41 protein-coding genes, 1 tRNA gene and 1 pseudogene (1 of these 43 running past the window's edge) are annotated in these 43,775 nt (G+C 72.8%); 19 read left to right on the top strand and 24 right to left on the bottom strand.

The genetic code is table 11. The features are described 5' to 3' along the window. Window positions 1-78 precede the first annotated feature (78 nt). The 3 genes and pseudogenes from ACOTKD_RS29370 to galU form a co-directional block, all read right to left on the bottom strand. Window positions 79-278, bottom strand: a pseudogene (locus tag ACOTKD_RS29370) (cyclic pyranopterin monophosphate synthase MoaC); the annotation flags it as partial. Between the two features lie 31 nt (window positions 279-309). Then, window positions 310-1,587, bottom strand: a complete 1,278-nt coding sequence (gene glp / locus ACOTKD_RS29365) for a gephyrin-like molybdotransferase Glp (protein WP_424892156.1) — start codon at window positions 1,585-1,587, stop codon at window positions 310-312. 76 nt (window positions 1,588-1,663) lie between these two features. Then, complete coding sequence (galU, locus tag ACOTKD_RS29360) at window positions 1,664-2,566, bottom strand: UTP--glucose-1-phosphate uridylyltransferase GalU (RefSeq protein WP_424892009.1); 903 nt, start codon at window positions 2,564-2,566, stop codon at window positions 1,664-1,666. Window positions 2,567-2,647: 81 nt separating this feature from the next. Here galU and ACOTKD_RS29355 point away from each other — a divergent pair, with 81 nt between their 5' ends. After that, window positions 2,648-3,241 (top strand): 5-formyltetrahydrofolate cyclo-ligase, encoded by a 594-nt coding sequence (locus ACOTKD_RS29355; protein ID WP_424892008.1) that lies wholly within the window; start codon window positions 2,648-2,650, stop codon window positions 3,239-3,241. A gap of 142 nt (window positions 3,242-3,383) precedes the next feature. Here the strand turns inward: ACOTKD_RS29355 and ACOTKD_RS29350 are convergent, their stop codons facing one another. After that, entirely contained in the window at window positions 3,384-6,254 is a 2,871-nt protein-coding gene (locus tag ACOTKD_RS29350) for a penicillin acylase family protein (protein WP_424892007.1), read from the bottom strand. 248 nt (window positions 6,255-6,502) lie between these two features. Between ACOTKD_RS29350 and ACOTKD_RS29345 the strand changes: the two genes are divergently transcribed. The 5 genes from ACOTKD_RS29345 (at window position 6,503) to mscL (ending at window position 11,453) form a co-directional block, all read left to right on the top strand. Next, the gene (locus tag ACOTKD_RS29345) at window positions 6,503-8,071 is read left to right on the top strand and encodes a potassium/proton antiporter (RefSeq protein ID WP_424892155.1); all 1,569 of its coding nucleotides are present in this window, start codon (window positions 6,503-6,505) and stop codon (window positions 8,069-8,071) included. A gap of 216 nt (window positions 8,072-8,287) precedes the next feature. After that, on the top strand, window positions 8,288-9,559 hold the full coding sequence (locus tag ACOTKD_RS29340) for an MFS transporter (protein ID WP_424892006.1): 1,272 nt from the start codon (window positions 8,288-8,290) through the stop codon (window positions 9,557-9,559). Window positions 9,560-9,625: 66 nt separating this feature from the next. Then, window positions 9,626-9,940, top strand: coding sequence for an FmdB family zinc ribbon protein (locus tag ACOTKD_RS29335; protein ID WP_424892005.1), 315 nt, complete (start codon window positions 9,626-9,628; stop codon window positions 9,938-9,940). A 97-nt stretch (window positions 9,941-10,037) separates the two neighbouring features. Next, window positions 10,038-10,889, top strand: coding sequence for an S-methyl-5'-thioadenosine phosphorylase (locus ACOTKD_RS29330; protein WP_359096325.1), 852 nt, complete (start codon window positions 10,038-10,040; stop codon window positions 10,887-10,889). A gap of 90 nt (window positions 10,890-10,979) precedes the next feature. After that, the gene (gene mscL, locus ACOTKD_RS29325; protein ID WP_424892004.1) at window positions 10,980-11,453 is read left to right on the top strand and encodes a large conductance mechanosensitive channel protein MscL; all 474 of its coding nucleotides are present in this window, start codon (window positions 10,980-10,982) and stop codon (window positions 11,451-11,453) included. Between the two features lie 127 nt (window positions 11,454-11,580). On the opposite strand, the gene ACOTKD_RS29320 is transcribed toward mscL, so the two are convergent. Further along, complete coding sequence (locus tag ACOTKD_RS29320; RefSeq protein ID WP_424892003.1) at window positions 11,581-11,805, bottom strand: hypothetical protein; 225 nt, start codon at window positions 11,803-11,805, stop codon at window positions 11,581-11,583. Between the two features lie 201 nt (window positions 11,806-12,006). Here ACOTKD_RS29320 and ACOTKD_RS29315 point away from each other — a divergent pair, with 201 nt between their 5' ends. After that, on the top strand, window positions 12,007-13,224 hold the full coding sequence (locus ACOTKD_RS29315; RefSeq protein WP_424892002.1) for a low temperature requirement protein A: 1,218 nt from the start codon (window positions 12,007-12,009) through the stop codon (window positions 13,222-13,224). A 99-nt stretch (window positions 13,225-13,323) separates the two neighbouring features. Beyond that, on the top strand, window positions 13,324-14,418 hold the full coding sequence (locus ACOTKD_RS29310) for a P1 family peptidase (RefSeq protein ID WP_424892001.1): 1,095 nt from the start codon (window positions 13,324-13,326) through the stop codon (window positions 14,416-14,418). 177 nt (window positions 14,419-14,595) lie between these two features. Here ACOTKD_RS29310 and ACOTKD_RS29305 read toward each other — a convergent pair whose 3' ends face one another. From ACOTKD_RS29305 to ACOTKD_RS29270, 8 genes are all read right to left on the bottom strand, one after another. Beyond that, window positions 14,596-15,345, bottom strand: a complete 750-nt coding sequence (locus ACOTKD_RS29305) for a VIT1/CCC1 transporter family protein (protein ID WP_424892000.1) — start codon at window positions 15,343-15,345, stop codon at window positions 14,596-14,598. Between the two features lie 28 nt (window positions 15,346-15,373). Further along, window positions 15,374-16,159: a class I SAM-dependent DNA methyltransferase gene (locus ACOTKD_RS29300; RefSeq protein ID WP_424891999.1), complete on the bottom strand. Its 786-nt coding sequence runs from the start codon at window positions 16,157-16,159 to the stop codon at window positions 15,374-15,376. Between the two features lie 80 nt (window positions 16,160-16,239). Beyond that, complete coding sequence (locus ACOTKD_RS29295) at window positions 16,240-17,220, bottom strand: transporter (protein WP_424891998.1); 981 nt, start codon at window positions 17,218-17,220, stop codon at window positions 16,240-16,242. Continuing rightward, entirely contained in the window at window positions 17,217-18,113 is an 897-nt protein-coding gene (locus ACOTKD_RS29290; protein WP_424891997.1) for an ATP-binding cassette domain-containing protein, read from the bottom strand. Before ACOTKD_RS29290 ends, ACOTKD_RS29295 begins: the two co-directional genes overlap by 4 nt. After that, complete coding sequence (locus ACOTKD_RS29285) at window positions 18,110-18,568, bottom strand: GntR family transcriptional regulator (protein ID WP_424891996.1); 459 nt, start codon at window positions 18,566-18,568, stop codon at window positions 18,110-18,112. Before ACOTKD_RS29285 ends, ACOTKD_RS29290 begins: the two co-directional genes overlap by 4 nt. Window positions 18,569-18,847: 279 nt before the next feature. Further along, window positions 18,848-19,249: a DNA-binding protein gene (locus ACOTKD_RS29280; RefSeq protein ID WP_424891995.1), complete on the bottom strand. Its 402-nt coding sequence runs from the start codon at window positions 19,247-19,249 to the stop codon at window positions 18,848-18,850. Then, on the bottom strand, window positions 19,246-19,494 hold the full coding sequence (locus ACOTKD_RS29275) for a hypothetical protein (RefSeq protein WP_424891994.1): 249 nt from the start codon (window positions 19,492-19,494) through the stop codon (window positions 19,246-19,248). Before ACOTKD_RS29275 ends, ACOTKD_RS29280 begins: the two co-directional genes overlap by 4 nt. A 98-nt stretch (window positions 19,495-19,592) precedes the next feature. Then, on the bottom strand, window positions 19,593-21,092 hold the full coding sequence (locus tag ACOTKD_RS29270; protein ID WP_424891993.1) for an MFS transporter: 1,500 nt from the start codon (window positions 21,090-21,092) through the stop codon (window positions 19,593-19,595). A 110-nt stretch (window positions 21,093-21,202) separates the two neighbouring features. Between ACOTKD_RS29270 and ACOTKD_RS29265 the strand changes: the two genes are divergently transcribed. Next, on the top strand, window positions 21,203-22,162 hold the full coding sequence (locus ACOTKD_RS29265) for a helix-turn-helix transcriptional regulator (RefSeq protein WP_424891992.1): 960 nt from the start codon (window positions 21,203-21,205) through the stop codon (window positions 22,160-22,162). A 138-nt stretch (window positions 22,163-22,300) separates the two neighbouring features. Here ACOTKD_RS29265 and ACOTKD_RS29260 read toward each other — a convergent pair whose 3' ends face one another. Next, complete coding sequence (locus ACOTKD_RS29260; RefSeq protein ID WP_424891991.1) at window positions 22,301-23,302, bottom strand: sigma-70 family RNA polymerase sigma factor; 1,002 nt, start codon at window positions 23,300-23,302, stop codon at window positions 22,301-22,303. Window positions 23,303-23,772: 470 nt separating this feature from the next. Here ACOTKD_RS29260 and ACOTKD_RS29255 point away from each other — a divergent pair, with 470 nt between their 5' ends. Next, the gene (locus ACOTKD_RS29255; RefSeq protein WP_424891990.1) at window positions 23,773-24,213 is read left to right on the top strand and encodes a hypothetical protein; all 441 of its coding nucleotides are present in this window, start codon (window positions 23,773-23,775) and stop codon (window positions 24,211-24,213) included. 215 nt (window positions 24,214-24,428) lie between these two features. On the opposite strand, the gene ACOTKD_RS29250 is transcribed toward ACOTKD_RS29255, so the two are convergent. Then, a complete protein-coding gene (locus tag ACOTKD_RS29250) occupies window positions 24,429-25,241 on the bottom strand; it encodes a dioxygenase (protein WP_424891989.1) in 813 nt (270 codons plus the stop codon). A 119-nt stretch (window positions 25,242-25,360) separates the two neighbouring features. Here ACOTKD_RS29250 and ACOTKD_RS29245 point away from each other — a divergent pair, with 119 nt between their 5' ends. Next, window positions 25,361-25,903 (top strand): MarR family winged helix-turn-helix transcriptional regulator, encoded by a 543-nt coding sequence (locus ACOTKD_RS29245; RefSeq protein ID WP_424891988.1) that lies wholly within the window; start codon window positions 25,361-25,363, stop codon window positions 25,901-25,903. Window positions 25,904-26,015: 112 nt separating this feature from the next. On the opposite strand, the gene ACOTKD_RS29240 is transcribed toward ACOTKD_RS29245, so the two are convergent. The 3 genes from ACOTKD_RS29240 to ACOTKD_RS29230 form a co-directional block, all read right to left on the bottom strand. Next, window positions 26,016-27,521: an MFS transporter gene (locus ACOTKD_RS29240; RefSeq protein WP_424891987.1), complete on the bottom strand. Its 1,506-nt coding sequence runs from the start codon at window positions 27,519-27,521 to the stop codon at window positions 26,016-26,018. A gap of 8 nt (window positions 27,522-27,529) precedes the next feature. Then, window positions 27,530-27,655, bottom strand: coding sequence for a hypothetical protein (locus ACOTKD_RS29235; protein ID WP_424891986.1), 126 nt, complete (start codon window positions 27,653-27,655; stop codon window positions 27,530-27,532). Window positions 27,656-27,722: 67 nt separating this feature from the next. After that, on the bottom strand, window positions 27,723-28,388 hold the full coding sequence (locus ACOTKD_RS29230) for a TetR/AcrR family transcriptional regulator (RefSeq protein ID WP_424891985.1): 666 nt from the start codon (window positions 28,386-28,388) through the stop codon (window positions 27,723-27,725). 263 nt (window positions 28,389-28,651) lie between these two features. Here ACOTKD_RS29230 and ACOTKD_RS29225 point away from each other — a divergent pair, with 263 nt between their 5' ends. Then, window positions 28,652-29,971, top strand: coding sequence for a M6 family metalloprotease domain-containing protein (locus tag ACOTKD_RS29225; RefSeq protein ID WP_424891984.1), 1,320 nt, complete (start codon window positions 28,652-28,654; stop codon window positions 29,969-29,971). Here ACOTKD_RS29225 and ACOTKD_RS29220 read toward each other — a convergent pair. Further along, window positions 29,937-30,578, bottom strand: coding sequence for a TetR family transcriptional regulator (locus ACOTKD_RS29220; protein WP_424891983.1), 642 nt, complete (start codon window positions 30,576-30,578; stop codon window positions 29,937-29,939). The genes ACOTKD_RS29225 and ACOTKD_RS29220 overlap by 35 nt on opposite strands. 117 nt (window positions 30,579-30,695) lie before the next feature. Here ACOTKD_RS29220 and ACOTKD_RS29215 point away from each other — a divergent pair, with 117 nt between their 5' ends. From ACOTKD_RS29215 to ACOTKD_RS29205, 3 genes are all read left to right on the top strand, one after another. Continuing rightward, on the top strand, window positions 30,696-30,845 hold the full coding sequence (locus ACOTKD_RS29215; protein WP_235490814.1) for a hypothetical protein: 150 nt from the start codon (window positions 30,696-30,698) through the stop codon (window positions 30,843-30,845). 1 nt (window position 30,846) lies between these two features. After that, window positions 30,847-31,194, top strand: coding sequence for a DUF4190 domain-containing protein (locus ACOTKD_RS29210; RefSeq protein WP_424891982.1), 348 nt, complete (start codon window positions 30,847-30,849; stop codon window positions 31,192-31,194). A gap of 39 nt (window positions 31,195-31,233) precedes the next feature. After that, window positions 31,234-31,306 (top strand) — tRNA-Arg (locus ACOTKD_RS29205). A gap of 59 nt (window positions 31,307-31,365) precedes the next feature. On the opposite strand, the gene ACOTKD_RS29200 is transcribed toward ACOTKD_RS29205, so the two are convergent. Both ACOTKD_RS29200 and ACOTKD_RS29195 read right to left on the bottom strand, forming a co-directional pair. Beyond that, window positions 31,366-32,643: a cytochrome P450 gene (locus ACOTKD_RS29200; protein ID WP_424891981.1), complete on the bottom strand. Its 1,278-nt coding sequence runs from the start codon at window positions 32,641-32,643 to the stop codon at window positions 31,366-31,368. A gap of 5 nt (window positions 32,644-32,648) precedes the next feature. Continuing rightward, window positions 32,649-33,869 carry a cytochrome P450 gene (locus tag ACOTKD_RS29195; protein ID WP_424892154.1) on the bottom strand — a complete coding sequence of 407 codons (1,221 nt, stop codon included), beginning with the start codon at window positions 33,867-33,869 and terminating at the stop codon, window positions 32,649-32,651. A gap of 258 nt (window positions 33,870-34,127) precedes the next feature. Here ACOTKD_RS29195 and ACOTKD_RS29190 point away from each other — a divergent pair, with 258 nt between their 5' ends. Beyond that, window positions 34,128-36,206 (top strand): restriction endonuclease, encoded by a 2,079-nt coding sequence (locus tag ACOTKD_RS29190; RefSeq protein ID WP_424891980.1) that lies wholly within the window; start codon window positions 34,128-34,130, stop codon window positions 36,204-36,206. 94 nt (window positions 36,207-36,300) lie between these two features. Continuing rightward, entirely contained in the window at window positions 36,301-38,214 is a 1,914-nt protein-coding gene (recQ, locus tag ACOTKD_RS29185) for a DNA helicase RecQ (protein ID WP_424891979.1), read from the top strand. 164 nt (window positions 38,215-38,378) lie between these two features. Here recQ and ACOTKD_RS29180 read toward each other — a convergent pair whose 3' ends face one another. Then, a complete protein-coding gene (locus ACOTKD_RS29180) occupies window positions 38,379-39,500 on the bottom strand; it encodes a questin oxidase family protein (protein ID WP_424891978.1) in 1,122 nt (373 codons plus the stop codon). A gap of 118 nt (window positions 39,501-39,618) precedes the next feature. Here ACOTKD_RS29180 and ACOTKD_RS29175 point away from each other — a divergent pair, with 118 nt between their 5' ends. Next, window positions 39,619-40,140 (top strand): MarR family winged helix-turn-helix transcriptional regulator, encoded by a 522-nt coding sequence (locus ACOTKD_RS29175; RefSeq protein ID WP_424891977.1) that lies wholly within the window; start codon window positions 39,619-39,621, stop codon window positions 40,138-40,140. 42 nt (window positions 40,141-40,182) lie between these two features. On the opposite strand, the gene ACOTKD_RS29170 is transcribed toward ACOTKD_RS29175, so the two are convergent. After that, window positions 40,183-40,797, bottom strand: a complete 615-nt coding sequence (locus ACOTKD_RS29170; protein WP_424891976.1) for a class F sortase — start codon at window positions 40,795-40,797, stop codon at window positions 40,183-40,185. 630 nt (window positions 40,798-41,427) lie between these two features. Beyond that, window positions 41,428-42,042 carry a hypothetical protein gene (locus ACOTKD_RS29165; protein ID WP_424891975.1) on the bottom strand — a complete coding sequence of 205 codons (615 nt, stop codon included), beginning with the start codon at window positions 42,040-42,042 and terminating at the stop codon, window positions 41,428-41,430. A 448-nt stretch (window positions 42,043-42,490) separates the two neighbouring features. Between ACOTKD_RS29165 and ACOTKD_RS29160 the strand changes: the two genes are divergently transcribed. Next, window positions 42,491-43,775: the 5' portion of a trypsin-like peptidase domain-containing protein gene (locus tag ACOTKD_RS29160; protein ID WP_424891974.1), read on the top strand. The gene runs 596 nt beyond the window's last position; the window shows 1,285 of its 1,881 coding nt (coding positions 1-1,285); it begins with the start codon at window positions 42,491-42,493; its stop codon lies beyond the right edge, outside the window.

The following is a 43,775-nucleotide window of genomic DNA, read 5'->3' as shown; positions in this document are numbered from 1 at the left end:
TGCGGGGGGGGGGTGGGGGGGGCGCCCCTGCGGGGGGGGTGGGGGGGGGGGGCGGGGGGGCCGCCGGGGGGCCCGCCCGCCCCCCGCAGGAGTTCCACGACGCGCGGCGAGACGAGGACACGGCCGCCGGCGCGGGCCGTGCGCGCGGTGACCTCCTTGGCCGAGACGTCGACCATCCGGGCCGCTCCCGCACTGTCGAGGTGGGTGAGGCGGGAGGGCTCGGGCGAGTCCTGGGCGGCGCTGCTCATGCTTCTCCTGGTCCGGTCCTGTGTGGGCAGACACCGTACCGGCAGCGCCCCGGGCAGGGGTTCAGCCCAGCGGGATGACGTCGACCTCCGCGCCCGCTTCCAGGGCCGTGGCCGCCTCGGGGACGACGATGAGGGCGTTGGCCTGCGCGAGGGCCTTCACCAGGTGCGAGCCCGCACCGCCCACGAGCGAGACCGTGCCGTCGCCCGCCTCGTACCGCGCGCGCAGGAACTGGCGGCGGCCCTCCGGCGACGACGTGACGGCGTCGGTGCACACGGCGCGCACGGTGGTGCGGTCGACCGGGTCGAGCCCCATGAGCGCCCGCAGGGCGGGGCGGACGAAGAGCTCGAAGGAGACGTAGCAGCTGACGGGGTTGCCGGGAAGGGCGAACAGCGGGACCCGGTCGGGGCCGATCCGGCCGAAGCCCTGCGGCTTGCCGGGCTGCATGGCCAGCCGCCGGAAGGCGACGCTGCCCTCCTCGCCGGCGAGCCCGGAGAGCGTCTCCTTGACCACGTCGTACGCGCCGACGCTGACGCCGCCGCTGGTGACGACGGCGTCGGCCCGGATGAGCTGGTCCTCCAGGGTGGCGCGCAGGGTCTCGGCGTCGTCGTCGACGGCGCCGACGCGATACGCGATGGCCCCGGCGTCCCGCGCGCAGGCCGAGAGGACGAAGCTGTTGGAGTCGTGGATCCGGCCGGGCGCGAGCTCCTCGCCGGGCTGGACGAGCTCGCTGCCGGTGGACATGACGACCACGCGCGGGCGCGGCCGCACCAGGACCGTGGCGCGCCCGATGGCCGCGAGCAGCCCGATCTGGGCCGGGCCGAGGACGGTCCCGGCGGCGAGGGCGAGCTCGCCCGTGCAGGCGTCGCTGCCGCGGGCCCGGACGTGGGCGCGGGCGGCGACGGGGCGGTGGATGCGGACCTCCCCGCCGGAGCGCTCCGGGACCGCGCTGTGGGCCGCCATGGCGTCGGCGGGGCCGGCGCCCGCACCGCCGTCCGTCCACTCGACGGGGACGACGGCCTCGGCGCCGGGCGGCAGCGGGGCGCCGGTCATGATCCGGGCGGCCTCGCCGGGGCCGACCGCGGGCGGCGTGCCGCTGCCCGCGGCGACGTCGCCGATGACGGTGAGGACCGCCGGGAACTCCTCCGTGGCGCCCTCGACGTCGGCCGTGCGGACCGCGTAGCCGTCCATGGAGCTGTTGTCGAAGGGCGGGAGGGCGGCCGGGACGGTGACGTCCTCGACCAGGACGCACCCCTGGGCCTCGGGCAGTTGCAGCTCGATCGGCTCCAGGGGGCGGACCTTCGCCAGGATGTCGGCGAGGTGCTCGTCCACCGTCCACAGGCGGCCCGGGTCGTCCCGCCCCTCCGCCGGGGCGGGAACGGAGCCGGTGGCCGTGTCGGCGGTGCTGCTCAAGGGGCTACATCTCCTCGTTCACATAGCGACGGAGCCAGGCGCGGAAGTCCGGACCAAGATCTTCGCGCTCGCAGGCCAGTCTGACAATGGCGCGCAGGTAGTCGCCGCGGTCACCGGTGTCGTAGCGGCGGCCCTTGAAGATCACGCCGTGCACGGGCCCGCCGAGGCCGGGCTCGGCGGCGAGCGCCTGCAGGGCGTCGGTGAGCTGGATCTCGCCGCCGCGGCCGGGCGGGGTCTCGCGCAGCACGTCGAAGACGGCCGGGTCGAGGACGTACCGGCCGATCACGGCGTAGTTGCTGGGCGCCTCCGACGGATCGGGCTTCTCGACCAGGCCCGTGACCTGCACCACACCCTCGGCGTCGGTCGGCTTCACGGCCGCGCAGCCGTACATCCCGATCTGGGCGCGGTCGACCTCCATGAGGGCGATCACGCTGCCGCCGTGCTTGCGCTGGATCGCGACCATGTGGGACAGCAGCGGATCCCGGATGTCGATCAGGTCGTCGCCGAGGAGGACGGCGAAGGGCTCGTTCCCCACGTGCGGGGCGGCGCACAGGACGGCGTGGCCCAGGCCCCGGGGATCGCCCTGGCGGACGTAGTGCATGGTCGCCAGGTCGCTCGACTCCTGCACGCGCGCGAGCCGCGACTCGTCGCCCTTGCGGCGCAGCGCCTCTTCCAGCTCGTAGTTGCGGTCGAAGTGGTCCTCGAGCGGTCGCTTGTTACGCCCTGTGATCATGAGGACGTCCGAGAGCCCGGCGAGGACGGCCTCCTCCACCACGTACTGGATCGCCGGCTTGTCCACGACAGGCAGCATTTCCTTGGGCGTGGCCTTGGTGGCAGGCAGAAATCGGGTGCCGAGACCGGCTGCAGGGATGACAGCCTTGCTGATCCGAGGACGCGAGTGAGTCATGGGCCGAACACTATCCGTTGAGATTGTGCGGAGGATGAGGCTCCACCGAGTATGCCCCCAGGCAAGGAGTTTGTACGCACAGTGATCAAGTACGACGGTACGAAGGCGGAGTTGCGGCGGGGTCTCCTGGCGGTGAGATCCGCGTTGACCACGGATGACGTGGCCGGGGCGGGTGCGGCGCTGGCCCGCCGCGCGCTGGAGCTCCCGGAGCTCGCGGAGGCGGGAACGGTGGCGGCCTACGTCTCTGTGGGGCGCGAGCCGGGCACGCGCGCGCTCCTGGAGGCGCTCCGCCGACGGGGGGTACGGGTGCTGCTTCCGGTCCTCCTGGAGGACAACGATCTCGACTGGGCGGTCTACGAGGGCCCGGACCGTCTCGTACGGGCCGGGCGGGGCCTTCTGGAGCCCTCCGGGGAGCGGCTGGGGCCGGAGGCCGTGACGTCCGCGGACGCGGTGCTGCTGCCCGGGCTGGCCGTGGACGGCCGGGGGATGCGGCTCGGCCGCGGAGGGGGTTCTTACGACCGGGTCCTGGCCCGTCTGGACCGGGCCGGGGCGACTCCGTCGCTGGTGGTGCTGCTGTACGACAGCGAGGTGATCGCCGAGGTGCCGGCGGAGGGGCACGACCGCCCCGTGGACGCGGTGGTCACCCCGGGCGGGGTGCGCCGCCTTTCGCGCTGACGCGCTCGTCCTCGAACGCCGGACGGGCTGGTTTTTGCTGAGGTCTCAGCAAAAACCAGCCCGTCCGGGCACAACATCCGCCGCAGCTGGGGGAGCTCAGCCCCACCGGAGGTGACCGGCGGTGCCGAACCGGCCGAAGCCCTTACGGCTTCAGAGTCAGCTCCGCATCCGTCGCCTTCTTCACCGCATCCGCGGAGAACGCCCACGGCAGGAGCTCGCCCTTGGCCCACTTGTCCGTCTGGTCGTAGTAGTGCGCGTTGTACGCGTGACCGGACGCCCCCGTGAGATTGATCCAGCGGGACTTGTCGAGGTCGGCGAGGTTGACGACCATCCGCATCGACGGGACCCAGATCACGTCGTAGCCGCCGGCCGCGTTCCAGCCCGCCGCGTTGACCGCGGCCTCGCCGCCGGCCAGGTTCCACGGGCCGCGGTTGAGCATCCACCGGACGATGCCGGGGCCGTCCTTGCCGAGGGTCTGGTTCTTCAGGCTGAGCTGGTGGAGGCGGCCCCAGCTCCAGGAGTTGACGTCCTTGCCGAGCTTGGAGGTCAGCTCCCAGCGGGCGTCCTTCATGGCCTGGGCGAGCAGCTCGTCGCGGTTGCCGGCGCCGGTGCGGCCGCCGGTCTTCCACCACTCGTCGCCCGGCTTGTCGAGGATGGAGCGGACGACCTCGAACCAGCGGTCGCCACCGTCGGGCTGGGCCGAGTCGGGCTCGCGCTCGCCGCATTCGCGGACGAGGCGGGTCTTGCCCTCGAGGTCTTCCTGGGGCCCGGCGTCGTTGGTGGGGTGGACCCGCAGGCACTGGCCCTTGACGCGCAGCTCCTTGGGGAGCTTGTTGCCGAAGGCGAGCTTGAGGGTGTTGCGCCACACGGCGTTGAAGTACGCGGCGGCGGCCGAGTCGGCTTCCTGGTTGTAGTCCCAGCCCTGCAGGAGCTTCTGCGCCTCGCGGACGTACTTCGTCTCGCGCTCGTTGGTGCCCTTGAGGTCGATCTTCAGCAGGTAGGGCGTGAGCAGCTTGGCGATCTCGCTGCTGTTGTCCATCTGCATCTTCTGCATGTCGTCCGTCGAGATCTTGCCGCCGTCCTTGATCTTCGACTGGATCAGGTCCTCGATGCGCTTGCTGCGGGCGCCGTAGCCCCAGTCCCCGGTGAGGGAGTAGGGGTACTTCTTGTCGGTGACGGCCTGGTTGGCGGTGACGATGTAGCCGCGCTTGGGGTTGAGCTCCCAGGGCAGCTCCTGCGGCTTGAGGTAGCCGGTCCACTGGAAGGCGGGGTCCCAGCCGGGCGCGGGCATGCGGCCGTCGCCCTTGCGGACGGGGATGCGGCCGGGGGCCTGGTAGCCGAAGTTGCCCTTGGTGTCGGCGTAGATCAGGTTCTGCGAGGGGACGTCGAAGCCGGCCGCCGCCTTGCGGAAGGACGCGAAGTCGGTGGCGCGGTTGAGGTCCATCAGGGCGTCCATCGTGCTGCCGGGCTCGAGCGCGGTCCAGCGCAGGGAGACGGCGTAGCCCTCGGCGCGGTCCGGCGCCGGGTCCTTCACGGGGGCGTCCTGGCCGACCTTGCCCAGCTCGTCGTTGCGGTCGGAGACGACGGGGCCGTTGCGGGTGGAGCGGACGGTGATGGTGCGCTCGTCGCCGCCGGCGACCTTGATGGTCTCCTTGCGGGTGGCGAAGGGGACCTGCTGGTTGTCGTAGAGGTAGCTGCCGGAGGTGACCTTCTCCAGGTAGAGGTCGGAGACGTCCGCGCCCAGGTTGGTCATGCCCCAGGCGATGTCCTGGTTGTGGCCGATGACGACGCCGGGCATGCCGGCGAAGGTGTAGCCGGCGACGTCGAACGGGCAGGACGGGCCGGTCTTGGTGCAGTGCAGGCCCATCTGGTACCAGAGCGAGGGCATCTGCGGAGCGAGGTGCGGGTCGTTGGCGAGCAGCGGCTTGCCGGTCGTCGTGTACTGGCCGGAGACGACCCACGCGTTGGAGCCGATGCCGTTGCCGGACTTGCCGAGCAGCGCCGGGATCTTGTCGAGGGTGTTGGACAGCGACGTCAGGCCGGTGCGCAGGCCGCCGGCCGCGCCGGCGCCGCCGCCGGTGGCCGCGCTGCCGTTGTTGCCGGTGCCGCCCGTGGCGCCCGGAGTGCCGGCGTTGCCCTGGTTGCCCGGGGTGCCCTGCGTGCCCGTGCGGGCGTTGCCGGTGCGCCCGGTCCCGCCGGTCTCGCCGGTGGAGCCCGGCGCCGTGGGCGTGGCCTTCGGGTCGAACTCCTTCGTCGCCGGGTCGATCGCCCCGCCCTCGACGATCGGCTTGTTCCGGTCGTACGGGTACGCCGGGTACAGCTGCTCGATCTGCTGGGGGCTCAGCCGCGTGGAGGCGAGGGAGCGGTCGATCTCGTCCTGCACGTTGCCGCGCAGGTCCCAGGCCATGGCCTTGAGCCAGGCGACCGAGTCGACCGGGGTCCACTTCTCGGGCTTGTAGTCGTTCTTGAACTCCAGGGCCGCGTACTCGACGGACAGCGACTTGCCCTGATGGTCCTTGAGGTAGGCGTTGACCCCGTCGGAGTAGGCCTGGAGGTACTTCTTGGTGGCGGCCGACAGCTTGGTGTCGTACTCCTCCTGCGCGACCTTCCGCCAGCCCATGGTGCGGATGAACGCGTCGGTCTCGACCTGGTCCTCGCCGAACATCTCGGACAGGCGGCCCGCCGTCAGATGGCGCCGGACGTCCATCTCCCAGAACCGGTCCTGCGCCTGGACGAAGCCCTGGGCGCGGAAGAGGTCCTCGGCGCTGTTCGCGTAGATCTGCGGAACGCCGTGGTCGTCGCGCGCGACCCTGACCTCCCCGCCGAGTCCCTTGAGCTGGAGGGTGCCGCTGGTCTCCGGGAAGGAGGCACGCACGGTGCTGACGCTCCAGTACGCACCGAAGCCGATGCCCGCGACGAGCAGCAGCACCACGGTGATCACGAGCAGGCGGGCGCGGCGCCCCTTCTTTTTCTTACCGGACTTGCCGGAAGGGCCGGTCTTGTTGGCGGGCATCGCTGTCCTTAGAGGGGCAGGGTGGTCCTGGAGTGCTGGAAGCAACCATAGGCGCAGGGCGCCGGACGACCGGACGCGGATGCCGGACCGTGCAGTGACATGGGTCCCTCTCGCCCCCTCCCGGAACCCTCGCCCACCCGCGAGGCGTTAAGAACCCGTAAAATATTAGATGAGGAAATGAAGTTCCGATGGGCCGGAGGAACGTTCCGGCCCGGTTCATGGCAAAGCACTCGTGAAGGGACCGGCCCCTGACTGTCCACCACCTCAACGAACTCCTGCTGATCTGCTCCCTCGTGCTGCTCGTCGCGGTGGCGGCGGTGCGCATCTCTTCGCGCAGCGGGCTGCCGAGCCTGCTCATCTACCTCGGCATCGGGGTCGCCATCGGCCAGGACGGCATCGGCGTCTCCTTCAACGACGTGGGCCTGACCCAGGTGATCGGCTACGCCGCCCTGGTCGTGATCCTCGCCGAGGGCGGACTCGGTACGAAGTGGCACGAAATCAAACCCGCGCTGCCCGCGGCGGCCGTGCTGTCCACCTTCGGCGTCGCGGTGAGCGTCGGCCTCACGGCCGCCGCCGCGCACTACCTGGCGGGCGTCGAGTGGCGGCAGGCCCTGATCATCGGTGCGGTGGTGTCCTCGACGGACGCGGCGGCCGTCTTCTCCGTGCTGCGCAACGTTCCCCTGCCGTCCCGGCTCACCGGTGTCCTGGAGGCCGAGTCCGGCTTCAACGACGCCCCCGTCGTCATCCTCGTCGTCGCCTTCTCGGCGGCCGGGCCGGTCGAGCACTGGTACCTGCTCCTGGGGAAGATCGCCCTGGAGCTGGCGATCGGCGCCGCCATCGGCATCACGATCGGCTTCCTCGGCTCGTACACGCTGCGGCGCGTGGCCCTGCCCGCCTCCGGCCTCTATCCCATCGCCGTGATGGCCATCGCCACCGCGGCCTACGCGGGCGGCGCCCTCGCGCACGGCTCCGGCTTCCTCGCCGTCTACCTCGCGGCGCTGATCCTCGGCAACGCCAAGCTGCCGCACTGGCCGGCCACGCGCGGCTTCGCCGAGGGCCTCGGCTGGATCGCCCAGATCGGCATGTTCGTCCTGCTGGGCCTGCTGGTCACCCCGCACGAGCTGGGCGACGACATCCTGCCCGCGCTGGTCGTGGGGCTGGTCCTGACGGTGGTCGCGCGGCCGGTGTCCGTCTTCCTCAGCACGGCGCCCTTCCGGACGCCCTGGCAGGAGAAGGCGCTGCTGTCCTGGGCGGGCCTGCGCGGTGCCGTGCCGATCGTCCTCGCCACCATCCCGATGGTGGCCGGGGTGGAGGACAGCCGCACGATCTTCAACATCGTCTTCGTGCTGGTGATCGTCTACACGCTGGTCCAGGGCCCGACGCTGCCCTGGCTGGCCCGGCACCTGCGGCTGGGCGAGAACGAGCCGCCGGAGGACCTCGGCATCGAGTCCGCGCCGCTGGAGCGGCTGCGCGGCCACCTGCTGTCGGTCTCCGTCCCGGAGGGCTCGCGGATGCACGGCGTGGAGGTCTCGGAGCTGCGGCTGCCCGCCGGGGCGGCGGTCACGCTGGTCGTCCGGGACGGCAAGAGCTTCGTGCCCGGGCCCTCGACCGTGCTGCGGCTGGGCGACGAGCTGCTGGTGGTGGCCACGGACCCGGTGCGCGACGCGACCGAGAAGCGGCTGCGGGCGGTCGGCGAGGGCGGCAAGCTCGCGGGCTGGCTGGGCACGACCGGGGGGCACGCGGAGCCTTCCGGCGGGCCCTCTGTGACGAAGGCCATAGGCATATCCAAGGGTCCCCGTATGATAAAGAGGAAGTAATCATTCACTCCCGCTCCCAAGCGGGAGGATTCCCTAGATTCACACCGAACCAACTCTGCCTGATGCAGGGCTGGCGCGACCGCACGGCGGCCGCGGTCGCACGAGGCGGCCGGAAGGCATCTACCACGGTCCTGCGCGAGAGGACAGCTCTCGGCGCGCTCCGTGGCGGCTTGCCGTTCCGGTGGCGCGCTACCAGGCGGCGGAAAGGCCTGGGCCGTGGCATCCACGGTCAACGAACGGCCCGGATACGGGCAGCTGCTGCGCACCCCCGGCGCGTGGACGTTCCTGCTGCCCGGCTTCCTGGCCCGGCAGCCGTTCGCAATGCTGACCATCGGCATCCTGCTGCTGGTCAACGACACCACCGGCTCGTACGGCACCGCGGGCACCGTCTCGGCGACCGCGGGCGTGGCGATGGCCCTGTTCGCGCCGCAGAGCGGCAAGCTCGCGGACCGCTTCGGCCAGGCCGCGGTGCTGATCCCGGGCGTCATCGTGCACGCGGCGGCGATCTCGCTGCTGACGGTGCTCGCGCTGTCGGACGCGCCCCTGTGGGCGCTGCTCGCGGCGGCCGTGCCGGCCGGTGCGTCGACCCCGCAGATCGGCCCCATGGTGCGGGCCCGCTGGGCGAACAAGCTCGACGGGTCTCCCCTGATGTCCACCGCGGCGGCCTTCGAGTCCGTCACGGACGAGTTCACCTTCGTGATCGGCCCGGTGCTGGCCACGGCGCTGTGCACCGGCGTCCACCCGGCCGCCGGTCTGGTCGCGGAGGCCGTGCTGACGCTGGCCGGCGGTCTGCTGTTCGCCTCGCAGCGGCGCACGCAGCCGCAGGCGAGCCGCACGGCGGCCGGGGCGGCCGAGGACGGCAAGCGCGTCTCGGCGCTGTCCGTGCCGGGCGTGCGGGTGCTGGCGGTCGTCATGCTGGGCATCGGCACCGTCTTCGGCGGCATGCAGGTGTCGATGACCGCCTTCACCAAGGAGATGGGCGAGCCGGGCCTGAACGGTCTGATGTACGGCGCCTTCGCGGCCGGCAACATGATCGCCGGCATCGTCTGCGGCGTCGTCGCCTGGAAGCTGAGCCCGCAGCGCCGCCTGCTGCTGGCCTTCCCGCTGCTGGTGCTGGCCACGACCCCGCTGTGGGCCGCGCACCACATGGTGCTGCTGGGTGCCCTGGGCATGCTGGTGGGTCTGTGCATCGCGCCGTCGCTGATCACCGGCTACACGCTGGTGGAGAAGCTGGTCCCGGCGAGCGCCCGCACCGAGGCGTTCACGTGGCTCACCGGCGCCGTCGGCCTCGGCCAGGCGGCCGGTGCGACCGTGGGCGGCAGCCTGATCGACGCCCACGGCGCGAGCACCGGTTTCCTGGTGCCGCTGGGCGGCACCGCGGCCGCGCTGGTGGTCCTGCTGACGCTGCGGAAGGCCCTGACCCCGCGCTCGGAGTCGGTCGTCGCGGCACGTGGGGTCGGTCACCGTGAGGCCGTTCCGGTGGACTGAGGGACCGGAATACTGCAGTATGGAGCGTCGTTAGCACTCAACGAGTGAGAGTGCCAGGAGGAGCAAGTGCCGACTTACCAGTACCAGTGCACCGAGTGCGGCGAGGGCCTCGAGGCGGTGCAGAAGTTCACCGATGACGCCTTGACCGAGTGCCCCAGCTGCCAGGGGCGCCTGAAGAAGGTCTTCTCTGCGGTCGGCATCGTCTTCAAGGGCTCCGGTTTCTACCGGAACGACAGCCGCGGCTCGTCGTCCAGCAGCTCGCCCGCGAAGTCCTCGTCGTCCTCGTCGTCGTCCAGCACGACGACCACGGCTCCGGCCGCGAAGAGCGAGTCGAAGCCGTCCTCGGCGGCTCCTGCCTCCACCGGCACGTCGGCCGCCTGAGGCCGCGTCACCGCACTTTCGCCCACAGGGCCCTTCACCCCCGCACGGAGGTGAAGGGCCCTGTGGCGTACGCGCTCCCGCCGTTAGGGTGACGTCCATGGTCGAAATGCACAGCGCGCGGGCGGACATAGGCGTCATCGGCGGGTCGGGCTTCTACTCCTTCCTGGAGGACGTGACCGAGGTCACGGTGATGACCCCGTACGGGTCGCCGAGCGACTCCGTCTTCGTCGGCGAGCTCGCCGGGCGGCGGGTCGCCTTCCTCCCCCGCCACGGCCGCGGCCACCACCTGCCGCCCCACCGCATCAACTACCGGGCCAACCTGTGGGCCCTGCGCTCGCTCGGCGTGCGCCAGGTCCTCGCCCCGTGCGCGGTCGGCGGGCTGCAGCCGCACTACGGGCCGGGCACGCTCGTCGTGCCGGACCAGCTCGTGGACCGCACGAAGGCGCGGGCGCAGTCCTACTTCGACGGCGAGACGCTGCCCGACGGCCGGGTGCCCAACGTCGTCCACACCAGCTTCGCCGACCCCTACTGCCCCACCGGCCGCGCGGTGGCGGTCGCGGTGGCGCGCGGCAAGGGCTGGGAGCCGGTGGTGGACGGCGGCACGATGGTCGTCATAGAGGGGCCGCGCTTCTCGACGCGCGCCGAGTCGCGCTGGCACGCCGCCCAGGGCTGGTCGGTCGTCGGCATGACCGGGCACCCCGAGGCCGTCCTCGCCCGCGAGCTGGAGCTCTGCTACACCTCGATGGCGCTGGTCACGGACCTGGACGCGGGCGCCGAGTCCGGCGAGGGCGTCTCGCACGACGAGGTCATGCGGGTCTTCGGGGAGAACGTGGGCCGGCTGCGCGAGGTGCTCTTCGCGGCGGTCACGGCCCTGCCGGAGACCAAGGAGCGGAACTGTCTGTGCGCGGACGTGCACAAGGGGTGGGACCTGGGTATCGAACTGCCCTGAGGCCGCCCCGGGCCCCGGCTGGATATGGAATCCTTCATTCCGGAATATCCGGACCATCCGGGCGGAAGCAGTGACAGAAAGGCTTGAGCAGTGACGACGAAGACCGGGGTCCTCGGCGGATTCAAGGCGTTCCTCATGCGGGGCAACGTCATAGACCTCGCCGTCGCCGTCGTCATCGGCGCCGCGTTCACCAACATCGTGAACGCGGTGGTCAAGGGCGTGATCAATCCGGTGGTGGGCGCCTTCGGCACGAAGGACCTCGACCACTACGCGGTCTGCATCAAGGGCCCCTGCGCCGTGAACGCCAAGACCGGCGAGGTCACCCAGGGCGTCTCGATCCAGTGGGGCTCCGTGCTCAGCGCCTCGCTGACCTTCCTCATCACGGCCGCGGTCGTCTACTTCCTGATGCTGCTGCCGATGAAGCGCTGGCAGGACCGGCAGGCGGCGCGGCAGCCGGCCGCCCCCGCCAAGGAGACCGAGCTGGAGCTGCTCACCCAGATCCGCGACGCGCTCGTGGAGCAGCGGCGCGAGCCGGGCTCGGAGACGGTGCCGGCGCCCCGGTAGGCCGTGACCCGCGGCGGACCGCCGGCACTCCGGCTCACCCGAAACGTCCCGCCGCGGCGGCGAGAACCCACGACGGCGAGGGTCCGGCGGCATACGGAACTGCCGGGTCCCGTACGGGGCGGAGCCCTCAGACGTGGTGCGGCGGCTTCTCGTCCAGGAAGCGGGCGAGATCCGCGGCCGGACCGCCGGAGGCGGGCCGGTCGCCCCAGCCGCGGTCGGTGTCGTCCGAGGACTGCTGCGACAGCGGGTCGTCGAAGATCAGGGCGGCGGCGGGGTTGCGCGGCCGCGACGCGGGCCGCGGAGCGGTCTCGGGCGCGGTGCCGGGGGCGGTCTCGGGGGCGGTGTCACTCATACGCCCAGGGTAAGCGGCGGAGGAGGACGGCCGCCCCGGCCGCGGTGATCACGGATCCCGCCGGCCCCGGCCCCGGGCACGTTTCTTCCGCCGCAACGGCGAGGAACCACGACGGCGGAGACCGGCGGTGCCGGGCCGGGCGGCACCCCGTACGTACTGTTCCGCCGAGCGAGCCGCACCGACCACGGTGAGAATCGCCGTATGAGCGAGGACGCACCCGCCCCACGGGAACCCGGCGGGCCGCAGGCCTCCCCCGTACTGCGCCGCATGACGGGCCGCGGACGCGAGGAGACGCACCGGACGGCCACGCCGCTGGAGCTCTTCTTCGACCTGTGCTTCGTCGTGGCGGTGGCGGTCGCGGGCCGCGAGCTGGTGCACGCGCTCGCCGAGGGGCACGCGGCGCACGGCGTGCCCGGCTACCTGATGATGTTCTTCGCCATCTGGTGGGCGTGGGTGAACTTCACGTGGTTCGCGTCCGCGTACGACACCGATGACGTCCTCTACCGGGTGGTGACCCTGGTCCAGATCGCCGGGGTGCTGATCCTGTCGGCGGGCATCCCGCGCGCCTTCGAGAAGAACGACTTCTCGGTGGTGTGGTTCGGGTACCTGGTGATGCGGCTGGCACTGGTCTCGCAGTGGCTGCGGGCCGCGTTCAGCACGACGGGCGCGGAGCGGCGGACGGCGCTGAAGTACGCGGCCGGGGTGAGCGCCTGCCAGGTGGGCTGGCTGGGCGTGCTGTTCCTGCCCGACCCGGCCAAGCCGTGGGTGTTCCTGGTGATGGCCGTCCTGGAGATGGCGGTCCCGGCCTTCGCCGAGATGACGCGGGAGACGGCCTGGCACCCGCACCACATCGCCGAGCGGTACGGGCTGTTCACCATCATCGTGCTGGGCGAGACGGTCTCGGCGGCCACGGTCGCCGTGCAGTCGGCGCTGGAGGAGAGCGAGGCGCTGGACGAGCTGCTGCCGATGGCGGCGGGCGGACTGCTGCTGATCTTCGCCGCGTTCTGGATCTACTTCGCCGTCCCCATCCACCTGCACCTGGCCTCCAACCGCCAGGCGTTCCTGTGGGGCTACGGGCACTACCTCGTCTTCGGGTCGGCGGCGGCGATCGGCGCGGGCATCGAGGTGGCGGTCGAGCAGGCCGTCGGCAAGGCGCACGTCTCGACGGCGGCGGCGTCGAGCGCGGTGACGATCCCGGGTGCGCTGTTCATGTTCTCGGTGTGGCTGATCCACTCCCGCCACTACAAGCGGGGCCCGGCCCAGCAGTTGGTGCTGCCGGTGTCCGCGCTGGCGGTGCTGGCCTGCACGTTCGCGGGGGACAGGGCGGTGCTGCTGGCGGGGCTGGCGGCGACGGCGACCGTGGCGGTGGGGGTGTGGCTGTCCGTGCGGCCCCGGAAACCGGCTACCGCCGGCGGCTGACGGGTCCGGCAACCCATCCGGCCCGTCCGGCGATTGAGGACAGCGCCGGCGGGCGCTTTCCTGCCACCGGCCCGCACCCGACGTGATACGCATGGCTGCATGACGAACGCACCCGCCCCCGGGGCCATGGACGCGCTCACCGACGTCGCCGGCATCCGCGTGGGCCACGCCCGGCACCGCGGCGCCGGCGCACTGACCGGCACGACGGTCGTTCTCACCGCGGAAGGCGGCGCCGTCGCCGCCGTCGACGTCCGCGGCGGCGGCCCCGGCACCCGCGAGACCGACGCCCTCGACCCGCGCAACCTCGTCCAGCGCGTGGAGGCGGTCGTCCTCTCCGGCGGCAGCGCCTACGGGCTGGACGCCGCGTCCGGCGTGATGGCCTGGCTGGAGGACTGCGGCCGCGGCTTCCGGGTCGGCCCGGACCCGTCCCAGGTCGTCCCCGTCGTCCCCGCCGCCGCCCTCTTCGACCTCGGCCGCGGCGGCGACTGGCGGGCCCGCCCGGACGCCGCGCTGGGCCGCGAGGCCGCCGAGGCCGCGGCCCGCGAGGACGTGGGGGCGCCCGTCCCGCAGGGCAACGTCGGCGCCGGCACGGGCGCGGTGGCCGGCGGCATGAAGGGCGGAGTGGGCACGGCCAGTGCCGTCCTGCCCTCGGGCGCCACCGTCGCGGCCCTGGCGGTCCTCAACGCGGCCGGCTCGGCGGCCGATCCGGCGACGGGCGTCCTCTACGGGCAGCTGCACGAAGGCGCGGTCGAGTACCCCGACGCGGCCCGGCACGCGGCCGCGCAGCGGCGGCTGGCCGCGGCCCGGGAGGAGTCCGCGAAGCGCTCGGCGGCGTCCGTCCGCCCTCCGCTCAACACCACCCTCGTGGTCGTGGCCACCGACGCCGCACTGACCCGCGCCCAGGCCCAGAAGCTCGCCGGCACGGCCCACGACGGCCTGGCCCGCGCCGTCCGCCCGGTGCACCTCCTCAACGACGGCGACACCGTGTTCGCCCTGGCCACGGGCGACCGCCCACTGCTGTCCGAGGACGTCTTCGGCGACGCGGCCACGCTGCTGGCGGCGGGCGCCCTGAACGAGATCCTGGCGGCCGGGGCGGACGTCGTCACGCGCTCGGTGGTGAAGGCGGCCCTGGCGGCGGAAACGGTGGACGGCCCGGGCGGGGTGTTCCCGGCGTACAGGGAGTTGTACGGGTAGAGCGCCGCGTTAACGCGCCCCGTAAGGGGCGCGGGGAACTGCGCGAGCAACCACGGACAACCCGCAGCCAAAAATCCACGCACACCCGGCATCGCCTTGATAGGGGGCGCGGGGAACTGCGCGACAAGCCAGTACGCCCCGCACCCGGAATGACCACGCCCCCGGCGGAGCGCCCCGTCACACCCCGGCCGCGCCCAACAACGAACCGGCCGCGTACGTCACGGCCATGGCCAACGCGCCCCCGGCCGCATTGCGAAGCATCGCCCGCCCCACCGGCGCCTCCCCCATCCGCGCACTCCCCCACCCGCACAGCAAGAGCGCGGCGAGCACCGCCACCACCGTGACCGCCAGCCGCAGGTGCGCCGGCGGGAGCACGATGGCGAGCAGGGGCAGGAGCGATCCGGCCGTGAAGGCGAGGAAGCTGGCCCCGGCGGCCTGCCAGGCGCTGGTGAGCTCGTCGGGGTCGATGCCGAGTTCGACCTCGGCGTGGGCCCGCAGGGCGTCGTGCTCGGTGAGCTGTTCGGCGACTTCGCGGGCGAGGTCGCGGGTGAGTCCCTTGCCTTCGAGGAGGGCGGTGAGCTCGTCGAGTTCGGCTTGCGGGGCGACGGCGAGTTCGGTGCGTTCCAGGGCGAGGGCGGCGCGTTCGGAGTCGCGCTGGGTGCTCACCGACACGTACTCGCCGGCGGCCATGGACATGGATCCGGCGAGCAGTCCGGCGAGCCCGGCGGTCAGCAGCGTGCCGCGGGAGTCCGTGGCGCCGGCGACGCCGACGACGAGGCCCGCCGTGGAGACCACGCCGTCGTTGGCGCCGAGGACGGCGGCGCGCAGCCGGTTGAGGCGGTTGCCGAGGGGACCCTCGTGGGGTTCCTGATGAGATTCCTGGTGAGGTTCCTGGTTGCCGGGCACGGTGGGGGGCTCATCGCTCACGAGCCGAGGTTCCCACCGTTGCCCGGCGTCACTCCGGCAGGCTCACCCGGATCTTCGACTGGCCGTGCGGCCGCTTCTCCCAGTCGTCCATGAAGCGGGCCCGCAGCCCGTGCTTCTCGGCGAGGGCGAGGAGCGTGCCGGTGCGGTAGTAGAAGTCCTCGCGGAGCACCTGGTGCTCCGCGCCCTCCGTGCGGTCGAACGTGAAGTCGAAGAAGCCGCCCGGCGCGAGGATCCGGCCGACGTGCGCGAGGCACTCCTCGATGACCTCGATGGGCGAGTGCGAGAAGACGCTGTGGGCGTGGACGACGTCGAAGTGGGCGTCGGGGAGGAAGTCGAGGGTGAGGTTCTGGGTGATGGTGAGGTGCGGGAGCTTCTCCTGGAGCCCGTAGGTGGTGAGGGTGCGCTTGGCGGAGATGAGGATGTCGGGCGAGATGTCGATGCCGTAGTAGTGGCCGGCGTCGAGGTAGTCGATGAAGAGCCGGCCGGCCCGGAGGTTGCCGCAGCCGATGTCGAGCATGCGGTGGCGCGGGGCCAGGCCGTGCTCCTTGAGGTAGTCGAACTGCATCTTGCCGAGGGCGAGCCAGCGGTCGTGGGTCTTGCTGCCGACGGCGGCCTCGGGGTTGCGGGCGGTGTCGGAGGCCATCACGGCGCGGTAGTAGTCGACGTGGTCGGGGTGCTTGATGCGCAGCCAGCCGTCGCGGGCGGTGCGCTTGAGGTACGGGGCGATGCGGGCGGGGTGGGTCACCGCGTAACGGACCTTGTGGGAGAGGTTGCTGCGGTTCTTGAGCAGTGCGGTTGCTTTGCGCGAGGACACGGGCGGGACCTCCGTGGTCAGGAGAGGCAGCGAGTGGGCTACGGCAGGGGCATCGGGGGCTACGGAAGGGGCACCAGGGGTTATGGAAGGGGCCGGCGCTTGAGCACGAAGCAGACGACGGCTACGAGGGCGGCGGCGAGGCCGAGGAATATGCCGGTCTCGATCCACTGGAAGGTCCAGAAGTCGCTGCTGGGGTAGACCGTGCGGTAGCGGCCGGTGAAGCCCTTCTGGGCCATGCACGTCTTGAGGTCGGGCAGGCCTTCGCCCCAGGCGCAGGCGTCCGGGATCGCGTACTTGCGGCCGGCGGCGTCGACGAAGCCGAACTCGCCGGTCGACCAGCCGCTGCCGATCTCCCGCCGGGGCGCGTCGCCCTTGCTGACCCACAGCTGGGGCGAGATCCAGTCGGAGCGGAAGGTGTTGAGCGCGAACCGCACGGCCACGACGGCGCCGAGCACGGCGGCCATGGCGGGCAGGGTGCGCCGGATCAGCAGGCCGGCGGCCGTGCCGGCGGCGAGGCCGAAGAGTGCGCAGGCCACGGCGGCGGGGCCGGTGGCGTTGAAGATGTAGCCGTCGTGCCAGTAGAGGCCGCCCAGCATGTTGGAGACCGGCGACCACCACCAGGCGACGAGCGCGGCGAGGACGGCCGAGCCGAGCACGGTGCAGGCGGTGGCGAGGGCGAAGCGGGTCGTGAACCAGCGGCCGATGCCGACGCCCTGGGTGAGCGCGAGCTTCCACGTACCGCTCTCCAGTTCGCGGCCGAGGAGCGGCGCGCCCCAGAAGATGCCGATGAGGACGGGCAGGGCGGTGCTGAGGGAGCCGAGGGCGCGGAGGGGGCCGTTGTTGTCGTCCAGCAGTTTGAGGGCGGCTTCGCCCGTGGCCCCGTTCTGACAGTCGCCGTCCCAGCCCTTGCAGCCGGCGGTGTCGATGTGGTGGCTGCTGATGAAGCCGGTCATGTCCGTGCGCATGACCACGACCCAGGCCGTGACGGCGAGGAGGACGGCGGCGCCGGTGAGGATCAGGGCGCGCTGCTGGCGCCAGGCGAGCCAGAGGGTGCCCTTCATGCGGCGGCCTCGGCGGGGTGGTCTGAACGCAGGTAGGCGAGCGAGAGATCTTCCAGGGAGGGGTTCTCGACGATCCACGGGTCGCCCGGGGACCAGTCGCTGTGACGGAGGAGGGCGTGCACCTGCCGCCCGGTGACGGTGGCCTCGACCACGCCGGCGCGGTCGGCGTCCGGCGGCAGTCCGTCGGCCGTGGACGGGTCGGCGAGCCCGGTGATCCGGACGTGGGTGTCGCAGAGCCGCTGGGTGTCGCCGTCGAGGCGTACGGCGCCGTGCTTGAGCAGCAGGACGTGGTCGCAGGCGTTCTCCAGCTCGGACAGCACGTGGGAGGACATGACGACGGTGGTGCCGCGGTCGGCGACCTCGGCCATGACCAGGCCCATGGCCTCGATGCGGACGAGCGGGTCGAGGTCGGCCAGCGGTTCGTCCAGGAGCAGCAGGTCGGGGCGCTTGCCGAAGGCGAGGGCGAGCGCGACGCGGGTGGCCTGGCCCTGGGAGAGGGCGCCGACGCGGGCGTCGAGGGAGATGTTCCCGGCGCGCACGATGCGCTCGGCGGAGGCGTGGTCCCAGTCGCTGTTGAGCTCGCGGCCGAAGCGGAGGGTGTCGTCCACGGTGAAGCGGGGGTAGAGGGGCTTGTCCTGGGCGAGGAAGGCGGTGCGGTCGCGGGCGGCCGGGCTGCCCGGCTCGGCGCCGAAGACGCGCAGGTCGCCGGAGGTCGGCCGGAGCAGACCGGTGGCGAGGTGGAACAGCGTGCTCTTGCCGGCGCCGTTCGGGCCGACGAGGGCGGTGATCCGGCCGGCGGGGAGGGCGAAGTCGCAGTCGCGCAGGGCCCAGCCACCGCGGAACCTCCGTCCCAGGCGGGTCGCCCGCAGGGCGGTGGTGGGGTCGTCGGTCACGTGTCTTCCTCCTGCGTGGGCGTGTGCTTCTGCGGTGGGCGGGGGGCCGGGATGAAGGGCGGTGGTGGATCGGGGAGCGGAAAGGCGTCGTCGAGGACGGAGGCGGCGAGGGCCGCGACGTCCTCCCGCTCCAGCCCGGCCGCGCGGGCCCGGCCGGCCCAGGCGGCGGCCTCGGCCCGCAGCGGCGAGTCCGCGGCCGCGGCCGGCCGCGCCAGGGACCGCCGTACGAACGTGCCCTGCCCCGGCCGCGGCTCGACCAGCCCGTCGCGCTCCAGCTCCCGGTAGGCGCGGAGCACGGTGTTCGGGTTCACGGCGACGGCCTCCACCACTTCCCGGGCCGTCGGCAACCGGTCCCCCGGCTCCAGCACCCCCAGCCGGAGCGCCTGCCTGACCTGGTGAACGAGCTGCAGGTAGGTGGCCACGCCACTGCGCCGGTCGATCCGGAACGCGATCATGCGGCACCCTCGTTTCACTAACGTGTTAGTGGAATGATGCGGAGGGGGTGCGACGATCGTCAAATCCGAACACTGCGCGTCCGGGGCGTGACCGAGGGCTACGAAGGGAGGGCCGTGGCCCCGGCAGTGGCGCGTACGGCCTGCCGCACCGCGTCGGCGTAGGCGCGGACCGCGCCGGGATCGGGGCGGCAATCGGCGTACGCAGCCGGCAGCCCCCGGCAGTCACGACAGAGCCCGCCGGGAAGCGCTTCGGGGCGGCCGGGAGTACGGCAGGTCTCCTCAGATGCCGATGATCCGGACGCGGTCACCGCACAGCCGGGCCATGTCGTCGACGTCGGAGGTGAGTACGGCCACCGGACCCGGCTGGCGCAGTGCCACCTCGGCGACCGTCGCGTCGATCGCGTACTTGTGGCCGTGCAGACCCGCGGTCTTGAGCAGTTCCGCAGACGCTTTCGCCGCGCTCTCGGTCACCGGCTCGACCTTGACGCGTGAGAGCGCCCACTGCAGCCGAGGCACGTTCACCCGCGCGTGGCTGACTTCCACGATGGTGTTGGCTCCGATGACGAGATCGGCGCCCATGGCGTGGAACACCTGGAACATGGCGAGGATCTTGCGGTCCTGTGCGATCCAGGCGGAGAGCCCTTGGGAGTCCAGGACGACGGTCTCGACGCGCTCGTTCACGCCGCGCTCGCCGGACCGCCCGCCTCCGTCACCCCGAGGATCCTGGAGCGAGCCTCTGCCAGCTCCTCCTCGGTGAAGGCCCCGTGTTCCTCCTGGTGGCGCACCAGATCGGCGCCGAGCAGCTGGTGCCGCAGCTGACGCGCCACCGCCTCGGCGACATAACCGGAGACGTTGTCGGTGAGCTTTCTCAGCTCGGCGACCTGCTCGGTCGGCAGCGTCACCGTGATGCGTGTCGTGTCCGCCATGGCGCGAGCATACTGCGGTATGCGCGCCCCACGCACGAGAAAGCCCTGGGCGGGCTGGATGCGTCCAGCCCGCCCAGGGCGCGTCACAGGGGGATCGCTCAGGCCGCCGCCGGCTCCAGCTCCGGATCCGCCGCCGGCTCCTGTTCCATCGCCGGGGCGTCCTCCGTCCTCCGCCGCTTGGGGAGGAGGAAGAGCAGGGCGAAGACCAGGGCCATGCCGCCCGCGACCCACCACATCGCGTGGGTGAACGCGCCGCCGAAGATGTCGGCCATCGGCTCGCGGCGCGGGTCCGCGTCGTCCACGACCGAGAAGAAGGCGACCGAGACCAGGCCGAGCCCGATCGCGTTGCCGAGCTGCATCGTGGTGTTGATCAGGCCGGACGCGGAGCCGGCGTGCTCGCGCGGGACCTCGGAGAGGATGGCGTCGGTGATCGGGGAGACGATCAGGCCCATGCCCGCGCCCATCACGACGAGCGGGAGCGCCATCTGCCAGGACTTGATGTCGGCGCCGTAGCGGTCCGCTTCCCAGATGTAGATGAGGACGCCCGCGGCCATCACGAGGGCGCCGGTCGAGAGCACCTTCCGGCCGAAGCGGGGCACGAACTTCTGCACGGACATGCCGGCCGCCGCGGAGACGGCGAGCGAGAACGGGATGCCGGTCAGGCCCGCGTGCAGCGCGGACCAGCCGAGGCCGATCTGCATGTACATCGTCCAGACCATGAAGAAGATGCCCGTGGTCATGCCGAAGACCAGCTGCACGCCGACGCCGCCCGTGAAGCTCCGGACCCTGAACAGCGACAGCTCGACCAGCGGCGAGCCGTCCTTGCGGGTCTTGTGGCGCTCGTAGGCGATGAAGGCGCCGAAGACGAGCAGGGAGGCGGCCATGGATATGAAGCCCCACAGCGGCCAGCCGTGCTCGCGGCCCTGGGTGAGCGGGTAGAGCAGCATCAGCAGGCCGACGCTGGCCAGGGCGACGCCGACGAGGTCGAGCTTGAGGGCCTTCGGGGCCTTGGACTCGGTGATGAAGCGGCGGCCGAGGAGCAGGCCGGCGATGCCGACGGGCAGGTTGATCAGGAAGATCGGGCGCCATTCGAGGCCGAAGAGGTTCCACTGGGTGAGCAGGGCGCCCAGCAGCGGGCCGGAGACGGCGCCGAGGCCGACGACCGCGCCGAACATGCCGAAGACCTTGCCGCGCTCGTGCGCGGGGAACGTGACGTGGATGATCGACAGCACCTGCGGCACCATCATGGCGCCCATCAGGCCCTGCAGGACGCGCGCGCCGACCAGCAGCTGCGGGTCGCTGACGATGCCGCACAGCATCGAGGCCAGTGTGAAGCCGCCCATGCCCAGCAGGAAGACCTTCTTGCGGCCGTAGATGTCGCCCAGCCGGCCACCGGTGATCAGGCCGATCGCGAAGGCCAGCGCGTAACCCTCGCTGAGCCACTGCAGGACGCTGAAGGAGGCGTCGATGTCACGCCGGATGCTGGGCATCGCGATGTTGACGATGGTGACGTCGACCAGATCCATGAAGGAAGCGGTCATCACTACCGCGAGCGCCAGCCAGCGGCGGCGGTCGGTGGGCGGTGAATCGGTGGTCATGGATGGACCTGGCCTTTCGGTCGTGGGGCAGGGGGCGCGTTTGGCGTATGACCCGACCGTAGCCCCCATATAGGACAGCTTGTGTCCCACATCGCTGCCACCCTGGTGTCATGACCGACACTCCGGCACGGCTCCTGAACCTGCTCTCCCTGCTGCAGACCCCCCGCGAGTGGCCCGGCAGCGAGCTGGCCGAGCGGCTGAACGTGACCACGCGCACCATCCGGCGCGACATCGAGCGGCTGCGGGACCTCGGCTATCCCGTGCAGGCGACCATGGGCGCGGTCGGCGGCTACCGGCTCGCGGCCGGCGCCGCGCTGCCGCCGCTCGTCCTCGACGACGAGGAGGCCGTGGCCATCGCCGTGGGCCTGCGCGCGGGCGCCGGGCACGCCGTCGACGGCATCGAGGAGGCGTCCGTACGGGCCCTCGCCAAGCTGGAGCAGGTGCTGCCGTCCCGGCTGCGGCACCGGGTCTCGGCCCTGCAGGCGGCCACGGTCCCGATCACGTCCGGGGACGGCGCGACGGTCGACCCGCGGACGCTGACGGTCATGGCCTCGGCGGCCACCGGCAACGAGCGGCTGCGCTTCACGTACCGCAAGGGGGACGGCACCGAGACGCAGCGGCTCGTCGAGCCGCACCGGCTGGTGAGCACCGGGCGGCGCTGGTACCTCGTCGCCTACGACATCGACCGCGGCGACTGGCGCACCTTCCGGGTCGACCGGGTCAGCGAGCCGTTCGCCACGGGCGCCCGCTTCGCCCCGCGCGAGCTGCCGGCGGCCGACGCCGCCGAGTTCATGAAGGGCTCGCTGGGCCGGATGCAGCCGACGATGCGGGTCGTCGCGACGCTGCACGCCCCCGCGGAGTTCGTCGCGGCACGGCTCCCGCAGCACCTCGGGGCCCCGCAGCCGGTCGACGGGACGACCTGCCGGCTCGATCTGGAGGTCGCCGACTCCCTGGAGTGGGTCGCCTTCCGGCTGGCCCTGCTGGACTGCGACTTCACGGTCCACGAGCCCCGGGAGCTGGTGGAGCACCTGCGCGAGCTCGGGGCGCGGATCAGCCGCGCGGCGACCTGAGCGACCGGCGGGCGGCGGGCGGCAGGCGGCGACGTGAGCGACCGGCGGGCAGAGGAGGGCCCCGGCGCAGGGGGGGGTGGCGCCGGGGCCCGGTCTATGAGGTTATGCCCTATTAAGCCGCTACGTCACTACGCCGCACTACGCCGCCGCGTCAAAGCCCGTGTCGTGTGCCATCTTCTTGAGCTCCAGCAGGGCGTGCTTCTCGATCTGCCGGATCCGCTCCCGGGTCAGGCCGTGCTGCTTGCCGACCTCGGTGAGGGTGCGCTCGCGGCCGTCCTCGATGCCGTAGCGCGCCTTGATGATCGAAGCGGTCCGTTGGTCGAGGCGGCCGATCAGGTCCTCCAGCTCCTCGCTGCGCAGCAGGGCGATCACCGACTGCTCGGGCGACACCGCGGAGGTGTCCTCCAGCAGGTCGCCGAACTGGGTCTCGCCCTCGTCGTCGACGGACATGTTCAGGCTGACCGGGTCGCGGGCCCAGTCCAGGACGTCGCCGACGCGCTCGGCGGTGGTGCCCAGCTCCTCGGCGATCTCGGCGTGCTCGGGGTCGCGCCCGTTCTCGCGGTTGAACTCGCGCTGGACGCGCCGGATCCGGCCGAGCTCCTCCACGAGGTGGACGGGGAGCCGGATCGTGCGGGACTGGTCGGCGATGGAACGGGTGATCGCCTGACGGATCCACCACGTCGCGTACGTGGAGAACTTGAAGCCCTTGGTGTAGTCGAACTTCTCCACCGCGCGCACGAGACCCGCATTGCCCTCCTGGATCAGGTCGAGGAGGGGCAGGCCGCTGCGGGGATAGCGGCGGGCGACGGCCACGACCAGGCGCAGGTTGGACTTGATGAAGACGTCCTTGGCCCGCGCGCCTTCGGCGGCTATGGCCTCCAGCTCCTCGCGCGAGGCGGCCTTCGCGCCCTTGCCCGCTTCCTCCAGGCCGTCGAGGATCTGCTGGGCGTAGACGCCCGCCTCGATGGTCTGGGAGAGCTCGACCTCCTTGGCGGCGTCGAGCAGGGGCGTACGCGCGATCTCGTCGAGATACATGCCCACCAGATCGCGGTCGGCGATCTCCCCGGAGGCGCGCACACTGCTCGCCCCCTCAGCGCCCTTGTCGGCAGTCTTACGACGGGCGACGGCACGGGTTGCCATGCGTACTCCCTTGCGATGAGTCGGTCGCGGGACGGGCGGGGCGTGCGGGACCCAAGAGGACCCTTACTCTCCGGTCCTCTCTGGGCGGACCCTGTCACGGTTGCCCCGTCCGATGGAAAGAACGACTGGAATCCGGACAGAATTCCCGCGGAACATCTTGTTTCTGGTGATCATGCAGTATCCTGCGCGGCCACAGGCCCGGAGGCGTGTCGAGAAGACCCACGGAAGCGCAGGTCAGACCACACGACGGGGTGTCCCGGCAGTCCCGCGGGACCCTGGTGCCGCAGCCGGCTGAGACGGTCGTCACACCGGCGGGAGCGTCGCCCTTGACCGGTCTCCCACCCTCAAGGACGGTGCCGGCGCCTCTGTGGTTGCCGTGCGCCGTTTGATCGATTGCCGGGCGCCGTTTGATCGATTTGCCCCGGTCCCGGCGCGGGTGTGCGCTGGTGGGACGAGAGAGGAGCCCCGCGATGACGCACTCGATCATGCCCGGGCGCCACCATCCCGCCCACGAGGGCCCCGGCCCGGTGGCGCGCGGCACCCGCCTCGGCGAGCCGGCCCGCTGGACCTGGGCCGTGCCCGTCACGGGCGGGATCGCCCTCGGCCTCTTCGCCATCTTCCTGGCCGGCGACAACGGCTACACCACGGGCGCCGCGGTCGTCATCGGCGTCGTCGCCGGCCTGATCGCCATGGCAGCCGGCTACGCCCTGCTCCGCGAGCGCAACACGATGATCGCCGAGGTCCGCGCGGCGGCCTTCGGGGCGCTCTTCGGCGGCAGCATGGGATTCCTGCACGCCCTCAGCGGCGGGACGGTGCTGCGCTCCGCGGGCATCGGCGTGCTGACCGCGCTGGGCATGGGGCTGGCCTCGTACTACGTCTTCTACTGGCACGAACACCGGGCCGACATGTGACGTGGCGAGGTGACGCACGAGGGGCCGGGTGACGTACGAGGAGCCGGGCCACACACAAGAAGCCAGCCACGTACGAGGAGCCGGGCGACAGGGCCTGCGACGTAGGACCTCAGACGGTTTCGCACGCCGGACGACCGGCCTTAGCGTGAAGGCCGATGCACCTCTACGCACCGGCCCCGCCCGCGCACGCACCCGCCCTACCCGCCGCACCCGCCCTACCCGAACTGGACCGACCGCTTCGCCAGCCCCATCCAGAACCCGTCGATGACGCTGCGCTGGCCGTCCAGCTCGCCCTCGGCCGCGCCGAGCGTGACGAACAGCGGGGCGAAGTGCTCGGTCCGCGGGTGGGCGAGGCGGCCCGCCGGGGCCTTGTGCTCGAAGTCCAGGAGCGCGTCGACGTCCTGCGCGGCGAGCGCCTCGCGCCCCCACGCGTCGAACTCCGCCGACCAGCCGGGCGGCCCGGAGCCCGCGTGCCGCAGCGCGGCCAGGTTGTGGGTGAAGAAGCCGCTGCCGACGATCAGCACGCCCTCGTCGCGCAGCGGCGCGAGCCTGCGCCCGATCTCCATCAGGCGGCGCGGTTCGAGGGTGGGCAGGGATATCTGGAGGACGGGGACGTCGGCGTCCGGGTACATCTCGACGAGCGGGACGTACGCGCCGTGGTCCAGGCCCCGGTCCGGGACGTCCTGCACGGGGGTGCCGGCGCCGCGCAGCGTCTTGCGGACGCGCTCGGCGAGTTCCGGGGCGCCGGGGGCGGCGTAGCGGACCCGGTAGTAGCGCTCGGGGAAGCCCCAGAAGTCGTACACGAGCGGGACGGTCTCCGTCGCGCCGAGGGCGAGGGGCGCCTCTTCCCAGTGGGCGGAGACGACGAGGATCGCGGTGGGCCGGGGCAGTTCCGCGGACCAGGCGGCGAGCTCGGCGGTCCAGAGCTCGTCGTCGGCGAGGGGCGGGGCGCCGTGCGAGAGGTAGAGCGCGGGCATGCGCGCGCCGGAACCCGCGGGGATGTCGGTGGGGGTGTCGACGGCAGGCATCCGCCCTCCAAATACTTGAACTCTCAAGCTTTCAGTTCCCAGCTTAAGCCTCACTTATTTAAACTTCAAGGACGCAGTGTGGGAGCGACAGGAAACCGGTGGGTGAAACAGTGGATGTCATGACCAAACGACCCGAAGAGGACATCGCGCGTCCGGAGGGGGAGCCCGCCGCCGGCAGCGCCGCCGGGCCGCGCTGGCTGACCGACGCCGAGCAGGACGTCTGGCGGGCGTACCTGCACGCCACCACCCTCCTGGAGGACCACCTCGACCGGCAGCTGCAGCGCGACGCCGGGATGCCGCACGTCTACTACGGGCTGCTCGTCAACCTGTCGGAGGCGCCGCGCCGCCGGCTGCGGATGACGGACCTCGCCCGGCACGCCAAGATCACCCGGTCCCGGCTCTCGCACGCCGTCGCCCGCCTGGAGAAGAGCGGCTGGGTGCGCCGCGAGGACTGCCCGTCCGACAAGCGCGGCCAGCTGGCCGTCCTCACGGACGAGGGGTACGAGATGCTGCGCCGGTCCGCGCCGGGGCACGTCGCCGCCGTCCGGGCAGCGCTCTTCGACCGGCTCTCGCCCGAGCAGGTGGCCCAGTTCGGCGAGATGTGCCGGACGATCGCCACGGGGCTGCAGCCGGCGGGGGCGGACCTGCCCTGGCTTCGCTGAGAACGGCCGCACACAACCGCGGCCAGCCGGCACCCGCGGCTGCGGGCGGCCGCACACGCGCGAAGGCCCCCGCCGGGACGGCGGGGGCCTTCGTTCGTGCGGGTCCGTCGGGTCAGTGGGCCATGACCGGGACGGAGTTCTCCGCGTTCTCGCCGTCGCCCGAGCCGGCGACCACGCCGCCCTGCTGACCGGCGTTGACGAAGACGACCGCGACCAGCGCGGCCAGACCCAGGATGCCGACCGCCCACCACACCGCGGTGGAGTAGCCGTGCACCATCGACTGGAAGGTGAGCAGCTTCGGGTCGCCCGCGGACGCCATGTGCGACTTGAAGTAGTCGGTGGTGGCGCTGGCGGCGATGGTGTTGAGCAGCGCGGTGCCGATGGCGCCGCCGACCTGCTGCGAGGTGTTCACCATCGCGGAGGCGACACCGGCGTCACGCGCCTGCACCCCGTACGTGGAGAGGCTCATCGCCGGCATGAACGCCGTACCCATGCCGAGGCCCATGAGCATCAGGCCGGGCAGGACGACCGCCGCGTAGGAGGTGTCCAGGTCGATCCGGGTGAGCAGGGTCATGCCGACGGCCGCGAGCAGGAAGCCCGGGCCCATCAGCCAGCGCGCCGGGACGCGGTTCATCAGGCGGGCGCCGATCTGCGTGGAACCGGTGATCATCGTGGCGATCATCGGCAGGAACGCAAGACCGGTCTTGACCGGCGAGTAGCCCCGGACGACCTGCAGGTAGTAGGTGAGGAAGAGGAACAGGCCGAACATCGCGATGGCGGCCAGGCCCAGCGAGACGTAGACGCCGGCGCGGTTGCGGTCGGTGACCACGCGCAGCGGCAGCAGCGGGGCCTTCACCCTCCTCTCGACGACCACGAAGGCGAGCAGCAGGACCAGGGCGGCGGCGAAGAAGCCGAGCGTGCTGCCGGCCGTCCAGCCGGCGGACTCGGCGCGGGTGAAGCCGTAGACCAGCGAGACCAGGCCGAGGGTGGCCAGGATGACGCCGGGGATGTCCAGCTTGGAGGGGTTGCGGCTGCCGGCCGGCTCGCGGATCACGGCGATCGCGCCGGCCGCGGCGACGACGGCGAAGGGGATGTTCACGAAGAACGTCCAGCGCCAGTTGAGGTACTCGGTGAACAGGCCGCCGAGGATCAGGCCGACGCCGCCGCCGGCACCGGCGATGGCACCGAAGATGCCGAACGCCTTGGCGCGCTCCTGGCCCTGGGTGAAGAGGACGGCGAGCAGCGACAGCGCGGCGGGCGCGAGCAGGGCGCCGAAGACGCCCTGCAGGGCGCGGGCGCCCAGCAGCATCGGGGTGTTGACGGCGGCGCCGCCGAGGGCCGAGGCGGCGGCGAAGCCGATCAGGCCGATGACGAACGCCCGCTTGCGGCCCCACAGGTCGGAGACGCGGCCGCCGAAGAGCAGCAGGCCGCCGAAGGCGAGGGCGTAGGCGGTGATGACCCACTGGCGGTTGCCGTCCGAGATGCCGAGGTCGGCCTGGGCGGAGGGCAGCGCGATGTTCACGATGGTCGCGTCGAGGACGACCATCAGCTGCGCCAGGGCGATGAATATGAGCGCTTTCCAGCGCCTGGGGTCGAGGGGGGTGGTGACGTCTGGCATGAGTGGGCCTACCTCGGCGGCGGTGGTGGGGTGGTGCGGGACGGTGGGGCGTTGTCCGAGCCGTACTGCTCGCTCGGCTCGGTGAAGTCTTCGGGGGCGTCCGCGGGGACGCCTTCTGGCAGGTCTTCGGACACGTCTTCTGGCAGGTCTTCTGGCACGTCTTCGGTGGAGCGGGAGGTCATCCGGTCCCGGCGGCGGCCATCAGGCCCCGGCGGCGGGGCCCGTGGCGGCGCAGTGCTTCTGGCGGCGCAGCTCCTCCAAGGTGACGGCGGAGCCGGGGAGTTCGGACCGGGCGGGAGTCATCAGGCCGTCGAGGAACAGCTGCAGGTGCCGGTGGATGAACTGGTCGAAGACCGCGCATCCCTTGCCCGGCAGCGGCCGCGTCAACTGCGTGACGGCGACCATGAGATCGCCGACCGCGATGTCGTCCCGCAGCTGACCGGACGCGCGCGCGTCCGCCATGATCTGCTCGATCTGTCCGTCGAGGCGGTCACGCGCGGCCACCAGCTCGGGGTGGCCGGGGTCCATGCCCTCTTCCAGCAACGTGCAGAGCGCACCGACGCGTTCGTCCGCGGCGGCATGGACGAACCGCCTCAGCGATCGGAAAGCATCGGGCTCCTCAGCTCGTGCCGCCTCGGCCTGCTCGGCGAGGCGGGCCATGACGTGAAGGGTGACGTGGTGGATCAGCTCGCGGCGGTCCGCGAAGTGCCGGTACAGCGTGGCATTGCCGACCCCGGCCCGTCGAGCGATTTCATCGAGGGAGCTCTCGGCCCCGTACTCGACGAGCGCCTCGCGGGCGGCGGTGATGATCCGCTCGCGGTTGCGCAGCGCGTCGGCGCGGAGGCGCGGCGGGTGGGCGGTGGCCACGGCCTTTGCTCCTTCGGAGAGAGGGATCCACAACCGGGGATCGAGTCCCCGGTTCGTGCGTACGAGGGGTAAACGGGGAGAGGGTCCCCGGATATTTCGGCGGGGAAGGGTGACGCGCATCACGTTTGCCCCGGGCCGGGCGACGAGGGGGCGGCCAGGGATGCCATGCCCCGTCTGCCGCAGTCCGGGGAGCGCACCGCGACCCGGCGGCGGAGGCTGATCACAGAGGGCGCCGCGGCGGCCGCCCGTGGGAGGCGCCCGGCATGAAGACGCCGGCCATCGTGGTCATGAAGACGCTGGCCATCGTGGTCATGGCCGTGACCACGCTCGCCATGACCTCACCCGTGCCCGCGGGCCGGGCCGGGCCGGACGGCAGGGCCGGCGCACGGGGCGGCCCGCCGGCTCTCCCGGACACGGGGGCGCGGCCGCCGTCCGGCCCGTGCGCCCTGCCCGGAGCCACCGACAACGTCTCCGAGACCGCCCTCACGCCGCCCGGCTACTCCCCCTCCAGCGGCGTCGTGCGCGCGATCACCTTCCTGATCGACTTCCCGGACTCCCCCGCCACGATCACCCCGCACGAGCGCTACGCCGAGTTCTTCCCGGCCGTCGCCGACTACTACCGGACCAGTTCCTACGGCCGGCTCGACTACCGCTCCACGCCCGTCCTGCGGTGGATCCGGATGTCCCGCCCGTACCCCGCGTACGGGATCGAGCGCGGCACGCCCTTCGACGCGAGCAGCGACGACGGCTACGCCGCGCTGTCGGCGGAGATCCTCGACGCGGTGGACGACACCGTCGACTTCCGGCGCTACGACCTGATCAACGTGCTGGTCACCCCGGACGCGGGGCCGCCGGCCACCGAGGACGTGCGGTCGGTGACCTTCGCCGGCACCCCCACCGGCCTGACGACGGCCGAGGGCACCTCCTTCATGAACGTGTCGTTCATCTGGAGCCGCCAGACGGGCGACAGCCCCTTCCGCGTCCTCAACCACGAGAACGCCCACAGCTTCGGCCTGCCCGACCTCTACTACACGGGCCGCGGCGCCGCCCTGCTGAAGACGCCGGTGGGGCACTGGGACCCGATGGACGAGGACTGGGGCCCGTCCGAGGACTTCCTCGCCTGGCACAAGTGGAAGCTGGGCTGGCTGGCCCCGGCGCAGGTGCGCTGCCTGGACCGGCCGGGCGTCCGCTCGTTCGCCCTGACGCCGACGTCCGTCCCCGGCGGCCTCAAGCTCGCCGTGCTCCCCGTCTCCCGGCACACCGCGATCACGCTGGAGGCGCGGGCGCCCGGGCCGCTGGACCACGTGGTGTGCCGCCCGGGCGTCCTGGTCACCGCCGTCACGACGACCATGTACACGGGCTCCGGGCCGGTGCGCGTCGCCGACGCCACGCCCGGCAGCGGGGGCTGCTACACGAGCGACCTGAACGTCAACGCGGCGCTGAGCGACGCCCCGTACACCGCCGGGCAGACGTACACGGGGCCCGGGGTGACGGTCGACGTGCTCGGCACGACGGACGGGGGCGACTGGCGGGTGCGGGTGCGGACGGTCAGGCCGCGCGCCAGTGCCGGCGGCCGAGACTGATCAGCCGCAGCTGCCGCCGGGCGGTGTCGGCGATGACCCGCTCCTCCTCCGGGTCCTCCGCGGAGGCCTCCAGGAACGCCGAGGCGGTCATCACGAGGTGGTCGACGTAGAGCCCGGCGAGCATGCGCACGTCCTCGGCGCTCCAGCCCCGCGACACCTCCTGCGCGGCGAGCGCGGCGGCGACCTCGTCCCCGAACCGCGCCAGCTCCGCCGCGATGGCCTCCCGCACCGCGCGCACCCCGCCGTGCCGCTCCCGGGCGACGAACCGCACGTGCGCCGGGTGCCGCCGCACGTGGTCCGCCACGGCCCCGACGCTGCGGTCGATGACCTCCTCCGCCTCCTGCTGCTCCGCCAGCACGGCCCGGATCATCACGTGCAGGCTCCCGAGCGACTCCTCGACGAGCGCGACCCCGAGCTCCGCCATGTCCCGGAAGTGCCGGTAGAACGCGGCCGGCGCGACCCCCACCACCCGGGTGACCTCCCGCAGCCCGAGGCTGCTCAGGCTCTGTTCCTCCAGCAGCTTCAGGGCGGCGTCGAGGAGGGCCTGACGGGTCTTCAGCTTCTGGGCCTGGCGGACCCCGAGGGTGGCGCGGGTGCTGCTGTTCATGGATTCAGTAAACAACTGTTTGCCACAGCGCGCCAGGAGCGCTACGCTGGATTTCAGTGAACAACTGTCATTCCAACTGTTCACCCAAGAAAGTGTTCACCCAAGAAGGGGAAGGACATGATCTTCCTAGTGGCGGCCGTGCTCCTCCTGGGAGTCCTCGTGGGCGCCGCCGCCCACCTCACGCTCCCGGTGGTCGTCCCGGCGGCCACGGCGATCGCCCTGTGGCTGCTGGTCTTCGCCGTCCGCGAACGCAGGAGGGAGCACTGAGATGACGACGACACTGACGGGCCGCGCCGCCGAGCAGAAGGCGCGGCAAAAGGCGCAGCAGAAGGCCCGGCAGAACGCACAGCAGACGCGGAAGACGCCCGCTCCGCCCTCCCGCCGCGAGGCCGACGGCATGGCCGTCGCCTCCTTCGTCCTCGGCCTGGTGGGCCTCCTGGTCTTCAACGTCGTCCTGGGCCCCCTCGCCCTCGTCCTGTCCGGCCTGGCCCTCGCCCGCGGCACGACCCGCCGCGGCCGCGCGCTCCTGGGCCTGACCCTGGGCGCCGCCGACCTGATCGTCCTCGCGGCCCTGGCCACGACGGACCACACCCTGTCCTGGAGCCTCGGCCCCTGACCCCGCCGCCCCGCCACCCGCTACACTGACGGCTACCTTGCCTCCGTAGCTCAGGGGATAGAGCACCGCTCTCCTAAAGCGGGTGTCGGCAGTTCGAATCTGCCCGGGGGCACAGCAATTCGAGGGGCCCTCCCGTCCGTGCGGACGGGAGGGCCCCTCGGCTTTTGCGGGCTACCAGGCCACCGGAAGGGACTCCGGGCCGCGGTTGATGGAGCCCCGGCGCCAGCGCATCTCGGATTCCGGGACGGCCAGGCGCAGGCGGGGGAAGCGGTTCAGGAGGGCGGTGAGCATGACTTCGGCCTCCATCCTGGTGATCAGTGCGCCGACGCAGTAGTGCGGGCCGTGGCCGAAGGAGAGGTTGGGGGCCTCGTCGCGGGTGAGGTCGAGGCGGTCGGGGTCGGTGAAGACGGTGGGGTCGCGGTTGGCGGCCAGGTAGGAGACGTAGACGACCTCGCCGCTGCGGATCGTCGCGTCGCCGACCTGCAGGTCCTCGGTGGCGATGCGGGGCAGGCCGACGCCGTTGCGGTGCGGGATGTAGCGCAGCAGCTCCTCCACGGCCTGAGGCAGCAGGTCCGGGCGGGCGCGCAGGGCGGCCAGCTGCTCGGGGTGGGTGAGCAGGGCGTACACCATGTTGGAGACCTGGTTGCGGACGGCGTCCATGCCGTTGAGGACGAGCATCACCGCGAGCGAGATCAGCTCCGGCATGCTGAGGCCGCCGTCCTTCTGGGCCTCGGTCAGGGCGCTGAACAGGTCGTCGCCGGGGTGCTCGCGGCGGTGCGCCGCCATGGCCTTGAAGTAGCCCGCGATCTCGCCCTTGACGGCGTTGCTCTCCTGCTCGGAGTGGTTGCTGGAGAGGATGACGCTGCGCCAGTTCTGCAGCCGGTCGAGGTCGTGGGGCGGGACGCCGAGGAGCTCGCCGATGAGCTGGGCGGGCAGGGGCCCGGTGAGCCACTCCGTCAGGTCGGCCGGGGCGCCGTGCTCCGCCATGCGGGAGAGCATCTGGTCGGCGAGTTCCTCGGCGCGGGGGCGCAGGGCGGCGACGCGCTTGCGGCCGAAGGTGAGGGCCACGTGGCGGCGGATGCGGGTGTGGTCGGGCGGGTCGGTGCGGCCGACGCCGCCGGCGGGGGCCACGACGTGCGGGGTCATGCTGGTGACCGGCCGGTCGACGGTGAGCGCGCGGCTCAGCCGCGGGTCGGCGGCGACCGTCTTCACGTCCTCGTAGCGCGTGGCCAGCCAGGCGTCGCCCTCGCCGAACCGCAGCCGGATCCGGGCGATCGGCTCCTCGCGCAGCAGGCGGTGCATGAGCGGGTCGAACGCGAGGGCCGGCAGGTGGTCGACCGGCCAGTCGTGGACCGTCTCCCCGGGCGGGCGGGCGCCGGCCATCGGACAGGATTCCCCGCCCGCCGCCGGGCCGTCCGGAGGCGAAGCGGGCGAGGACTGCGTCGTCATCCGGCTCACCACACGACCGGAAGGTGTTCCGGTCCCCTGATGAGCGCGCTGCGCTGCCACCGGATCTTCTCCACGGGCTCCGCGAGGCGCAGGTCCGGGAAGCGCGTGATCAGCGAGGTGAGGATGATCTCGGATTCCAGGCGGGCGAGCATCGAGCCCAGGCAGAAGTGCGGGCCGTGCCCGAAGGACAGGTGCGGATTGTGCTCCCGGTCGAAGTCGAGCTCGTCCGGGTGGTCGAACACGGAGGGGTCGCGGTTGGCCGTGAGGTACGAGGAGTGGACCACTTCACCGGCCCGGATCAGCACGCCCCCCACTTCGACGTCCTCCATGGCGATGCGGCCGAGGCCGACGGCGTTGCGGTGCGGGATGTAGCGCAGGAGCTCCTCGATGGCCTGCGGCAGCAGCCCGGGCTCGCGGCGCAGCCGCTCCAGGTGCCGGGGGTGGGTGAGCAGGGCGTAGACCATGTTGCTGCTGTTGTTGCGCACGGCGTGGGCGGCGCTGGCCTGGATCAGCAGGGCGATGGCGACGGCCTCCTCCGTACTGAGGTCGCCCTTGGCGACGGAGGCGGCCAGCTCGCTCGCGAGGTCGGGGCCCGGCTCCTCCTGCTTGCGCCCCAGCATCTCCACGAAGTAGGCGGCCATCTCCGACTTGGCCCGGTCGCTGGCCTCCCGCCCGTGGCCCGCCGACAGCAGGACCTCCGTCCAGTGCGCCATCCGCGGCAGGTGCTCTTCCGGCACGCCCATGAGGTCGCTGATGACGGCGAGCGGCAGGGGCCCGTTCAGGTGCTTCATCAGGTCCGCCGGGGGGCCCTCGCGCTCCATGGCGTCGAGGAGTTCACCTGCCACGCGCTCGGCACGGGGCCGGAGCCGTTCGAGGCTCGCGGGCGTGAAGGAGCGCGCCACGGCCTTGCGCAGCCGGGTGTGCTCGGGCGGATCGGCGAAGCCCACGGCTTCGTCGAGCGGGATGAAGTGGGGGGCCAGCCGGGTGATCGGGCGGCCGAGCACGGCCTGGCGGCTGAACCGCGGGTCGGAGGTGACGAACTTGACGTCCTCGTAGCGCGTCACGAGCCAGGCGTGGCCCTCGCCGTGCGGGAGCTTGACCCGCGAGACGGGCTCCTCCCGCAGCCGCTCGGCCATGAAGGGGTCGAAGTCGAGCCCGCGGAGGTCCTCCACGGCCCAGAAGCGCACCGGGTGCTGCTCGGAGTCGGATGCTGTCGTGGTCGCCATCAGCTGTCCCACCCGCCTGTTGCCTGCGGTCACTTGCTCTTGCGTTGCGTCGGGGGCTGCTCCCCTGTCGGGTCCCCTGTCGGGGGTGCTCCCCTCAGGTCAAGCTCCCCGGAAAGCTGCACGCGCAACGGGGCACGCCGGGAAAATCACCCGTACGGCGTACAGCGCCGGCCGCGCGCCCCACCGACACTTCGTCACATCACCTACTGCCAGGGGCCCGAGCAGGGATAACACTTACTAAATGACTAAAGTGTTCACATGAGTCGCTCCAGTGGACTGATAGGCGCCTGGGCCGAGGCGCAGCGCCAGCAGCAGCGCCGCCAGGAAGCCGAGCACCGGGAACAGGTCCAGTTCCAGCGGGAGCAGGAGCGACGGGAGCGGGCGGCGGCGCGCGAGGCCGCGCGGGCCGACCGGGAGCAGCGGGCCGCCTACCGGCAGCGGCGCGAGGCCGAGGCGCGGCGGCGCACGGAGGAGCTGGACGCCCGGGTCGCGGAGTTGACGGGGCTGCTGGTCGCGGGGTGCCGGGTGCCGGCGTTCTCGACGGCGGCGCTGCGCCGGCCCGAGACGGTGGAGCCGTTCCATCCGGGGCACCTGGGACAGCCGGTGCCGATGCCGAACCCGGTCTTGTACCAGGCGCAGGGCGGCTGGGGCTTCGGCGCGAGCCGCAGCCGGGAGCAGTACGACCACGACCTGCGGGCCGCACAGGCCGCCGAGGCCGCGCGGCTGCAGCAACTGGAGGCCTACCGGCGGCAGTACGAGCAGTGGGCGGCCGCGCAGCTGGCCGAGGTCCGGGAGCACAACGCGGGCGTGGAGGAGATGCTCACGGCGCTGCGCGCCGGGGACCCCGACGCCGTGGTCGACTACTTCTCGGCCGCGCTGTACGCCTCCTCCGCCTGGCCCGCCGAGTTCCCGCACCAGGTGTCGGCCGCGTACGACCCGGCGGCCCGGCAGCTGGTGCTGCTGTGGGAGCTGCCGGGCTACGAGATCGTGCCGGAGGCCAAGGCGGTGCGGTACATGCCGACCGCCGACGAGGAGAAGGAGACGGCGCGGCCCGCGGCGCAGCGCCGGGCCGTCTACCGGGACGTGCTGGCGCAGTGCGTGCTGCTGGTGCTGCGCGACCTCTTCGCCGCGGACGGCTCCGGGGTGCTGCAGTCCGTCGTCGTCAACGGCTTCGTCGACGACCACGACCCGGCCACGGGCCGCCGCGCCCAGATCGTGCTCGCCTCGGTCTCCGTCTCCCGCCCGGTCTTCGCCGGGCTGCACCTGGAGCAGGTCAGCGCGGTGGACTGCCTCACCGACGGGCTCGGCGGGCTGCTGTCCGCCCGGCCCGACCAGCTCGCCGCCGTGCGGCCGGGCCGGATGCCCGCCGACGTGGGGCGCAGCGTCGTCTCGCACGGGGGCGGCGACGACCCCGACCTGTACGAGATGGACCCGGTCGAGTTCGAGGCGCTGGTCGCCCAGCTGTTCCGCGCGCGGGGCATGCAGGCCGTGATGACGACCCGGTCCAACGACGGCGGTGTGGACGTCGAGGCGCTGGACCCCGACCCGATCAGCGGCGGCCGGATCATCGTGCAGGTGAAGCGGTACCGCAAGACGGTCCCGCCGACCGCGGTCCGGGACCTGTACGGCACGGTGCAGGGCGCGGGTGCCAACAAGGGCGTGCTGGTCACGACCTCCGGCTTCGGCCCCGGCTCGTACGCCTTCGCGAACGGCAAACCGCTCACCCTCGTCTCGGGCGAGGAGCTGGTGGGGCTGCTGGGACGGCACGGGCTGCGGGGCCGGCTGGGCGGCGGCGCGGGGCGGCCCGCTCCCCCGGCGAGCCCGCCGGACGACACCGCACCCGACGCCCCCGGCGAGCACAGCATCCTCGGCATGGCCTGGTCCGGGGCCGTCGCCCTCGACGTGTGCGCCCTGGTCTGCCACGGCGGCCGCGTGCTCAGCGACGAACACTTCGTGTTCTTCAACAACACCGCCACCCCCGACGGGGCCGTGCGCACCGTGCCGCCGCCCCGCGGGGACAAGGCCGCCGTCCGCGTCGCCTTCGACGCGCTGCCCGCCGACGCGGACCGGCTCGTGCTCGTCGCGGCCGTCGACCCCGCGGTGAACCCGGACGCCGACCTCGCGGGCTTCACGGACGCCCGGATCCGGCTGGCGGACGCGGCCGGGGCCGAGCTGGGGCAGCTGGAGGTCTCCGACGGCCGGGCGGGCGAGACGGCGCTCGTGCTCGGCTCCTTCCGGAAGCGGGCCAACGGCGACTGGGACTTCGTGATCGGCGGCCAGGGCTACCGGGGCGGCCTGGAGGAACTGCTGGGGGACTACGGCATCGAGGTGGCGTAGGAAGCCGGGGCCGTCGGGCAGCCGCACAAGATCGGTCGCCGGGGGTTATCCACAGGCCCCGCCCGGTGTCACCGGACCCCCCTAGACTTTCCGCATGGCCGACCTCACCGAGACCGCCCGCCCCACCGCCCCCATCCCTTCCCCCTCTCCCACGCCCGCCGCCGCGGGCAGTGAGGCCCTGGGCTGCCTGCGGCGCGTCTTCGGTTACGACGCGTTCCGCGGCGACCAGGAGGCGATCATCGAGCACGTCGTCGCCGGCGGCGACGCGCTCGTCCTGATGCCGACCGGCGGCGGAAAGTCACTGTGCTACCAGATCCCGGCCCTGGTCAGACCGGGCGTCGGCGTGGTCGTGTCCCCCTTGATCGCCCTCATGCAGGACCAGGTGGACGCCCTGCGGGCCCTCGGCGTCCGGGCGGGCTTCCTCAATTCCACGCAGGACATGGATGAGCGCCGGCTGGTCGAGGCGGAGTTCCTGGCCGGCGAGCTGGATCTGCTCTACCTGGCGCCCGAGCGGCTGCGCGTGGAGGGCACGCTGCGGCTGCTGGAGCGCGGCAAGATCTCCCTCTTCGCCATCGACGAAGCGCACTGCGTGGCCCAGTGGGGCCACGACTTCCGGCCTGACTACCTGGCCCTGTCCGCGCTGCACGAGCGCTGGCCCGACGTGCCGCGCATCGCCCTGACCGCGACGGCCACGGAGGCCACGCACGCCGAGATCGCCGCCCGGCTGCAGCTGCAGGGCGCCCGGCACTTCGTCGCGAGCTTCGACCGGCCCAACATCCAGTACCGCATCGTGCCGAAGAACGACCCGAAGAAGCAGCTCCTGGAGCTGCTGCGCACCGAGCACGCGGGCGATGCGGGCGTCGTCTACTGCCTCTCCCGCAAGGGCGTGGAGGACACCGCGGCCTTCCTCGCCCAGCAGGGCATCGAGGCGCTGCCGTACCACGCGGGCCTCGACGCGGGCACGCGCGCCGCGAACCAGGCGCGCTTCCTGCGCGAGGACGGCATCGTGATGGTCGCGACGATCGCGTTCGGCATGGGCATCGACAAGCCGGACGTACGGTTCGTCGCCCACATCGACCTGCCGAAGTCCGTCGAGGGGTACTACCAGGAGACGGGCCGCGCCGGGCGCGACGGCCTGCCGTCCACGGCCTGGCTGGCGTACGGCCTGCAGGACGTCGTCCAGCAGCGCAAGATGATCGACGGCTCCGAGGGCGACGAGGCCCACCGCCGCCGCCTGGCCTCCCACCTCGACGCGATGCTGGCCCTGTGCGAGACCGTGGAGTGCCGCCGCGTACGGCTCCTCGCGTACTTCGGGCAGGAGAGCGGCCCCTGCGGCAACTGCGACACCTGCCTCACCCCCGCCGAGACGTGGGACGGCACGATCGCCGCCCAGAAGTTCCTCTCCGCGGTCTACCGGCTCGCGCGCGAGCGGCGCCAGAAGTTCGGCGCGGGCCAGATCATCGACATCCTGCTGGGCAAGAAGACCGCGAAGGTCATCCAGCACGACCACGACGGCCTGACCGTCTTCGGCATCGGCACCGAGCTCAGCACGGCGCAGTGGCGGGGCGTGGTCCGGCAGCTGCTGGCGCAGGGCCTGCTGGCCGTGGAGGGCGACTACGGCACGCTGGTCCTCACGGATGCCAGCGGCGAGGTGCTGGGCGGGCGCCGCGAGGTGCGGCTGCGGAGCGAGCCGGAGCGGCCGACGCGAACGTCGGCGAAGTCCGGCGGCTCCGGCTCCGCCAAGCGAGCAGCGCCCGCCGACCTCCCCGCCGAGGCACTGCCGGTCTTCGAAGCACTCCGCGCATGGCGCGGGGCCACGGCGAAGGAACAGGGCGTTCCCGCGTATGTGATCTTCCACGACGCGACGTTGCGGGAGATCGCGACCATCTCGCCCACATCGCTCGACGAGCTTGCCAACGTAAGCGGCGTGGGCGAAAGCAAGCTGGCGAAGCACGGCGAGAAGATCCTCGCCGTGCTGTCCGAGCTCCGGGAGGCGTCGGCCGGCTGACGACGACGGCGGGAGGGCGGCGGGGCCGCAGGGGCAGGGTTCCCGGACGCTGACGTGTATGTGCGGCGCCAAGTGCCGGGCAAGAAGACGCAGGGGCGAAGGGCGCCGTAAATATGCGGTCCGGGGACCCTGCCCCGGAGGCCCCGGCGCCCGGCCCCACGCCGTCAGTGCCCCCGTCGCGGCTTGATCCGCCCCTGCGCCGCCAGCACCGCCGCCCCGTACCGGGGATCCGGCCGCAGCGCGTGCTCGCGTCGGCACGCCTCCGTGAACTTCAGGACGTGCTCGTCCCCGTGCTCCACCGCCCGGGCGATGAGCTCGTCGAACGGCGGCACGTCCGTCTCCGCCGCCTCCCGGGCCGCCGTCTCCTCCCCGCCCCGGTCGTCGGTGAAGGCCAGCAGCAGCGTCGTGTGGACGTGCCAGAGCGCGGCCGCGGACGGCTCGTGGAGCTCGTCGGGCAGGTGCGGCAGGACGAGCCGTACGGCGGCGGGCGCGGTGACGGCGTGCACGAGCGGTACGGGGAAGAGCTCGGGGTGTCCGAGGTAGACGCCGGCGAAGGCGGTGGTCATCTCGCTGAGCAGCCACTGCGTTCCGGCGGGGGCGAGGGAGCCCAGCGCCTCGTGGTAGCCGGCCAGTTCGCCGGGCCGGGCGAGCCGTTCCGCGGCGACGGCGCGCCCCCGCTTGCCGGGCCCCGCGTAAGCGGTGCGGGGCAGGGCGGCGATGGCGCCGGCCAGGTCGTGCCGGCCGCTCATGCGGACTTCACCGGGCAGGTGGGCGAACCGGGCGGCCCAGTAGGCCAGCCCCCGGGCCAGCTCGGTGAGCTGATGCGGCGTCGGCTGCCCGGCGTCCGCGTCCGCGGACGTGGCCGCGAGGGAGCGCACGGCGTGGGCGGTGCGGATCAGACCGTGTGTCAGGCCGGCGAGCAGACCGGGCAGGAGCCGGGGCCACCAGCGGACGAGGACGTCGCGCCAGGGGGCGGCGGCGAGTTCGCGGCGGAAGAGCTCTTCCCAGTCGCCGGCGCGGGAGAAATCGCCGAGCGCGGGGCGCCAGGAGGTCTCGTCGTCGGGGTCGAGGGCGAAGCTGCGGGCGGGCACGTCGTGGTGGGGCATGGCGGTGCGGTAGCCCTCGACCCAGGCGGCCACTTCGCCGCCGTGGCCGAGGGCGGCGAGCGCTTCGGCGCCCATGGGCCCGTGGTTGGCGAGGTCGGCGCCGGCCCCGCGCTCGTACCCCAGGTCGTCCATGCGCTCCAGCGCGTCGTTGAGTGCGTCGTGGTATCGGATCGCCGGCATGAAGATCTCCCCCTCGCAGAATCCCGTGAAGCCTATGAAGCAGCCCATGAGGCAGCCCATGAGACCTATCTTCGGTTTCCACAATAGTTTGGATTTCCGAAGCGTCTAGACTCGCAGTATGCCGCACGACCCCGCACCCGGGAAGGGCCGCCCCCGGCTCCCCACCCCGGAAGAGACCGAAGCGATCGGTCTCGTCCCGCTGCTCTCCCCGTACATCCGCCAGGCCCGCACCGAGATGCCGGACGAGCTGCGCGCGCTCTTCGAGGCGCACAACCTCACGGCGCGGCACGGCGCGGTCCTGCCGCAGCTGATCGCCGAAGCACCCCTGGCCGTGAGCGAACTGGCGCGCAGGATGCGGCTGTCGCTGTCGACCACGAGCGAGCTGGTCGGGGCCCTGAACCGGGCCGGTCTGGTGGAGCGCCGCGAGGATCCCGCGAACCGGCGCCGCACGCTCGTGGCCGTCGTGGACGACCACCGTCCGGCGGTCGAGGCGTTCATCGCCACCCGCTCCGAGCCGCTGCTGCGCGCGCTCGACAGCCTGTCGCCGCGCGACCGGGCGGGGTTCGTCGCGGGCCTGACGGCCTGGGCCCGCGAGACGCAGGCGGCCGGGGGCGGCGCACCGTCCGACGGCGGCGCCTGACGGGCACTCACCCCCGGATCCCCAGCTCCCCGGATCCCCGGCTCACCTCACCCCCGTGAGATGGGCGTACACCACCACGTTCCCCAGATAGGCGTGGCTCTCCTCGGAGAACCCGCCCCCGCAGGTGATCAGCCGCAGCTCGGGGCGCTTCGCGGGCCCGTACACCTTCTGCGAGGGGAAGTCCGTGCGGCTGTACACCTCGATCGCGTCGATGGCGAAGAGGGCCGTGCGGCCGTCCGCGCGCGCGACCTCCACGCGGTACCCCTTCTTCAGGGCGCCGAGGTTGTAGAAGACGGCGGGCCCGGTGGTGGTGTCGACGTGGCCGGCGACGACGGCGGTGCCGGTCGTGCCGGGCGCGGCGCCGTCCGCGTACCAGCCGGCGACGTTGCTCTCGTCGTCGCGCGGGCTGGAGAGGCTGCCGTCCGCGAGCAGGCGCAGGGGTTCCAGCGGCGCGTCGACGTCGATCGCCGGGATCCGCACCCGCGTGGGCACGGCGATCGGCAGCGGCGGGACCCCGCGTTCGCCGCGCTCCGGTTCCGTACGGGGCCCGGTGGCGGGGAACGCCTCGGCCGCGGAGGGCTGCGGGGGCGGGTCCTGGATGTCGGCCCCGCGCTGGATCAGCCAGCTGCCCACGCACAGGGCCGCGGCGAGCAGCACGGCGACGACGGCCCTGCGCCGGGAGTCGCGCGCGTGGGCGGACAGAGGCCGTCGGCCGGGCAGAACCGCACCGCCGAGGCCGCCACGACGGCCGGAGCCGCCACGACGGCCGGAGCCACCAGGACGGCCGGGGCCGCCAGGGCTCCCGGATCCGCCGGAACGACGGGATCCGCGGACGCCACCGGAGCCACGCGCGCCACCGGACCCACGCACGTCACCAGACCCATGCGCATCACCAAAGCCACGCGCATCATCGAGGCCACGTGCGTCACCAGAGCCACGCGCATCACCAGGCGCGCGACCACCACCGAAACCGAAGCGACCGGGGCCGCGAGCATCACCGAGGCCGGGGCCAGGGCCGAAGCCGGGGCCGGGGCTGCCGGCGCGGGCGGGGGCGGGGGCGGGGGCGGCCGGGCGGCCCCCGGAGGGCGGGGCGTCCGCCGGCGCCCGCCGGCACGGGTTCCGCCGCATCTGCCGCGAGTTCCGCGCCTTGCGGGAGCCGCGTGCCCGCCGGCCGTCGCCGGCGTCCTGCGACTGGGACATGGATCTCCTCCACCGCGTCCGCCGCGCCCGTGGTCCCCGGACGCGGGGGCGTTCGGGGACCGGGGGGCGGAGCGGGCCGGGGGCGCGTCAGATCCGGTTGCCGTTGCTGCCACGGCGCCGCAGGTACCAGGTGCCGCCGACCGCCGCGGTGGCCAGCACGGCCGCGCCCGCCATGAGCTCGGTCATCCCGGAGTCGTCGCTGGCGCCGCCGACGCCGGTCTTCATGCCGCCCTTGGGGGGCTTGGCCGGGGTGGAGGAGCCGCCGCCCGTACCCATGGAGGGGCTGTGGCTCGCGCCGCCCATGGAGGTGCCGCCCGTGCCGGACCCGCTCGACGCGGACCCGCCCGAGCCGGCGGAGACGACGACGTCGCCCGTGGCCTCCTTGCCGTTGTGGCACTTGACGCCGATGCCGTACGTGCCGGCCTTCGCGCTGTTGGGGACCTTGAACGTGCCGATGACGCTCTCCTTGTGCGTGCCCGGCTTGAGCTGGAACGAGGCCGGGCCGCCGACGGCGCTGGCGTCGCCCGCACCCGAGCCGTTGGCGCCGCAGGCGGTGGTGTTCACCGTGACCTCGGCCCCGGGCTTGACGGGGTTCGGGGAGACTTCCAGCTTGCCGAAGTCCCCGGCGAGCGCGGGGGCGCTCGCCAGCCCGAGGGCGGCTATGGAAAGGGCGGTCCCGGTGAGCACTCGTGAGTTACGCATGCTTGTTCCTCCGTGAACGCGGCCGGGGCACGTGATGTGCCCACGAAGGGGAGTGGGGAATTCCGCGCTCCTCAGAGCCGAGGGAACCGGGATCCGGGACACCCCGCACCCTGACAGCGCATCAGAATCCCCGGTCCGGGCCGCGCCGCGGGCCGGGCCCGGCAGGCGTAACGGCAGGTCACCGGGGGTGACCCCGCCGTCACCGGGACGGCCGCCGCCGAACGCGGCGAACGGGTGACCCCGGACCCCCGCGCCGGGAGCCCCGGCCCGGGTCACCCGTTCGGCGGACCCGGCCCGCACCGGGCGCCCCCGCGAACCGTCCGCACGACCAGGACGCACGACCGGGATGCGCGCCAGGGGCGCGCAACCCCCGCGCGAATCACACGGAACGGTGACCCCACAGTCGGAGGGGTCACTTCCGCCGGGGGCGCGCGTATGCTCTGCGCCCATGGGGGAGGAGACCGAGGTCCCCGTCAACACCGAGGTGCGCGGCGAGACTTGGCGGGTCCGCATTTCCACGTCCGGCGGCGACGTCCTGGGGGCCGGCATCCTGCTGGCCGCCGATGCCGTGCTGACCTGCGCCCACGTCATCCCCACCGGCCCCGACGACCTCACGGGCCACGCCGTTCCCGGCGGGGAGGTGCTGGTCGAGCTGGTCGGCGTGCCCGGCGCCCGCCCCGTGCCGGCCCGGGTGGCCGACGGCTGCTGGGTGCCCGAGCTGGCGGACTCCCGGGGCGATGTCGCCCTGCTGACCCTGGCCGAGCCGCAGGACGCCCGCCACGCCGCACCGCTGCACCGGGTCGCGCCCACGCGCGGCCGGTCCGTCTGGATGTGCGGCTTCCCCAGCACGCGCGAGCTCCAGGACGGGGTCTGGTTCCGGGCCACCCTCGCCGGGCCGTCCGGGCCGCGCGGCGAGTGGGTGCAGATGTTCCCCCTGACCCCGGAGGAGACGGTCCGGCCCGGCTTCAGCGGCGCCGCCGTGACCGACGCGGAGACGCACCGCGTCCTCGGCATGGTCGTCAGCCGCTACGACGACCGCTCCTCGGCCGCCCCCGCGAGCAGCCGGCTCCACCTGTCGTACATGATCCCCATCGAGACCGTCGTCCGGCACCTGCCGGCCATCGACCGCTACGTGAGCGGCGGCCGCGGCAACGGCCTGCCGTCGGTGCCGCGGGGCGCGGCCCGCGACCGCGAGTTCGCCCGCTGGCTGGCCCGCTGGTTCGCCGCCGCGGAGGGCACCCGGCAGGTGGAGGCGATCGTCATCAAGAAGGGCGAGGCGGTGCGCGCGGCGACGCTCAGCCGGGCGGTCGCCCTCGCGGACCGCGAGCTGCCCGCGGACGCACCGCTGCCGGCCCCGCGCAGAGCGCCCCTCCCCGTCGGCATACACCCGCCCTCCCCCACCCACGCACCGCCGCCCGGCACCCCGCCCCCGGCCGCCGCGCCCCGCAACGGCGCCGCACGCCGCCCCCCGTCCCCGTACGAGCCCCCCTCCCCCGTCCCCGAGGAGCCCGACGACGGCCCCCTGCCGCCCGTCGGCAGCGTCGACCTCGCCCTCGACGTCTCCGGGGAGACCGTCGCCGGCGTCGCCGGGCGCGTCGCCGACCGGCTCGGGCTGAGCCCCGCCGGGGACGACGGCTCGGCGGTCGGCCTGCTCGGCGCCGCCGCCGTGCCGCTGACGATCGTCGCGGAGGGCGTCGACTACGCGGCGGACCCCCTCGCGCTGGTCGAGTTCG

Source organism: Streptomyces sp. XH2 (assembly GCF_049725035.1).
Taxonomy (GTDB): domain Bacteria; phylum Actinomycetota; class Actinomycetes; order Streptomycetales; family Streptomycetaceae; genus Streptomyces; species Streptomyces roseoverticillatus.
The sequence above is the reverse complement of the archived record's forward strand: the minus strand, read 5'-3'. Positions and strand labels throughout refer to the sequence as shown.

Excerpts from the sequence above, each read along its gene's own strand:
- ACOTKD_RS29220 (WP_424891983.1), bottom strand. The coding sequence starts at position 30,578 with ATGAACAGCAGCACCCGCGCCACCCTCGGGGTCCGCCAGGCCCAGAAG.
- ACOTKD_RS29245 (WP_424891988.1), top strand. The coding sequence starts at position 25,361 with ATGACCAAACGACCCGAAGAGGACATCGCGCGTCCGGAGGGGGAGCCC.
- ACOTKD_RS29315 (WP_424892002.1), top strand. The coding sequence starts at position 12,007 with ATGAGCGAGGACGCACCCGCCCCACGGGAACCCGGCGGGCCGCAGGCC.
- recQ (WP_424891979.1), top strand. The coding sequence starts at position 36,301 with ATGGCCGACCTCACCGAGACCGCCCGCCCCACCGCCCCCATCCCTTCC.
- ACOTKD_RS29250 (WP_424891989.1), bottom strand. The coding sequence starts at position 25,241 with ATGCCTGCCGTCGACACCCCCACCGACATCCCCGCGGGTTCCGGCGCG.
- ACOTKD_RS29255 (WP_424891990.1), top strand. The coding sequence starts at position 23,773 with ATGACGCACTCGATCATGCCCGGGCGCCACCATCCCGCCCACGAGGGC.
- ACOTKD_RS29180 (WP_424891978.1), bottom strand. The coding sequence starts at position 39,500 with ATGCCGGCGATCCGATACCACGACGCACTCAACGACGCGCTGGAGCGC.
- ACOTKD_RS29265 (WP_424891992.1), top strand. The coding sequence starts at position 21,203 with ATGACCGACACTCCGGCACGGCTCCTGAACCTGCTCTCCCTGCTGCAG.
- galU (WP_424892009.1), bottom strand. The coding sequence starts at position 2,566 with ATGACTCACTCGCGTCCTCGGATCAGCAAGGCTGTCATCCCTGCAGCC.
- ACOTKD_RS29165 (WP_424891975.1), bottom strand. The coding sequence starts at position 42,042 with ATGCGTAACTCACGAGTGCTCACCGGGACCGCCCTTTCCATAGCCGCC.
- ACOTKD_RS29270 (WP_424891993.1), bottom strand. The coding sequence starts at position 21,092 with ATGACCACCGATTCACCGCCCACCGACCGCCGCCGCTGGCTGGCGCTC.
- ACOTKD_RS29295 (WP_424891998.1), bottom strand. The coding sequence starts at position 17,220 with ATGAAGGGCACCCTCTGGCTCGCCTGGCGCCAGCAGCGCGCCCTGATC.
- ACOTKD_RS29215 (WP_235490814.1), top strand. The coding sequence starts at position 30,696 with ATGATCTTCCTAGTGGCGGCCGTGCTCCTCCTGGGAGTCCTCGTGGGC.
- ACOTKD_RS29310 (WP_424892001.1), top strand. The coding sequence starts at position 13,324 with ATGACGAACGCACCCGCCCCCGGGGCCATGGACGCGCTCACCGACGTC.
- ACOTKD_RS29260 (WP_424891991.1), bottom strand. The coding sequence starts at position 23,302 with ATGGCAACCCGTGCCGTCGCCCGTCGTAAGACTGCCGACAAGGGCGCT.
- ACOTKD_RS29175 (WP_424891977.1), top strand. The coding sequence starts at position 39,619 with ATGCCGCACGACCCCGCACCCGGGAAGGGCCGCCCCCGGCTCCCCACC.
- ACOTKD_RS29275 (WP_424891994.1), bottom strand. The coding sequence starts at position 19,494 with ATGGCGGACACGACACGCATCACGGTGACGCTGCCGACCGAGCAGGTC.
- ACOTKD_RS29350 (WP_424892007.1), bottom strand. The coding sequence starts at position 6,254 with ATGCCCGCCAACAAGACCGGCCCTTCCGGCAAGTCCGGTAAGAAAAAG.
- ACOTKD_RS29190 (WP_424891980.1), top strand. The coding sequence starts at position 34,128 with ATGAGTCGCTCCAGTGGACTGATAGGCGCCTGGGCCGAGGCGCAGCGC.
- ACOTKD_RS29200 (WP_424891981.1), bottom strand. The coding sequence starts at position 32,643 with ATGACGACGCAGTCCTCGCCCGCTTCGCCTCCGGACGGCCCGGCGGCG.
- ACOTKD_RS29320 (WP_424892003.1), bottom strand. The coding sequence starts at position 11,805 with ATGAGTGACACCGCCCCCGAGACCGCCCCCGGCACCGCGCCCGAGACC.
- ACOTKD_RS29210 (WP_424891982.1), top strand. The coding sequence starts at position 30,847 with ATGACGACGACACTGACGGGCCGCGCCGCCGAGCAGAAGGCGCGGCAA.
- ACOTKD_RS29225 (WP_424891984.1), top strand. The coding sequence starts at position 28,652 with ATGAAGACGCCGGCCATCGTGGTCATGAAGACGCTGGCCATCGTGGTC.
- ACOTKD_RS29285 (WP_424891996.1), bottom strand. The coding sequence starts at position 18,568 with ATGATCGCGTTCCGGATCGACCGGCGCAGTGGCGTGGCCACCTACCTG.
- ACOTKD_RS29240 (WP_424891987.1), bottom strand. The coding sequence starts at position 27,521 with ATGCCAGACGTCACCACCCCCCTCGACCCCAGGCGCTGGAAAGCGCTC.
- ACOTKD_RS29330 (WP_359096325.1), top strand. The coding sequence starts at position 10,038 with ATGGTCGAAATGCACAGCGCGCGGGCGGACATAGGCGTCATCGGCGGG.
- ACOTKD_RS29195 (WP_424892154.1), bottom strand. The coding sequence starts at position 33,869 with ATGGCGACCACGACAGCATCCGACTCCGAGCAGCACCCGGTGCGCTTC.